This window comes from Streptomyces sp. adm13(2018) (assembly GCF_008042145.1).
Lineage (GTDB): Bacteria > Actinomycetota > Actinomycetes > Streptomycetales > Streptomycetaceae > Streptomyces.
Window position 1 is genome coordinate 1,550,134 of sequence record NZ_RDBH01000129.1, and the last position, 51,495, is coordinate 1,601,628.

At 71.2% G+C, this 51,495-nt stretch carries 43 protein-coding genes and 2 pseudogenes; 32 read left to right on the top strand and 13 right to left on the bottom strand.

Features of this window, described 5'->3' with window-relative positions; translation table 11 throughout:
- Positions 1 to 102: 102 nt before the first annotated feature.
- On the bottom strand, positions 103 to 1,080 hold the full coding sequence (locus EAO70_RS23865; protein ID WP_148004837.1) for an aldo/keto reductase: 978 nt from the start codon (positions 1,078 to 1,080) through the stop codon (positions 103 to 105).
- Positions 1,081 to 1,210: 130 nt separating this feature from the next.
- Here EAO70_RS23865 and EAO70_RS23870 point away from each other — a divergent pair, with 130 nt between their 5' ends.
- Together EAO70_RS23870 and EAO70_RS23875 are read left to right on the top strand one after the other, a co-directional pair.
- Positions 1,211 to 2,260, top strand: a complete 1,050-nt coding sequence (locus tag EAO70_RS23870) for an LLM class F420-dependent oxidoreductase (RefSeq protein ID WP_148005320.1) — start codon at positions 1,211 to 1,213, stop codon at positions 2,258 to 2,260.
- A gap of 235 nt (positions 2,261 to 2,495) precedes the next feature.
- Complete coding sequence (locus EAO70_RS23875; protein WP_148005321.1) at positions 2,496 to 3,281, top strand: ferritin-like domain-containing protein; 786 nt, start codon at positions 2,496 to 2,498, stop codon at positions 3,279 to 3,281.
- A gap of 55 nt (positions 3,282 to 3,336) precedes the next feature.
- Here EAO70_RS23875 and corA read toward each other — a convergent pair whose 3' ends face one another.
- The gene (corA, locus tag EAO70_RS23880; RefSeq protein WP_148005322.1) at positions 3,337 to 4,329 is read right to left on the bottom strand and encodes a magnesium/cobalt transporter CorA; all 993 of its coding nucleotides are present in this window, start codon (positions 4,327 to 4,329) and stop codon (positions 3,337 to 3,339) included.
- A 93-nt stretch (positions 4,330 to 4,422) separates the two neighbouring features.
- Here corA and EAO70_RS23885 point away from each other — a divergent pair, with 93 nt between their 5' ends.
- The 4 genes from EAO70_RS23885 (at position 4,423) to mshC (ending at position 7,964) form a co-directional block, all read left to right on the top strand.
- Entirely contained in the window at positions 4,423 to 5,112 is a 690-nt protein-coding gene (locus EAO70_RS23885; protein ID WP_148004838.1) for a histidine phosphatase family protein, read from the top strand.
- A gap of 68 nt (positions 5,113 to 5,180) precedes the next feature.
- Positions 5,181 to 5,771: a DUF3090 domain-containing protein gene (locus EAO70_RS23890; protein WP_148004839.1), complete on the top strand. Its 591-nt coding sequence runs from the start codon at positions 5,181 to 5,183 to the stop codon at positions 5,769 to 5,771.
- Positions 5,768 to 6,574 carry an SCO1664 family protein gene (locus tag EAO70_RS23895; RefSeq protein ID WP_148004840.1) on the top strand — a complete coding sequence of 269 codons (807 nt, stop codon included), beginning with the start codon at positions 5,768 to 5,770 and terminating at the stop codon, positions 6,572 to 6,574. Before EAO70_RS23890 ends, EAO70_RS23895 begins: the two co-directional genes overlap by 4 nt.
- Positions 6,575 to 6,734: 160 nt before the next feature.
- Entirely contained in the window at positions 6,735 to 7,964 is a 1,230-nt protein-coding gene (gene mshC, locus EAO70_RS23900; RefSeq protein ID WP_148004841.1) for a cysteine--1-D-myo-inosityl 2-amino-2-deoxy-alpha-D-glucopyranoside ligase, read from the top strand.
- Between the two features lie 196 nt (positions 7,965 to 8,160).
- Here the strand turns inward: mshC and EAO70_RS23905 are convergent, their stop codons facing one another.
- The 6 genes from EAO70_RS23905 to EAO70_RS23930 all read right to left on the bottom strand — a co-directional run bounded on the left by EAO70_RS23905 (position 8,161) and on the right by EAO70_RS23930 (position 15,621).
- Positions 8,161 to 9,339, bottom strand: coding sequence for a PAC2 family protein (locus EAO70_RS23905; RefSeq protein ID WP_148004842.1), 1,179 nt, complete (start codon positions 9,337 to 9,339; stop codon positions 8,161 to 8,163).
- 141 nt (positions 9,340 to 9,480) lie between these two features.
- Positions 9,481 to 10,542 carry an LLM class flavin-dependent oxidoreductase gene (locus EAO70_RS23910; protein ID WP_148004843.1) on the bottom strand — a complete coding sequence of 354 codons (1,062 nt, stop codon included), beginning with the start codon at positions 10,540 to 10,542 and terminating at the stop codon, positions 9,481 to 9,483.
- 115 nt (positions 10,543 to 10,657) lie between these two features.
- Positions 10,658 to 12,262 carry a glycerol-3-phosphate dehydrogenase/oxidase gene (locus EAO70_RS23915; protein ID WP_148004844.1) on the bottom strand — a complete coding sequence of 535 codons (1,605 nt, stop codon included), beginning with the start codon at positions 12,260 to 12,262 and terminating at the stop codon, positions 10,658 to 10,660.
- Positions 12,263 to 12,268: 6 nt separating this feature from the next.
- Complete coding sequence (gene glpK / locus EAO70_RS23920; protein ID WP_148004845.1) at positions 12,269 to 13,795, bottom strand: glycerol kinase GlpK; 1,527 nt, start codon at positions 13,793 to 13,795, stop codon at positions 12,269 to 12,271.
- A gap of 35 nt (positions 13,796 to 13,830) precedes the next feature.
- The gene (locus EAO70_RS23925) at positions 13,831 to 14,589 is read right to left on the bottom strand and encodes an MIP/aquaporin family protein (protein WP_148004846.1); all 759 of its coding nucleotides are present in this window, start codon (positions 14,587 to 14,589) and stop codon (positions 13,831 to 13,833) included.
- Positions 14,590 to 14,856: 267 nt separating this feature from the next.
- Complete coding sequence (locus tag EAO70_RS23930; protein WP_148004847.1) at positions 14,857 to 15,621, bottom strand: IclR family transcriptional regulator; 765 nt, start codon at positions 15,619 to 15,621, stop codon at positions 14,857 to 14,859.
- 243 nt (positions 15,622 to 15,864) lie between these two features.
- Here EAO70_RS23930 and metH point away from each other — a divergent pair, with 243 nt between their 5' ends.
- The 4 genes from metH (at position 15,865) to EAO70_RS23950 (ending at position 24,062) form a co-directional block, all read left to right on the top strand.
- Entirely contained in the window at positions 15,865 to 19,395 is a 3,531-nt protein-coding gene (metH, locus tag EAO70_RS23935) for a methionine synthase (RefSeq protein ID WP_148004848.1), read from the top strand.
- Between the two features lie 136 nt (positions 19,396 to 19,531).
- Positions 19,532 to 20,230, top strand: coding sequence for an HAD family hydrolase (locus tag EAO70_RS23940; protein WP_148004849.1), 699 nt, complete (start codon positions 19,532 to 19,534; stop codon positions 20,228 to 20,230).
- Between the two features lie 522 nt (positions 20,231 to 20,752).
- A complete protein-coding gene (locus tag EAO70_RS23945; RefSeq protein ID WP_148004850.1) occupies positions 20,753 to 22,342 on the top strand; it encodes an ABC transporter substrate-binding protein in 1,590 nt (529 codons plus the stop codon).
- Between the two features lie 139 nt (positions 22,343 to 22,481).
- Entirely contained in the window at positions 22,482 to 24,062 is a 1,581-nt protein-coding gene (locus EAO70_RS23950; RefSeq protein ID WP_148004851.1) for an ABC transporter substrate-binding protein, read from the top strand.
- Positions 24,063 to 24,161: 99 nt separating this feature from the next.
- Here the strand turns inward: EAO70_RS23950 and EAO70_RS23955 are convergent, their stop codons facing one another.
- On the bottom strand, positions 24,162 to 24,839 hold the full coding sequence (locus EAO70_RS23955; protein WP_148004852.1) for a response regulator: 678 nt from the start codon (positions 24,837 to 24,839) through the stop codon (positions 24,162 to 24,164).
- Positions 24,840 to 24,881: 42 nt separating this feature from the next.
- Positions 24,882 to 25,784: a RecB family exonuclease gene (locus EAO70_RS23960; protein ID WP_261993001.1), complete on the bottom strand. Its 903-nt coding sequence runs from the start codon at positions 25,782 to 25,784 to the stop codon at positions 24,882 to 24,884.
- A 181-nt stretch (positions 25,785 to 25,965) separates the two neighbouring features.
- On the opposite strand from EAO70_RS23960, the gene EAO70_RS23965 reads away from it, so the two are divergent.
- The 4 genes and pseudogenes from EAO70_RS23965 to EAO70_RS23980 form a co-directional block, all read left to right on the top strand.
- Positions 25,966 to 27,099, top strand: a complete 1,134-nt coding sequence (locus EAO70_RS23965; RefSeq protein ID WP_315986246.1) for a site-2 protease family protein — start codon at positions 25,966 to 25,968, stop codon at positions 27,097 to 27,099.
- Between the two features lie 18 nt (positions 27,100 to 27,117).
- Positions 27,118 to 28,005 carry a tRNA (adenine-N1)-methyltransferase gene (locus EAO70_RS23970; RefSeq protein ID WP_015032448.1) on the top strand — a complete coding sequence of 296 codons (888 nt, stop codon included), beginning with the start codon at positions 27,118 to 27,120 and terminating at the stop codon, positions 28,003 to 28,005.
- Positions 28,006 to 28,145: 140 nt separating this feature from the next.
- Positions 28,146 to 28,331: pseudogene (locus EAO70_RS40450) on the top strand (hypothetical protein); the annotation flags it as partial.
- Positions 28,332 to 28,419: 88 nt separating this feature from the next.
- Positions 28,420 to 28,815: pseudogene (locus EAO70_RS23980) on the top strand (hypothetical protein); the annotation flags it as partial.
- Positions 28,816 to 28,819: 4 nt separating this feature from the next.
- On the opposite strand, the gene EAO70_RS23985 reads toward EAO70_RS23980, so the two are convergent.
- Positions 28,820 to 29,131, bottom strand: a complete 312-nt coding sequence (locus EAO70_RS23985) for a ferredoxin (protein ID WP_148004857.1) — start codon at positions 29,129 to 29,131, stop codon at positions 28,820 to 28,822.
- 250 nt (positions 29,132 to 29,381) lie between these two features.
- On the opposite strand from EAO70_RS23985, the gene arc reads away from it, so the two are divergent.
- The 5 genes from arc to prcA all read left to right on the top strand — a co-directional run bounded on the left by arc (position 29,382) and on the right by prcA (position 35,009).
- Positions 29,382 to 31,148, top strand: a complete 1,767-nt coding sequence (gene arc / locus EAO70_RS23990) for a proteasome ATPase (protein ID WP_148004858.1) — start codon at positions 29,382 to 29,384, stop codon at positions 31,146 to 31,148.
- A 181-nt stretch (positions 31,149 to 31,329) separates the two neighbouring features.
- On the top strand, positions 31,330 to 32,841 hold the full coding sequence (dop, locus tag EAO70_RS23995; protein ID WP_148004859.1) for a depupylase/deamidase Dop: 1,512 nt from the start codon (positions 31,330 to 31,332) through the stop codon (positions 32,839 to 32,841).
- 158 nt (positions 32,842 to 32,999) lie between these two features.
- Entirely contained in the window at positions 33,000 to 33,212 is a 213-nt protein-coding gene (locus EAO70_RS24000; RefSeq protein ID WP_187283998.1) for a ubiquitin-like protein Pup, read from the top strand.
- A 160-nt stretch (positions 33,213 to 33,372) separates the two neighbouring features.
- A complete protein-coding gene (gene prcB / locus EAO70_RS24005; protein ID WP_148004861.1) occupies positions 33,373 to 34,212 on the top strand; it encodes a proteasome subunit beta in 840 nt (279 codons plus the stop codon).
- Positions 34,213 to 34,256: 44 nt separating this feature from the next.
- Entirely contained in the window at positions 34,257 to 35,009 is a 753-nt protein-coding gene (prcA, locus tag EAO70_RS24010; RefSeq protein WP_148004862.1) for a proteasome subunit alpha, read from the top strand.
- A gap of 121 nt (positions 35,010 to 35,130) precedes the next feature.
- Here the strand turns inward: prcA and EAO70_RS24015 are convergent, their stop codons facing one another.
- Positions 35,131 to 36,150, bottom strand: a complete 1,020-nt coding sequence (locus tag EAO70_RS24015; RefSeq protein ID WP_148004863.1) for a LacI family DNA-binding transcriptional regulator — start codon at positions 36,148 to 36,150, stop codon at positions 35,131 to 35,133.
- A 134-nt stretch (positions 36,151 to 36,284) separates the two neighbouring features.
- Between EAO70_RS24015 and EAO70_RS24020 the strand changes: the two genes are divergently transcribed.
- The 12 genes from EAO70_RS24020 (at position 36,285) to EAO70_RS24075 (ending at position 49,640) form a co-directional block, all read left to right on the top strand.
- The gene (locus EAO70_RS24020) at positions 36,285 to 37,565 is read left to right on the top strand and encodes an MFS transporter (protein ID WP_148004864.1); all 1,281 of its coding nucleotides are present in this window, start codon (positions 36,285 to 36,287) and stop codon (positions 37,563 to 37,565) included.
- A 69-nt stretch (positions 37,566 to 37,634) separates the two neighbouring features.
- On the top strand, positions 37,635 to 38,996 hold the full coding sequence (gene pafA / locus EAO70_RS24025; RefSeq protein WP_056566373.1) for a Pup--protein ligase: 1,362 nt from the start codon (positions 37,635 to 37,637) through the stop codon (positions 38,994 to 38,996).
- Between the two features lie 116 nt (positions 38,997 to 39,112).
- The gene (locus EAO70_RS24030) at positions 39,113 to 40,054 is read left to right on the top strand and encodes an FKBP-type peptidyl-prolyl cis-trans isomerase (protein ID WP_148004865.1); all 942 of its coding nucleotides are present in this window, start codon (positions 39,113 to 39,115) and stop codon (positions 40,052 to 40,054) included.
- Positions 40,055 to 40,097: 43 nt separating this feature from the next.
- Positions 40,098 to 40,478 carry an FKBP-type peptidyl-prolyl cis-trans isomerase gene (locus tag EAO70_RS24035; protein WP_148004866.1) on the top strand — a complete coding sequence of 127 codons (381 nt, stop codon included), beginning with the start codon at positions 40,098 to 40,100 and terminating at the stop codon, positions 40,476 to 40,478.
- 237 nt (positions 40,479 to 40,715) lie between these two features.
- The gene (locus EAO70_RS24040) at positions 40,716 to 41,672 is read left to right on the top strand and encodes a helix-turn-helix transcriptional regulator (RefSeq protein WP_148004867.1); all 957 of its coding nucleotides are present in this window, start codon (positions 40,716 to 40,718) and stop codon (positions 41,670 to 41,672) included.
- A 16-nt stretch (positions 41,673 to 41,688) separates the two neighbouring features.
- Entirely contained in the window at positions 41,689 to 42,642 is a 954-nt protein-coding gene (locus tag EAO70_RS24045; protein WP_148004868.1) for a helix-turn-helix transcriptional regulator, read from the top strand.
- A gap of 218 nt (positions 42,643 to 42,860) precedes the next feature.
- Positions 42,861 to 43,124: a hypothetical protein gene (locus EAO70_RS24050; RefSeq protein ID WP_148004869.1), complete on the top strand. Its 264-nt coding sequence runs from the start codon at positions 42,861 to 42,863 to the stop codon at positions 43,122 to 43,124.
- Between the two features lie 71 nt (positions 43,125 to 43,195).
- A complete protein-coding gene (locus EAO70_RS24055; protein ID WP_148004870.1) occupies positions 43,196 to 43,393 on the top strand; it encodes a hypothetical protein in 198 nt (65 codons plus the stop codon).
- Positions 43,394 to 43,577: 184 nt separating this feature from the next.
- The gene (gene tatA / locus EAO70_RS24060; protein WP_148004871.1) at positions 43,578 to 43,874 is read left to right on the top strand and encodes a Sec-independent protein translocase subunit TatA; all 297 of its coding nucleotides are present in this window, start codon (positions 43,578 to 43,580) and stop codon (positions 43,872 to 43,874) included.
- A 105-nt stretch (positions 43,875 to 43,979) separates the two neighbouring features.
- Positions 43,980 to 44,882: a twin-arginine translocase subunit TatC gene (gene tatC, locus EAO70_RS24065; protein WP_187284036.1), complete on the top strand. Its 903-nt coding sequence runs from the start codon at positions 43,980 to 43,982 to the stop codon at positions 44,880 to 44,882.
- A gap of 186 nt (positions 44,883 to 45,068) precedes the next feature.
- Positions 45,069 to 47,897: a DEAD/DEAH box helicase gene (locus EAO70_RS24070; RefSeq protein ID WP_148004873.1), complete on the top strand. Its 2,829-nt coding sequence runs from the start codon at positions 45,069 to 45,071 to the stop codon at positions 47,895 to 47,897.
- A gap of 279 nt (positions 47,898 to 48,176) precedes the next feature.
- On the top strand, positions 48,177 to 49,640 hold the full coding sequence (locus EAO70_RS24075) for a cytochrome P450 (protein ID WP_261993002.1): 1,464 nt from the start codon (positions 48,177 to 48,179) through the stop codon (positions 49,638 to 49,640).
- A gap of 127 nt (positions 49,641 to 49,767) precedes the next feature.
- Here EAO70_RS24075 and EAO70_RS24080 read toward each other — a convergent pair whose 3' ends face one another.
- Positions 49,768 to 50,661, bottom strand: a complete 894-nt coding sequence (locus EAO70_RS24080; protein ID WP_148005324.1) for a hypothetical protein — start codon at positions 50,659 to 50,661, stop codon at positions 49,768 to 49,770.
- A 184-nt stretch (positions 50,662 to 50,845) separates the two neighbouring features.
- On the opposite strand from EAO70_RS24080, the gene EAO70_RS24085 reads away from it, so the two are divergent.
- The gene (locus EAO70_RS24085; RefSeq protein WP_148004874.1) at positions 50,846 to 51,478 is read left to right on the top strand and encodes a MerR family transcriptional regulator; all 633 of its coding nucleotides are present in this window, start codon (positions 50,846 to 50,848) and stop codon (positions 51,476 to 51,478) included.
- Positions 51,479 to 51,495 lie beyond the last annotated feature (17 nt).

Sequence of the window (51,495 nt, forward strand, 5' to 3'; positions counted from 1 at the left end):
GCCCCGCCGGCTCGGCAGCCCCCTCCCGTGCGTCCTCGCGCACGTCGTCGGTGGGTGCCCCGTCCTCGGGTGCCTCGGGCGCGGTCTCCCCGGAAGGCTCGGTCACAAGGTGCTCCAGTCGTGATCCGGATAGCGGTGCACGGGCGCCGACACATCGTCCAGCGCCCGACAGATCTCGTCAGGAAGACTAAGGGTCTCCACCGACAACGCGGCCGCGAGCTGGCGCGCCGTGCGCGCGCCGACGATCGGCGCGGTCACCCCGGGCCGGTCGCGGACCCAGGCCAGCGCCACGTGCAGCGGGGTCGTCGACAGGCCTTCCGCCGCAGTCGCGACCGCGTCCACGACCCTGCTCGCGGCGTCGTCCAGGTACGGCTCCACGAACGGCGCCATCCTCTCCGAGGCCCCGCGCGAGTCGGACGGCGTCCCGCTCCGGTACTTGCCCGTCAGGACCCCGCGTCCCAGCGGGGAGGAGGGCAGCAGACCTATCCCGAGATCCTGCGCGGCGGGCAGCACCTCCCGCTCCACGCCCCGCTGGAGCAGCGAGTACTCCAGCTGCGCCCCCGCGAGCCGGGTCCGGTCCCCGCCGAGCTGCCAGGTGCCCGCCTTGGCGAGCTGCCAGCCGCAGAAGTTGGCCACGCCCGCGTAGCGCGCCCGCCCGCTGCGTACCGCGATGTCGAGGGCCTGGAGGGACTCCTCAAGGGGGGTGTGCGGGTCGTAGGCGTGGAGCTGCCACAGGTCGACGTGGTCCGTGCCGAGCCGGGCGAGGGAGGCGTCGAGCGCGGCGAGCAGATGGCCGCGCGAGCCGTCCGTGCGCCGGTCGGGGTCGGGGACGCTGCCCGCCTTGGTGGACAGGACCAGGTCCTGCCGGGACACCAGCCGCTCCATCAGGCGCCCGAGCAGATACTCCGCCTCGCCGCCGCCGTACACGTCGGCGGTGTCCACGAGCGTGCCGCCCGCGTCCCAGAACGACTTCAACTGCTCGGCGGCGTCGTGCTCGTCGGTGTCCCGGCCCCAGGTGAGGGTGCCGAGTCCGATGCGCGACACACGCAGGCCGGTACGTCCGAGATGCCTCTGCTCCATGGCCGCGAGATTACTGGCCGGGGCACCACGCGGAGAGAGCCTGTGGACAACCACGTCCTGACGGCCGCCCAGGCCGCGCGCTAGAGTCCCGCCCACAAGGACGTTACCGATGGGTAAGGGGTGCGTGGACATGCGGCTCGGCATCAACCTCGGCTACTGGGGTGCGGGCATGGACGGCGACAACCTCGCCGTCGCTCAGGAGGCGGACCGCCTCGGCTACGACGTCTGCTGGGCCGCCGAGGCCTACGGCTCCGACGCCCCCACCGTGCTCGCCTGGGTCGCGGCGAAGACGAAGCGGATCGACGTCGGCTCCGCGATCATGCAGATCCCGGCCCGGCAGCCCGCCATGACGGCCATGACCGCCGCCACCCTCGACTCGCTCACCGGCGGCCGCTTCCGCCTCGGCCTCGGCGTCTCGGGACCGCAGGTCTCCGAGGGCTGGTACGGCGTGAAGTTCGACAAGCCGCTCGCCCGCACCCGCGAGTACGTCGAGATCGTCCGCAAGGCGATGACCCGCGAGCGCCTCAGCTACGACGGCGAGCACTGGACCCTGCCGCTGCCCGGCGGCCCGGGCAAGCCCATCAAGCTCACGGTGCACCCGGAGCGCGAGCACATCCCGCTCTACATCGCGGCGATCGGCCCCAAGAACCTGGAACAGACCGGCGAGATCGCCGACGGCGCCCTGCTGATCTTCCCCTCCGCCGCGCACCTGGAGGAGACCGCGCTCCGGCACATCCGCGCCGGACGCGAGAAGGCCGGCCTGACGATGGACGGCTTCGACGTCTGTCCCACCGTGCCGCTCGCCCTGGGCGACGACGTCGACGCCCTCGCCGACGTGTTCCGCCCGTACACCGCGCTGTACGTGGGCGGCATGGGCAGCCGCAAGCAGAACTTCTACAACCAGCTCGCGCAGCGCATGGGGTACGAGAAGGAGGCCGCCGAGATCCAGGACAAGTACCTGTCCGGCGACAAGGCGGGCGCGGCGGCGGCCGTGCCGCAGAGCCTGATCGACCAGACCTCGCTGCTCGGCCCCGTCGAGCGGATCGCCGAGCGGATGACGGCCTACGCGGAGGCCGGGGTCACCACCCTCACCCTCGCCCCGGCCGGTTTCACGCTCGACGAGCGCCTCGCCGCCCTGCGGGCGGGTGTGGAGGCGGCGGAGCGGGCGGGCCTGGCGTAGCGGTTCCCCGTCGCCGGGGACCGTAGGTTCCGCGGCCGTGGTGGGGGCTCGGGGGTCTTCCCCGCCACGGCCGTCACGCTGCACAACGGCTCCGCGGGGCCCGCGGTTACGCCCTCGGGGCTCACTCTTTCGGCCGAGTCGCCCGGCCCTCCTGTTGCCCCGCGCGGCGGAGCGCATTTGACTCGGTGTCCCGGGGGCCGGACGGAGTGCGGACTTGCGCACGGAGGTGGCGGCGATGCTCACGGCCAAGGGCCTGTTCCAGGAAATCATCGACAACGACGAGTCCTTCCGGCTCTTCTGCTCGATCGCGGCGAGCGGCGAGACCCAGGGCGGCTGGGAGAACGGCCGGATCGCGGCGCTCGTCGCCCCCGGGATGCGGGACCTCGCCCCCAAGATCATCCGGCACGGCGCGGACGAGGACAAGCACGGCCGGATCTTCAACGCACTGATGAAGAAGCGCGGCCTCGAACCCGTCCCGGTGCCGCCCGACACCGACTACACGATGCTGCTCGAACAGCGCGGCATCGGCCTCGCGCACGACAAGCTCCGCCGCGACGAGCCGCTCAGCGAGGAGGACGTCATCGTCTACCTCGCCCACAGCCGGGTCACCGAGCAGCGGGCCGCCGACCAGATGGACATGCTCGTCACGTACTTCGGGAGCCATCCCGAACTCGGCAAGGCCATCCACATGATCGACAACGACGAGGCGAACCACCTCGCCTACTGCCACGAGGAACTGCTGCGCCTCGCGCGCGCGGGGCACGGCCGGCTCATCCAGCGGACCCTGCGCGAGTCGGCCCTGGTCGAGATCGGGGTCTACCGCGACGTCAGCCTCGCCGTGATGGGGCACATGGGCCGGATCCTGGGCTGGCCCCGGCCCAAGGCCGCCGTCCTCGCCGCGGGCATCCGCGGGATGCACGCCTGGGAGCGGGCGGCGGGCTGGCACCGGATGGTCGGCCTGAAGACGCCCGAGCGACTCGACGCCCTGGGCGGGCCCGCGAGCCCCGCGCCCGCCTTCTGACCGCGCCCGCCTTCCGAACGTGTCCGGGGCCCGCCGCGAGGCGGGCCCCGGCCGCTCACAACCAGCCGCGCCGCTTGAACAGCCGGTACAGCGCCGCCTCGATGCCCACCATCACGACGATCACCACCGGGTACGACGCCGTCCAGTGCAGCTCCGGCATGTGATCGAAGTTCATGCCGTAGATCCCCGCGACCATCGTGGGCACCGCGGCCATGGCCGCCCACGCCGAGATCTTCCGCATGTCGTCGTTCTGCCGCACCCCCATCTGCGCGAGATGGGCCGACAGCACGTCGGACAGGAGCCGGTCGAGCCCCTCCACCTGCTCGTTGGAGCGCATCAGATGGTCGTTGACGTCCCGGAAGAAGGGCTGCGACTGCTCGTTGACGAACGGCACCGAACCGCCCGTGAGCCGGGCCATCGGCCCGGAGAGCGGCCCCGCGGCCCGGCGGAACTCCAGGACCTGCCGCTTCGCCGTGTAGATCCGCTCCGCCGTGTTCGAGGGATTGCCGCCGGTGGGGGCGAACACGTCCGCCTCCAGCTCCTCCAGGTCCACCTGGAGCTCGCCCGCCACGTCGAGGTAGTGGTCCACGACCGCGTCGCTCACCGCGTACAGCACCGCCGTCGGACCGTGCTTCAGGACCTCCTGGTCGGCCTCCAGCCGCTTGCGCACCTGCGCCAGCGGGGCGCCCTCGCCGTGCCGGACGGTCACCACGAAGGAGTCGCCCATGAACACCATCAGCTCGCCCGAGGAGACCCGGTCGCTCTCCGGCTCGTAGACGACCGGCTTGAGCACCACGAACAGCGAGTCGTCGTAGACCTCCAGCTTGGGCCGCTGATGGGCCTTGAGGGCGTCCTCGACGGCCAGCGGATGGAGGGCGAACTCCGAGGCCACGTGCTCGAACTCCGCCTCCGTCGGCTCGTGGAGACCCACCCACAGGAAGGCGTCCCCCGTGGCCCGCGCCTCGTCGAGCGCGTCGGAGAGGTCGGCGGGGCCGTCCGTACGGCGTCCGTCCCGATAGATGGCTGAATCCACGATCACGCGCCGTATTCTCCCTCGAACGAGCTCACGACGCACCCATGCCCCTCCCGCTCCCTCCCACACCCCGCCGGTCCTGTCCCGGCACCGCTTAGGCTGGCCGCCATGGCCACGCTGATCCTCGTCCGGCACGGACGCTCCACCGCTAACACCTCCGGGGTCCTCGCCGGGCGCACCCCCGGGATCTCCCTCGACGAGCGGGGCACCGCGCAGGCCGCCGCGCTCCCCGGGCGGCTCGCGGACGTGCCGCTCGCCGCCGTCGTCTCCAGCCCCCTCCAGCGCTGCCGGGAGACCGTACGGCCCCTCCTGGACGCCCGCCCGGACCTCCCGCTGCACGTCGAGGACCGGATCAACGAGTGCGACTACGGCGACTGGTCGGGCCGGAAGCTGGCCGAGCTCAACGACGAACCCCTGATGGAGGTCGTCCAGGCGCACGCCTCCGCCGCGGCCTTCCCCGGCGGCGAGTCCATGCGCGCGATGCAGGCCCGCGCCGTCGACGCGGTCCACGACTGGAACGCGCGGATCGAGGCCGAGCACGGCGAGGACGCCGCCTACGTCATGTGCTCGCACGGGGACATCGTCAAGTCGGTGGTGGCGGACGCCCTCGGCCTCCACCTCGACCTCTTCCAGCGCCTGCACGTCGACCCCTGCTCGGTCACCGTCATCCGCTACACGCGCCTGCGCCCCTTCCTCGTCCGCCTCGGCGACACCGGCGACTTCGCGGGCTTCGCCCCGCGCGAGCACCCGGACACCAGGGGGACCGCCGAGGTCGGTGGTGGTGCGGGCGCACCGTGATCGCTTCGCGCAGTAGGGTGGACGCGCCGCCGTAGTACGACTGTCGAGACGCAAGGGAGCCGGGAAACGTGTCCCGTCAGGTGTTCCTCTACGACCCACCGGAGCGTTTCGTGGCCGGTACGGTCGGGCTGCCTGGCCGCCGTACGTTCTTCCTCCAGGCGTCCGCCGCCGGCCGGGTCACCAGCGTGGCCCTGGAGAAGACCCAGGTCGCCGCGCTCGCTGAGCGGATGGATGAACTCCTCGACGAGGTCGTCCGCCGCACCGGGGGCAACGCCCCGGTCCCCGCCGTCGCGCCCGCCGAGGTGGCCGACACCGCCCCCCTCGACGTACCCGTCGACGAGGAGTTCCGGGTCGGCACCATGGCGCTCGCCTGGGACGGCGAGGAGCAGCGCATGATCGTCGAGGCGCAGGCGCTCGTCGAGCTCGACGCGGACTCCGAGGAGGACCTCGCCGAGGCCGAGGAGCGGCTGCTCCAGGACGAGGAGAACGGCCCGCCGATGCTCCGGGTCCGGCTCAGCGGCGCCCAGGCCCGTGCCTTCGCCAAGCGGGCCCTGGACGTGGTCAACGCCGGCCGCCCGCCCTGCCCGCTGTGCAGCCTGCCCCTCGACCCCGAGGGCCACGTCTGCCCGCGCCAGAACGGATACCGCCGCGGAGCATGAGCAGCAGCCCCCCGAGCCCGCCGGACACCGAGCTGCTCGCCCGCGGTGAGCTGACCGTACGCGGCAGGGTCCGCGAGGCCTCCAACGCCGTCCTGTACTGCTCCGTCGTCCACGAGGGCAGGGAGGCGGCCTGCGTGTACAAGCCGGTCGCGGGCGAGGCGCCGCTGTGGGACTTCCCCGACGGCACCCTGGCCCAGCGCGAGGTCGCCGCGTACGAGATCTCCGAGGCGACCGGCTGGGGCCTGGTCCCGCCGACCGTGCTCCGCGACGGGCCGTACGGGGAGGGCATGGTCCAGCTGTGGATCGAGGCCGACCCCGGCGCGCGCCTGCTCGCCCTGACCGAGGGCGACGAGGCCGAAGAAGGCTGGAAGGCCGTCGGGCTCGCCCAGGTGGACGAGGACCGCACCGCGCTGCTCGTCCACGCGGACACCCCCGAACTGCGGCGGCTGGCCGTTCTGGACGCCGTCATCAACAACGCCGACCGGAAGGGCGGGCACCTGCTGCCGGCCCCCGGGGGCCACCTGTACGGCATCGACCACGGGGTCACCTTCCACGTCGACGACAAGCTGCGCACCCTGCTGTGGGGCTGGGCGGGCGAGAAGCTGCCCGAGGAGGCGACCGGGGTCCTCGACGTCCTCGACCGCTCGCTGGCCCCCGGGGAGCCTCTCGCCACCCGTCTGGCGGAACTGCTCACCGAGGCCGAGGTGACGGCCGTACGCGGGCGCGTGGCGGCGCTGCGGAGCTCGGGACGGCATCCGGAGCCCTCGGGGCAGTGGCCGTCGATCCCGTGGCCGCCGGTCTGACCGGACCGAAACGTTTCGGCCATCCCGGGGATGCACCCTTCCCGGGGGTATGCACCCCTGGGGGGTATACACGCACGCCTCCGACCCGCAAGAGCGCCTAATAGGTCAAGATCCCGGATCCGGTTCGTATCCGGAACACCTGTCCGGTTACGCTCGGGTCATGCATGCCTGGCCCGCTTCTGAGGTCCCCGCCCTTCCCGGCAAGGGCCGCGACCTCCGGATCCACGACACCGCGACCGGCGGACGAGTCACCCTCGCCCCCGGCCCCGTCGCCCGTATCTACGTCTGCGGCATCACGCCGTACGACGCGACCCACATGGGTCACGCGGCGACCTACAACGCGTTCGACCTCGTTCAGCGCGTGTGGCTCGACACCAAGCGGCAGGTGCACTACGTCCAGAACGTCACGGACGTGGACGACCCGCTCCTGGAGCGCGCGATCCGCGACGGCGTCGACTGGATCGGCCTCGCCGAGCGGGAGACCGCCCTGTTCCGCGAGGACATGACCGCCCTGCGGATGCTGCCCCCGCAGCACTACATCGGCGCCGTCGAGGCCATACCCGGCATCGTCCCGCTGGTCGAGCGCCTCCGGGACTCCGGGGCCGCCTACGAGCTCGAAGGGGACGTCTACTTCTCCGTCGACGCCGACCCGCACTTCGGGCAGGTCTCGCACTACACCACCGAGCTGATGCGCCATCTCTCCGCCGAGCGCGGCGGGGACCCGGACCGCCCGGGCAAGAAGAACCCGCTCGACCCGATGCTCTGGATGGCCGCCCGCGAGGGCGAGCCGAGCTGGGACGGCGCCAGCCTCGGCGCCGGCCGCCCCGGCTGGCACATCGAGTGCGTCGCCATCGCGCTCGACCACCTCGGCATGGGCTTCGACGTGCAGGGCGGCGGCTCCGACCTGATCTTCCCCCACCACGAGATGGGCGCCTCCCACGCCCAGGCCCTCACCGGCGAGTTCCCCATGGCGAAGGCGTACGTCCACGCCGGCATGGTCGGCCTCGACGGCGAGAAGATGTCGAAGTCCCGGGGCAACCTGGTCTTCGTCTCCAAGCTCCGCCGCGACGGCGTCGACCCGGCCGCCATCCGGCTCGCGCTGCTCTCGCACCGCTACCGCGACGACTGGGAGTGGACCGACCAGGTCCTCCAGGACGCCGTGGAGCGGCTCGACCGCTGGCGGGCCGCCGTGTCGCGCCCCGACGGCCCGTCCGCCGACGCGCTCGTCGAGGAGCTCCGCGACGCCCTGTCCGACGACCTCGACACCCCCACCGCGCTCGCCGCGGTCGACCGCTGGGCCGCGCTCCAGACGGACGGGGGCGGCACGGACGACTCCGCGCCCGGACTCGTCTCCCGCGCCGTCGACGCGCTGCTGGGTGTGGCGCTGTAGCGGGCGCGACCGCACGACTCCCTTTCGGGCAGCCGCCGCCCCCGGACTTCTCGCCGAAGTCCGGGGGCGGTTGCGTGTGCCCTGACGAGGGGTCCGGTCCGCGGCGGACGGTCCATCAGGGCGCCTGGTACGACGACGGGAGGGGCGCCCCGCAGGGCACCCCTCCCGTTCCGTTCCGTCGCTTCCGGCAGGGACTCTAGGCGCCGGTGCCGCCCTCGGGGCGACCGTCCGCCTCGGAGTCGCTGTCGGTCTCCTGGCCCGCGTCCGCGTCCGCTTCCGCGTCCGTGCTCGCGCTCCCGCCCGGGTCTGCGCCCGGCTCGGGGCTCGTCTCCGGAGCGTCCTCGGCGGCGCTCTCCGATGCCGCCGGAGCGTCCGGCCTCTCCGTAGCCTCGGCTTCGGCGGCCTCCGCGCCCGGGATCGCCTCGGGGCCCGGCTGCTCGGGCTTCGGAGGGCGCGTGCGGCCGGCGCCGGTGTCCCGCAGGAACGGCGTGTCGCCGCCCTCCATCGCCACCCCGGGGCCACCCGGCCCCGTGCCCGGCTCACGACGCCGCAGGTACCGCTCGAACTCGCGGGCGATCGCCTCGCCCGAGGCCTCCGGCAACTCCGCGGTGTCCCGGGCCTCCTCGAGCGTCTGCACGTACTCGGCGACCTCGCTGTCCTCCGCGGCCAGCTGGTCCACCCCGACCTGCCAGGCCCGCGCGTCCTCGGGCAGCTCGCCCAGCGGGATGCGCAGCCCGATCAGGTCCTCCAGACGGTTGAGGAGGGCCAGGGTCGCCTTCGGGTTCGGCGGCTGCGACACGTAGTGCGGCACCGCCGCCCACAGGCTGACCGCCGGCACGCCCGCGTGGGTGCACGCCTCCTGGAGGATGCCCACGATGCCCGTCGGACCCTCGTACCGGGTCTCCTCCAGGTCCATCGTGCGCGCCAGGTCCGGGTCGGAGGTCACACCGCTGACCGGGACCGGCCGGGTGTGCGGGGTGTCCCCGAGCAGCGCGCCCAGGATCACGACCATCTCCACACCCAGCTCGTGGGCGAAGGCGAGGATCTCGTTGCAGAAGGAGCGCCAGCGCATCGACGGCTCGATCCCGCGCACGAGCACCAGGTCCCGGGGTTTCTCGCCGCCGACCCGGACCACGGAGAGCCGGGTCGTCGGCCAGGTGATCTTCCGGACGCCGTTGTCCAGGAAGACGGTGGGCCGGTTGACCTGGAAGTCGTAGTAGTCCTCGGCGTCGAGCGCCGCGAACACCTCGCCCTTCCATTCCCGGTCGAGATGGGCGACCGCGGTGGAGGCGGCGTCGCCGGCGTCGTTCCAGCCTTCGAACGCGGCCACCATGACCGGGTCGATCAGCTCGGGTACCCCCTCGAGCTCGATCACCCAGCGCCTCCTTTTCGAAGTTCCTGTCGTACGGACCAACCTTACGGCTTTCTCCAGGTCCGTCCGCAGCCCCGGGACATCCCCGAAAACCCGTGCGGCCTTGATCGACTACCCAGGAACCCGCCTCCGCACACGGCGGTCTCACTCCTCCCAGAGCGTGCTCGGCGCCTCCCTCCGGACCACCGGGGCGATCTCCTCGGCGAACCGCTGGAGCGTCTCGATCTGCTCGGCCGTCGACTGCCCGAAGGTGTCGACGGTGACGGACTGCAGGTCGTGCCCGTAGTGGGCGTGGTAGCCGAGGATCTTGTCGATGATCTGCTGCGGCGAGCCGATCAGCTGGGGGCCGTCCGCGACGGCGTCCTCGATCGTGCGGAACGGGGTGTTGTAGCCGGCCTTCCCCTCCAGGTGCGGCCGGAAGCTCTGCCGCACCTTCGCCTCGTAGAGGTCCTTGTGACGGGTGATCGCCTCCTGGGTGGTGTCGGCGATGAGCAGGCCGCCGGAGCCGGCCGCCACGCGCGCGTGCGCCGGGTCGTGCCCGTACTCCTCGAACTTCTCCCGGTAGTGGGCGATGAGCCGGGCGTAGGCCTCACGGGGCTGGATGGCGTTGGCGGTGAAGAGCGGGTCGCCGTGCTTCGCGGCGAGTTCGGGGGAGTTGAGGCTGGTGGCCGAGCCGTGCCAGATCCGGGGCGGTCCGGCGTACGGGCGGGGCACGGTGGTGACGTTCTTCAGGGGCGGCCGGAACTCGCCCTCCCAGTCGACGCCCTCCTCCGTCCAGAGCCGGCGGAGCAGCTCGTACTTCTCCTTCTGGAGGTCCCACTGGCGCTCCTCGTCCAGACCGAAGAGGTCGAAGTGGCCGGCCTCCGCGCCCTTGCCGACGACGAGTTCGAGGCGGCCGCGGGAGAGCTGGTCCAGGGTGGCGTAGTCCTCGGCGACCCGGACCGGGTCGAGGATCGCGACGACGGTGACGCCGGTGAGCAGCCGGATCCGGGTGGTGCGGGCGGCGAGCGCGGCGAGCAGCACGGTCGGGGCGGAGGAGAGGAACGGGCCGGCGTGCCGCTCGCCGACGGCGTATGCGTCGAAGCCGAGCCGTTCGGCGGTCTCGCCGAGCGTGACGACCTGCTCCAACCGATCGGCGGCGGAAAGGAGTTCGCCGGTGAGCGGGTGCGGGGAGTGGTGGACGATCGAGAGCACCTGGAATTTCATGCGATCCACTCTGCGCGCCGAGTGTTGCGGCGGTGTGGACGGCGTGTGGCACGCCGCGGGGGCGGTCCCTCCGAGGAGGAACCGCCCCTGGGCGTACCGGAGTCGGGTCCCGGTGCTACTTGCCGAGCATCTTGTCGACGTCGGCGCGGATCTCGTCCGTGGCGAGGCCGCGGATGGTCAGCGTCGTGCGGCGGCGCAGTACGTCGTCCGCGGTCTCGGCCCACTCGTGGTCGCGGGCGTAGGCGACCTGCGCCCAGATCTCCGGGGCGTCCGGGTGTATGCGGCGGGCCAGCTCCGGGTTCTCGTTCGCCATGCGGGCGATGTCGAAGGAGAGCGAGCCGTAGTGCGTCGCCAGGTGCTTGGCGGTGTCGGCGGCCATCCGCGGGCCGGGCGCCGGGCCGTCGACGAGCAGCCGGTGGGCGACCGCGTTCGGGTTGGCGATGCCGGGCAGCGGCAGCCGCTTGGGGAGCGTGGACACGGACTCGTAGTCCTCGCCGAGCGGGTGGCCGGGGAGCTGCTCCAGCTTCTTCATCACCGTACGGCCGATGTGGCGGAAGGTGGTCCACTTGCCGCCGGCCACCGACAGCATGCCGCCGCGGCCCTCGGTGACGACCGTCTCGCGCTTGGCCTTCGAGGTGTCGCCGGGGCCGCCCGGGAGCACCCGCAGGCCGGCGAAGGCGTAGGTGATGAGGTCCCGCGACAGCTGCTGGTCGCGGATGGAGAAGGCGGCCTCGTCCAGGATCTGGGCGGTGTCCTTCTCGGTGACCTCGACCTGGCCGGGGTCGCCCTCGTACTCCTCGTCGGTGGTGCCGAGGAGCAGCATGTCCTCCCAGGGGAGGGCGAAGGTGATGCGGTACTTGTCGATCGGGGTCGCCAGCGCGGCCTTCCACGGCGAGGTCCGCTTGAGGACCAGGTGCGCGCCCTTGGAGAGGCGGATGGAGGGCGCCGCGTTGGGGTCCTCCATGCGGCGCAGGTGGTCGACCCAGGGGCCGGTCGCGTTGAGCACGAGACGGGCGGTGACGCCGAACTCGTCGCCGCTGGTGCGGTCCTTGAGCTCGGCGCCGGTGACCCGGCCGCGGGTGAAGCGGAGCCCGGTGACCTCGGCGTGGTTGAGGACGGTGGCGCCGGCGTCGACCGCCGCGCGGACCGTCATCAGCGCCATCCGGGCGTCGTTCATCTGGTCGTCGCCGTAGACGGCCACGGCCTTGAGGTTGTCGGTGCGCAGCTCGGGTACGTCCTGCGCGGCCTTGGCGGGGGAGAGCAGGTGCCCGACTCCGTCGCCGAAGGCCGAGAGGGCGCTGTAGGCGAAGACGCCGGCGCCGAGCTTGGCCGCGCCGTGCGGTCCGCCCTTGTAGACGGGCAGGTAGAAGGTGAGGGGGTTGGCGAGGTGCGGTGCCACCTGGCGGGAGACCGCACGTCGCTCGAAGTGGTTCTCCGCGACCAGCTTGACCGCGCCGGTCTGCAGATAGCGCAGACCGCCGTGGAGCAGCTTGGAGGAGGCGGAGGAGGTGGCGCCGGCGAAGTCGCCGGCGTCCACCAGGGCCACCCGCAGGCCCGACTGCGCGGCGTGCCAGGCGGTGGAGATGCCCAGGATGCCGCCGCCGATCACCAGGAGGTCGTACGTCGCCTTGGAAAGCCGGTCCCGGGTCTCGGCGCGGCTCGGGAGGGAGCCGGACGCCGGGTGCGTCCCAAGGGCAGGGACGCTCTGCAGGGTGGTCATGTCGATCTACTCCTCGTCCTCGATCCAGCCCATGGTCCGCTCCACGGCCTTGAGCCAGCTCTTGTACTCGCTGTCGCGCCTGTCGGCGTCCATGCGAGGGGTCCATTCCGCCGCGCGGCGCCAGTTGGCGCGCAGGGCGTCGGTGTCCGGCCAGAAGCCGACGGCCAGGCCGGCGGCATAGGCGGCACCGAGGCAGGTGGTCTCGGCGACCATGGGGCGCACGACGGGCGCGTCCAGGAAGTCCGAGAGGGTCTGCATCAGCAGGTTGTTGGAGGTCATGCCGCCGTCGACCTTGAGCGCGGTCAGCTCGACGCCGGAGTCCTTCGTCATGGCGTCGGTGATCTCGCGGGTCTGCCAGGCGGTGGCCTCCAGGACGGCGCGGGCGATGTGCGCCTTGGTGACGTACCGGGTGAGGCCGGCGATCACACCGCGGGCGTCGGAGCGCCAGTACGGGGCGAACAGGCCGGAGAAGGCCGGCACGAAGTAGGCGCCGCCGTTGTCCTCGACCGAGGACGCGAGGGTCTCGATCTCGGCGGCGGACTTGATGAGGCCCATCTGGTCGCGCATCCACTGCACCAGCGAACCGGTGACGGCGATCGAGCCCTCCAGGGCGTAGACCGGCTTCTCGTCGCCGATCTGGTAGCCGACCGTGGTCAGCAGGCCGCTGTAGGAGTTGATGATCTTGTCACCGGTGTTCATCAGCATGAAGGTGCCGGTGCCGTACGTGGACTTGGCCTCGCCCTCGGCGAAGCAGGTCTGGCCGAAGAGGGCGGCCTGCTGGTCGCCGAGGGCCGAGGCGACCGGGACGCCGGCGAGGGCGCCGTCCTTGACGTGTCCGTAGACCTCGGCGGAGGAGCGGATCTCGGGGAGGACGTTGAGGGGGACCCCCATGGACTCCGCGATCTTCTCGTCCCAGGCCAGGGTGTGCAGGTTCATCAGCATGGTGCGCGAGGCGTTGGTGACGTCGGTGACGTGGACGCCGCCGTCGGTGCCGCCCGTGAGGTTCCAGATGACCCACGAGTCCATGGTGCCGAAGAGGATGTCGCCGGCCTCGGCGCGCTCGCGCAGGCCCTCGACGTTGTCGAGCATCCAGCGGATCTTGGGGCCGGCGAAGTAGCTCGCGAGCGGCAGGCCGGTCTCGCGGCGGAAGCGGTCCTGGCCGACGTTCCGGCCGAGCTCCTTGCAGAGGCCGTCGGTGCGGGTGTCCTGCCAGACGAGGGCGTTGTGGACGGGCTCGCCGGTGTTCTTGTCCCAGAGCAGGGTGGTCTCGCGCTGGTTGGTGATGCCGATGGCCTTGACGTCGGCGGCGGCGATGCCGCCCTTCGTCAGGGCGCCGGCGACGACCTCCTGGACGTTGGTCCAGATCTCGGCGGCGTCGTGCTCGACCCAGCCCGGCTTCGGGAAGATCTGCTCGTGCTCCTTCTGGTCGACCGAGACGATCCGGCCGTCCTTGTCGAAGACGATGCAGCGGGAGGAGGTGGTGCCCTGGTCGATGGCCGCGATGAAGGGGCCGGAGGTGTGGGCGTCGGTCACGGTGTGCTCCTGGGGAAGTCTGGAGGAAGGACGGCTCAGGCGAACGCGATGTTGTAGATACCCGCGGCGATGGCTCCACCGATCAGCGGACCGGCCACCGGGATCCAGGCATAGCTCCAGTCGGAGCCGCCCTTGTGCTTCAGCGGGAGCAGGGCGTGCACGATGCGCGGACCGAGGTCGCGGGCCGGGTTGATCGCGTAGCCGGTCGGGCCGCCGAGCGAGAGGCCGATGGAGACCACGACGAACGCGGTGATCAGGGCGCCTATGACGCCGAGGCCCTTGCCGCTGTCGTTGAGGCCCTGGGTGAGCACGGCCAGGACGAGCACGACGGTGCCGATGATCTCGGTGGCCAGGTTCTGCCAGGTGTTCCGGATCTCGGGGCCGGTGGAGAAGATGCCGAGCACCGGGCCGGGACCCTCGATCGGCTTCTCGCCCGAGGCCTCGGGGTCGGCGAGGTGGGCCTGGAACTGTCCGTAGTAGGCCACCCAGACCAGCGCCGCGCCGATCATGGCGCCGAGCATCTGGCCGGCGATGTAGACGGGGACGTCGCCCCAGGCGCCGTCCTTGATCGCGATGCCGACCGTGACGGCGGGGTTCAGATGGGCGCCCGAGAGGGAAGCCGTCATGTAGACGGCCGTCATGACGGCGAAGCCCCACCCGAAGGTGATCGCGAGCCAGCCCGCGTTGCGGGCCTTGGAGCCCTTGAGCGTGACGGCGGCGCACACACCGCCGCCGAGCAGAATCAGAACGGCGGTACCGATGGTCTCGCCGAGGAAGATGTCGGAGCTGGACACCCGCGACTCCTTTGTCCTTCGTCCAGGGGAACGGCGGACTCCGGGTCCCTCCGGAGCTCCGCACCCTCGTGTGAGGGCTGTTTCCGGCCCTTGGCACTGCGACACTCTAACGCGTATTGCCGTCAAGTGTTCGACAATGCCGACCGATGAACGGAAGTTTTGCTCCGGGGTCAACAGCGCGTCAAGGCCCCGGGACACGAAAAACCCGCCGATGACGGGATCGTTACCGGCGGGTTCACTCAGGGTCGGGGGCGCGGTGGCGCAGGGTCAGAACCGCCTGGCCCCCAGGTCCCGGGAGACCGCGCGGGCGCAGTCCCGGACCGCCGCGACCAGCTCGGGCCGCAGCTCCCCGGCCGGGCACAGCCGCTCCACCGCGCCCGTCACCGCCACCGCGCCCACCGGCATCCGCCGCCGGTCGTGGATCGGCGCCGCCACCGAGGCGATCCCGTCCCACGTCTCCTCCACGTCCGCCGCCCAGCCGCGCGCCCGCGTCATGTCGAGCAGCGACTCGAAGTCGCCGAGCGCCGTGGTCGTCCGGGGCGTGAACGCCTCCCGCTCGACCTCCAGGACCTCGCTGTGCGCCACCGGGTCGTAGGCGGAGAGGACCTTGCCCAGCGCCGTGGAGTGCAGCGGCTGCATGGCCCCCACCTCCAGGACCTGCCGGCTGTCGTCCGGTCGGAAGACGTGGTGCACGATCAGCACGCCCCGCTGGTGCAGCACCCCCAGGTGCACGCTCTCGCCGCTGGACCGGGCCAGGTCGTCCGTCCAGACCAGCGCCCGCGCGCGCAGCTCGTGCACGTCCAGGTAGCTGTTGCCGAGCCGGAGCAGCTCCGCGCCGAGCTGGTAGCGCCCCGAGGCGGCGTCCTGCTCCACGAAGCCCTCCGCCTGGAGCGTGCGCAGGATCCCGTGGGCGGTCCCCTTGGCGAGTCCCAGTGAGGACGCGATGTCGGACAGGCCCAGCCGGCGCTCGCCGCCCGCGAGCAGTCGCAGCATGGCCGCCGCCCGTTCAAGCGACTGGATGTTCTTCGCCATCGCCCGGCCCTTCTCCCTCTCACGCTGTTCGACAATGCTGAACACTATCGGTCGATGCCGACCTTGGGTGACACATGACAGTGTCGGCCAAGAACGGTCGGAACCGGGAGTCCCCGCACACAGGATGCCGTCCGCCCCGCGAGACGCCGTGTCCACCCCGACCGGCACGCGGTTACGCTGGCCCCGTGCACCCTCCACCGAAGGTGCAAAGCCGACAGCCGTCGCATCCCAGGGAGCTCATCCATGGCCTCGTTGCCGACCCCTTCCGCAGACAGCCGGAACCGCGCCGCAGCCCTCCGCGAGGCACTCGCCAGCCGAGTCGTCGTCGCCGACGGCGCCATGGGCACCATGCTCCAGGCACAGGACCCCAGCCTCGAGGACTTCGAGAACCTCGAAGGCTGCAACGAGATCCTGAACCTCACCAGGCCCGACATCGTCCGCTCGGTCCACCAGGAGTACTTCGCCGTCGGCGTCGACTGCGTCGAGACCAACACCTTCGGCGCCAACCACGCCGCCCTGGCCGAGTACGACATCCCCGAGCGCGTCCACGAGCTCTCCGAGGCCGGCGCCCGCATCGCCCGCGAGGTCGCCGACGAGTTCACCGCCTCCACCGGGCGCCAGCGCTGGGTCCTCGGCTCCATCGGCCCCGGAACCAAGCTCCCCACCCTCGGCCACGCCCCCTACACCCTGCTGCGCGACGCCTACCAGCAGAACGCCGAGGGCCTCCTCGCCGGCGGCTCCGACGCCCTGCTCGTCGAGACCACCCAGGACCTCCTCCAGACCAAGGCGTCCGTCATCGGCGCCCGCCGCGCCCTCGAAGCCCTCGGCGCCGACGTGCCGCTCATCGTCTCCGTCACCGTCGAGACCACCGGCACCATGCTCCTCGGCTCCGAGATCGGGGCCGCGCTGACGGCCCTGGAGCCGCTCGGCATCGACATGATCGGTCTGAACTGCGCCACCGGCCCCGCCGAGATGAGCGAGCACCTCCGCTACCTCGCCCGCCACTCGCGTATCCCGCTCTCCGTCATGCCCAACGCCGGCCTGCCCGTCCTCACCTCGGACGGCGCCCACTACCCGCTCAGCCCCGCCGAGCTCGCCGACGCCCAGGAGACCTTCGTCCGCGAGTACGGCCTCTCCCTGATCGGCGGCTGCTGCGGCACGACCCCCGAGCACCTCCGCCAGGTCGTCGAGCGCGTCCGCGACCTCACCCCCGGCACGCGCGACCCGCGCCCCGAGCCGGGCGCCGCCTCGCTCTACCAGACCGTGCCGTTCCGCCAGGACACCGCGTACATGGCGATCGGCGAGCGCACCAACGCCAACGGCTCCAAGAAGTTCCGCGAGGCCATGCTGGAGGCCCGCTGGGACGACTGCGTCGAGATGGCCCGCGACCAGATCCGCGAGGGCGCGCACATGCTCGACCTCTGCGTCGACTACGTGGGCCGCGACGGCGTCGCCGACATGGAGGAGCTCGCCGGCCGCTTCGCCACCGCCTCCACCCTGCCGATCGTCCTCGACTCCACCGAGGTGGAGGTGATCCGGGCCGGTCTGGAGAAGCTCGGCGGCCGCGCCGTGATCAACTCCGTCAACTACGAGGACGGCGACGGCCCCGACTCCCGCTTCGCCAAGGTCACCCGGCTGGCCCAGGAGCACGGCGCCGCGCTCATCGCCCTCACCATCGACGAGGAGGGCCAGGCCCGTAGCGTCGAGCACAAGGTCGCCATCGCCGAGCGGCTCATCGACGACCTCACGGGCAACTGGGGCATCCACGAGTCGGACATCCTCATCGACACCCTGACCTTCACCATCTGTACCGGTCAGGAGGAGTCCCGCAAGGACGGGATCGCCACCATCGAGGCGATCCGCGAGCTGAAGCGCCGCCACCCGGACGTGCAGACCACCCTGGGCCTGTCCAACATCTCCTTCGGCCTGAACCCGGCCGCGCGCATCCTGCTCAACTCGGTCTTCCTCGACGAGTGCGTCAAGGCCGGCCTGGACTCGGCGATCGTGCACGCCTCCAAGATCCTGCCGATCGCCCGGTTCGACGCCGAGCAGGTCGAGACCGCCCTCGACCTGATCTACGACCGCCGCCGCCCCCAGCAGGGCGACGAACCCGCCTACGACCCGCTCCAGAAGCTGATGGCCCTCTTCGAGGGCGTCAACACCAAGTCGCTCAAGGCCGGCAAGACCGAGGAGCTCCTCGCCCTGCCGCTGGACGAGCGCCTGAAGCGGCGGATCATCGACGGCGAGAAGAACGGCCTGGAGGCGGACCTCGACGAGGCACTGACCGTCCGGCCGGCCCTGGAGATCGTCAACGAGATCCTGCTCGACGGCATGAAGACCGTCGGCGAGCTGTTCGGTTCCGGTCAGATGCAGCTGCCGTTCGTGCTCCAGTCCGCCGAGGTCATGAAGACCGCGGTGGCCCATCTGGAGCCGCACATGGAGAAGTCGGACGCGGACGGCAAGGGCACGATCGTCCTGGCCACCGTCCGCGGCGACGTGCACGACATCGGCAAGAACCTCGTCGACATCATCCTGTCCAACAACGGCTACAACGTCGTCAACATCGGCATCAAGCAGCCGGTCTCCGCGATCCTGGAGGCCGCCGAGGAGCACTCCGCCGACGTCATCGGCATGTCCGGCCTCCTGGTGAAGTCCACCGTGATCATGAAGGAGAACCTGGAGGAGCTCAACCAGCGCGAGCTGGCCGCCAAGTACCCCGTGATCCTCGGCGGCGCCGCCCTCACCCGCGCCTACGTCGAGCAGGACCTCCACGAGATCTACCAGGGCGAGGTCCGCTACGCCCGCGACGCCTTCGAGGGCCTGCGCCTCATGGACGCCCTCGTCGCCGTCAAGCGCGGCGTCCCCGGCGCCAAGCTCCCCGAGCTCAAGCAGCGCCGCGTCGCCAAGCGGGACACTCCCGTCGTCCAGGTGGAGGAGCCGGAGGAGCCCGGCGGCCGCTCCGACGTCGCCGTCGACAACCCCGTCCCCACCCCGCCGTTCTGGGGCACCCGCGTCGTCAAGGGCATCCCGCTCAAGGACTACGCCTCCTGGCTCGACGAGGGCGCGCTCTTCAAGGGGCAGTGGGGCCTCAAGCAGGCCCGCGCCGGCGGCGCCACGTACGAGGAGCTCGTCGAGAGCGAGGGCCGCCCGCGGCTGCGCGGCCTGCTCGACCGGCTGCACACCGAGAACCTGCTGGAGGCGGCCGTGGTCTACGGCTACTTCCCCTGCGTCTCCAAGGGCGACGACCTGATCATCCTGGACGACGACGGCAACGAGCGGACCCGCTTCACCTTCCCCCGCCAGCGCCGCGGCCGCCGCCTCTGCCTCGCGGACTTCTTCCGCCCCGAGGAGTCCGGCGAGACCGACGTGGTCGGCCTCCAGGTCGTCACCGTCGGCTCGAAGATCGGCGAGGCCACCGCCAAGCTGTTCGCGTCCGACTCCTACCGCGAGTACCTGGAGCTGCACGGGCTCTCCGTCCAGCTGGCCGAGGCCATGGCCGAGTACTGGCACGCCCGCGTCCGCGCCGAGCTCGGCTTCGGCGGCGAGGACCCCGCCGCGGTCGAGGACATGTTCGACCTCAAGTACCGCGGCGCGCGCTTCTCCCTCGGCTACGGCGCCTGCCCCGACCTGGAGGACCGCGCGAAGATCGCGGAGCTGCTGCGTCCGGAGCGGATCGGCGTCCACCTCTCCGAGGAGTTCCAGCTCCACCCCGAGCAGTCCACCGACGCCATCGTGATCCACCACCCGGAGGCGAAGTACTTCAACGCTCGGTGACCGGGCCGGACCCCGTCCGCAAATCCGCGCTCTTTCGGTGATCCGGACGTACACTTGTCGGTCCAGTGCAGGCCGGTCCTCCTCCCCGTACGGGGTCGAGGGCCGGCCTTCTCGTCCCTCCATGGAGGTGTGCCGGATGACCAGTACGGTCCCCGCGTCCCTGATCCGTACGAACGGAAGCTCCGCCCTCCAGGCGGTCTTCCTCGACATGGACGGGACCCTCGTCGACACGGAGGGCTTCTGGTGGGACGCGGAGGTCGAGGCCTTCGCCGACCTCGGACACCGGCTGGACGAGGCATGGCGGGACGTCGTCGTCGGCGGCCCCATGACGCGCAGCGCGGGCTACCTCATCGAGTCCACCGGCGCCGACATCACCCTCGCCGAGCTGACCGTCCTGCTGAACGAGAAGTTCGAGCAGCGCATCGCGCGCGGCGTGCCCCTCATGCCCGGCGCCGACCGGCTGCTCGCCGAGCTGGCCCGGCACTCCATCCCGACCGCGCTGGTCTCCGCCTCGCACCGGCGGATCATCGACCGGGTCCTCCACTCCCTGGGCCCCGAGCGCTTCGCCCTCACCGTCGCCGGCGACGAGGTCGTCCGCACCAAGCCGCACCCGGATCCCTATCTGGCGGCCGCGAGAGGCGTCGGGGCCGATCCCGCGCTGTGCGCCGTCGTCGAGGACACCGCGACGGGTGTGGCGGCCGCCGAGGCGGCCGGCTGCCGGGTCGTCGCCGTCCCCTCGGTCGCCCCCATCGCGCCCTCCCCGGGCCGGGTCGTGGTGCGCTCCCTCGAAGAGGTCGACGTGCCCTTCCTCCGCACATTGATCACCGGAATCTGAGCTCTCTCTGAGCTTTCCCGGGCGGAATGGCATTTCGCCCGGGGAGACACCTCCGGGGTGCACCCCCGGGACACCCGTGGTGCACCCGGGGAACGCCCCGGCAAAACGATCAGGCCATTCGCCGAAAAGGCCCCCGCGTGACCTTGCTCACGCAGAGTGCCGGACGGCGGGTGGCCTTGCTGCGTCCCGGGTCCGATTGGGGAGGGTTTCGGCGCCCCCATGTGTCCTGGTTCGATCGGTGCCGTCCGCATCATCCGACGCATGACTATCGAAGCGACCGCATTCATGATCACTGTGCGATTACCCCCACGGCTGCCCGTGGTCAGGCAATAGGGACCCCGCCCACTAATCTTTCGCGAGTACTTCGCCGCATATCCCGCGTGCCCCGGCGCACACCCAAGTCGCCGTGAACACAGGACCGATCGCAACACCCGGCCCGATCGCTCCCGCCCCGACCGGGCGGCCGGCGGCGGAGTTCCACTGACCGCTGTATCCCAGTGCCGGATGAGGAGATCGTCCCTGATGAACCGCAAGACCCTGGTGCTGCCGGCCGTGGCCGGACTGCTCGCCCCCCTGCTCGCCGCCTGCGGCGGTGCCGAGAAGGGCGGAGCGATCGTCGTCGGCACCACGGACCAGTTCATCGCCACCGCGGACGCCCCCGCGCCGCTGGACCCCGCCTTCGCCTACGACACCGGCGCGTGGAACATCCTGCGGCAGACCGTCCAGACCCTGATGCACGTGCCCCGCGACAGCGGCGAGCCCGTCCCCGAGGCGGCCCAGACCTGCGGTTTCTCCGACAAGGCCAGCGAGAGCTACCGCTGCAAGCTCCGCGCCGGACTCACCTTCGCCGACGGCACCCCGATCACCGCCGAGGACGTCAAGTTCTCCATCGGGCGCGTCCTGAAGATCAAGTCGGACAACGGCACCGCCGCCCTCCTCTCGAACATCGACACCATCGAGACCAAGGGCGCCGACGAGGTCGTCTTCCACCTGAAGACCCCGGACGCCACCTTCCCGTACAAGCTCTCCACCCCGGTCGCCGGCATCCTCAGCAAGGACAAGTACGAGGCCGGCAAGCTCCGCGACGGCTTCGACGTCGACGGCTCGGGCCCGTACACCATGAAGGCCGAGCTGGACGGCGACAGGGCCACCCGCTTCGTCTTCACCAAGAACCCCGCCTACAAGGGCGACATCACCCTCCGCAACGACCAGGTCGAACTGCGCGCCTACGCCGACGCCGGCACCATGGGCCGGGCCCTGGAGAGCGACGACATCGACATGATGGCCCGCTCCCTGTCCCGCAAGCAGGTCAAGGACCTCACCGAGACGCCCAAGGACGGCATCGAGGTCGTCGAGGTCCCCGGCCTGGAGATCCGCTACCTCGGCTTCAACACCAAGGCCCCCGCCGTCCAGGAGAAGGCCGTCCGCCAGGCCATGGCCGCCGTCGTCGACCGCGGCGCCCTCGTCAACCGGGTCTACGGCACCACCGCCGAGCCGCTCTACTCGCTGATCCCCTCCAGCATCACCGGCCACGCCACCCCCTTCTTCGACACCTACGGCGAGCCCGACCAGGACCGCGCCGCCAAGCTCCTCAAGGACGCCGGCGTCAAGACCCCGGTCAAGCTGACCCTGAACTACACCACCGACCACTACGGCGCCGAGACCGCCGAGGAGTTCGACGCCCTCAAGAAGCAGCTCGTCGGCAGCGAGCTCTTCGACGTCACCCTCGAGGGCGCCGAGTGGTCGACCTTCCGCACCGCCCAGAAGCGCGGCGACTACGCCGTCTACGGACTCGGCTGGTTCCCGGACTATCCGGACCCGGACAACTACATCGCGCCGTTCCTCGACAGCGACAACTTCCTCAACACGCCGTACGTCAACAAGGTCGTCCGCGACCAGCTCATCCCGAGCTCGCGCCGCCAGGCCGACCGCACCGCCGCGGGCCCCGTCTTCAACAAGATCCAGAAGATCGTCGCCGAGGACGTCCCCGTGCTGCCCCTCTGGCAGGGCAAGCAGTACGTCGCCGCCCGCGACGACCTCAACGGAGTCGAGTACGCGCTCAACACGTCCTCCGACCTCCTGCTCTGGGAACTGGGCCGCGGCACCGCCTGACGGCCCCCTCGGACCAGCCCCTTCGCGGTACCCCCCCGGGGCCTGCCCGCCGGACAGGCCCCACCCGTCGACTGGATCGGTTACACCGGCCGCGCACCCGCGCGCGACCGGCCTGACAAGAGATCACGAGGCACGTTCTGTGAAGACGCACAACAAGTGGCTGACGGCCCCCCTCGCCGCCGGTCTGTCCGCCGCGCTCCTCAGCGGCTGCGGCACCGAGCAGGGCGGCCCGGGCGCCTCCGGCGGCGGCGTACGCGTCGGCATGTCCGACGAGATCCACACCACCGACCCGGCCGCCGGCTACGACCCCGGCTCCTGGCTGCTGTTCAACAACGTCTTCCAGTCCCTCATGGCCTTCCCCAAGGGCGGCTCCGAGCCCGAGCCCGAAGCCGCCGACAAGTGCGGCTTCGACACCGGCAGCACCGTCTACCGCTGCACCCTCCGCGACGGCCTCACCTTCTCCAACGGCAACAAGCTCACCTCGGAGGACGTCAAGTTCTCCTTCGAGCGCGCCCTCCGGATCGCCGACCCCTCGGGCCCCGCCCCGCTGCTCTCCACCCTCAAGAGCATCGAGACCCCCGACGAGAAGACCGTCGTCTTCCGCCTCAAGGTCCCCGACGCCACCTTCCCCAGCAAGATCGCCTCCGGCGCCGGCTCCATCGTCGACCACCGCGAGTACCCCGCCGACGCCCTGCGCACCGACGGCAAGGCCACCGGCTCCGGCCCCTACAAGCTGGACTCCTTCAGCACCACCGAGGCCACCTTCTCCGCCAACCCCGGCTACCGGGGCACCGCCGAGCGCAAGAGCGACGCCCTCACCCTCAAGCTCTACGGCGGCGACCGCTCCGCCCTCGCCAAGGCCCTCACCGACGGGGACATAGACGTCGCCTACCGAGGCCTCTCCGCCGAGGACATCTCCGCCCTGGAGACCTCCGAGACCACGGACGACAAGGGCATCGAGATCGTCCAGGGCAGCAGCGCCGAGGTCCAGCACCTCGTCTTCAACATGAAGGACCCGGTCGCCGGCAAGCTCGGCGTCCGCAAGGCCATCGCCCACCTCGTCAACCGCGAGGCCCTCGTCGAGGACATCTACAAGTCGACGGCCACCCCGCTGTACTCGATCGTCCCCGCCGGCATCGCCGGCCACAACACCGCCTTCTACGACACCTACGGCGCCCCCGACCCGGCCAAGGCCAAGAAGGCCCTGCGCGCCGCCGGCATCACCGAGAAGGTCAAGCTCACCCTCTGGTCCACGCCCAGCCGCTACGGCCCCTCCACCGACGAGGAGCTCAAGGCGATCGCCGGCCAGCTCAACGCCAGCGGCCTCTTCGACGCCGACGTCAAGTCCGTCGCCTTCGAGCAGTACGAGAAGGACATCGCCGCCGGCAAGTACGGCGTCTACGTCAAGGGCTGGGTCCCCGACTACCCCGACGCCGACAACTTCACCACCCCCTTCTTCGGCGAGGGCAACGTCCTCGGCAACCACTACGAGAACGCCACCATCACCGGCAGCCTCCTCCCCAAGACCGCCGCCGCCGCGGACCGCTCCGCCACCGCCGACGAGTACGGCAGGCTCCAGGACCTCGTCGCCGAGCAGCTGCCCCTCCTGCCCCTCTGGCAGGGCAAGCAGTACGCCGTCGCCCGCCAGGACGTCACCGGCCTCGAATGGACCCTCGACGCCTCGACGGTCTTCCGCTTCTGGGAGATCCGCAAGGGCTGACCCGCCCGCAGACGACGAGAGGGGCCCGGCGCGCACCCCGCGCACCGGGCCCCTCCCCGTTCACCGCCGGGACGACCACCCGGTCGCCCCCGGCCGGACCTACTGCCCGTTGGCCCCTGGCCGCACCAGACCGCTCTCGTACGCGTACACCGCGGCCTGCACCCGGTCCCGCAGCCCCAGCTTCGTCAGCACATGCCCCACGTGCGTCTTCACCGTCGTCTCGCTGACGAACAGATCCGCCGCGATCTCCGCGTTCGACAGGCCCCGCGCCACCAGCTTCAGCACCTCGACCTCACGGTCCGTCAGCGTGGTCAGCGTGTCCGGCATCTGCTCCTCGCCCGTCGGCAGGTGCGCCGAGTACTTGTCGAGCAGCCGGCGGGTGATCGACGGCGCCAGCATCGCCTCACCGGCCGCCACCACCCGGATCGCCTGCACCAGCTCGTTCGCCGGGGCGTCCTTCAGCAGGAAGCCGCTCGCCCCCGCCCGCAGCGCCTCCACCACGTACTCGTCGAGGTCGAAGGTCGTCAGCACCAGCACCTTCGCCGGACCGTCCCGGCCCGGACCCGTGATCTGCCGGGTCGCCTCCACCCCGTCCATCCGCGGCATCCGGATGTCCATCAGCACCACGTCCGGCTGCAGCGCCCGCACCTGGTCCTGCGCCTGGAGACCGTCCCCGGCCTCACCCACCACCGCGATGTCCTGCTCCGCCTCCAGAATCATCCGGAAGCCGGTGCGCAGCAGCGGCTGATCGTCGACCAACAGGACGCGGATCGTCACAGGGGCTCCTTCACGGTGCCGAACTCACGAGGGGGACCGGCGCTAGGGCGCCGGCGGGGCCAGGTCCATTCTGCCCTGCCCCGACTCGCCCGAGTCCGGCGGGCGCACCGAAACGATCTTCAACGGATAGACCGGGGGAGTCCCCCCGAACTCCGGACAGACCGCCTGGTGGTCGCACCAGCCGCACAGCTTCGTCGGCCGCGGACGCCAGTCCCCGGTCTCCGTCGCCAGCCGGATCGCGTCCCACAGCGCGAGCAGCCGCCGCTCCACCCGCAGCAGGTCCGCCTCCACCGGGTCGTACGTCAGCACCTCCCCGCTGCCCAGGTACACCAGCTGCAACCGCCGCGGGATCACCCGCCGCAGCCGCCACACCACCAGCGCGTAGAACGTCATCTGGAACAGCGCGCCGTCCCGGTACTCCGGCCGCGGCGCCTTCCCCGTCTTGTAGTCCACGATCCGCACGTCGCCCGACGGCGCCACGTCGATCCGGTCGATCACCCCGCGCAGCCGCAGCCCCGAATCCAGCTCCGTCTCCACGAACAGCTCCCGCTCGGCCGGCTCCAGCCGCGTCGGGTCCTCCAGCGTGAACCAGCGCTCGACGAGCCGCTCCGCCTCGCCCAGCCAGCCCGCCAGCCGCTCGCCCTCCGGATCCTCCGCGAACAGGTCGCCCAGCTCCGGCTTCGACTCCAGCAGCCGGTCCCACTGACCCGGCACCATCGCCCGGGCCCGCGGCGCCGTCCGATCCGCCGCCGGGTCGTCGAAGAGCCGCTCGAGCACCGCGTGCACCAGCGTGCCCCGGGTCGCCGCCGGACTCGGCTTCTCCGGCAGCCGGTCGATCACCCGGAACCGGTACAGCAGCGGACACTGCATGAAATCGCTCGCCCGCGACGGCGACAACGACATGGGCGCCCGCGCCTCCGCCGGCGCCTGCTCGCTCGTACTCATGACGTAGACCCTACGACCCGCCACCGACAGCGAGCGGAATACCATCGACCTGGGACCCGGTCGCACTGCATGATCGAACCGTGACGCACCGACGCCGGGTCACCCCCCGCGACGAGAGGAACCCGTGAACCACGACGAGCCCAAGCCGCAGCGGACCGAGGATCCCGGCGGCGGGATCCTCATGGGACGACCCTTCGGCGTGCCCGTCTACGTCGCCCCCAGCTGGTTCCTCGTCGCCGCCCTCATCACCTGGGTCTTCGGCGACCAGATCGAACGCGTGCTGCCCGAACTCGGCGCGGCCCGCTACCTCGTCTCCCTCTTCTTCGCCGTCGCCTTCTACGCCTCCGTACTCGTCCACGAACTGGCCCACACCATCGCCGCGCTCCGCTTCAAGCTCCCGGTGCGCCGCATCCAGCTCCAGTTCTTCGGCGGCGTCTCCGAGATCGAGAAGGAGACCGAGACCCCCGGCCGCGAGTTCGTCCTCGCCTTCGTCGGCCCCCTGCTCTCCCTCGTCCTCGCCGGCGTGTTCTACCTCTCCCTGTACGCCGTCGAGCCCGGCACCGTCCCCGGCGTCCTCCTCGCCGGCCTGATGATCTCCAACCTCATCGTCGCGATCTTCAACCTGCTCCCCGGCCTCCCGCTCGACGGCGGCCGGATGCTCCGCGCCGTCGTCTGGAAGATCACCGGCAAGCCCATGAGCGGCACCATCGCCGCCGCCTGGGTCGGCCGCGCCCTCGCCGTCCTCGTCCTCGTCGGACTGCCCCTGCTCACCCGTACCGGTCTCCTGGGCAACTCCACCGACGACATCAGCGGCCTCAACACCGTCACCGACGCCCTGCTCGCCGCGATCCTCGCCGCCATCATCTGGACCGGCGCCGGCAACAGCCTCCGCATGGCCAGGCTCCGCGAGCACCTCCCCGAGCTCCGCGCCCGCAGCCTCACCCGCCGCGCCATCCCCGTCGAACCCGCCACCCCGCTCTCCGAGGCCCTCCGCCGCGCCAACGCCGCCGGCGCCCGCGCCCTCGTCGCCGTCGACCCCGACGGCGAGCCCACCGGCATCGTCCGCGAGGCCGCCATCGCCGCCGTCCCCGAGCACCGCCGCCCCTGGGTCGCCGTCAGCACCCTCGTCCAGGACCTCACCGACGGCATGCGCGTCCCCGCCGAACTCACCGGCCAGCCCCTCCTCGACCACCTCCGCGCCAGCCCCGCCACCGAGTACCTCGTCGTCGAGGAGACCGGCGCCATCTACGGCGTCCTCTCCACCACCGACGTCGAACGGGCCTTCGTCCGGGCCATGGCACGACCCTCGTCGTAGTCCTTGTACTCTGGTCACATGTCCGAACCGACCGGTGCCGCCCGCCGACGCGGGCCCTTCAAGGTCGGGGACCAGGTTCAGCTGACCGACCCCAAGGGCCGTCACTACACGTTCACGCTCGAAGAGGGAAAGAACTTCCACACCCACAAGGGTTCTTTCCCGCACGACGAACTGATCGGCGCCCCCGAGGGCAGCGTTGTCCGCACCACCGGAAACGTCGCCTACCTCGCGCTGCGCCCCCTGCTCCCCGACTACGTCCTGTCCATGCCCCGCGGCGCCGCCGTGGTCTACCCCAAGGACGCGGGGCAGATCCTGGCCTTCGCCGACATCTTCCCCGGCGCCCGCGTCGTGGAAGCGGGAGTGGGCTCGGGCTCGCTGAGCAGCTTCCTCCTGCGCGCCATCGGGGACAGCGGCATGCTGCACTCCTACGAGCGCCGCGAGGACTTCGCCGAGATCGCGAAGGGCAACGTCGAGCGCTACTTCGGCGGACCCCACCCCGCGTGGCAGCTGACCGTCGGCGACCTCCAGGACAACCTCTCCGACACCGACGTCGACCGCGTCATCCTGGACATGCTCGCCCCCTGGGAGTGCCTGGAGGCCGTCTCCAAGGCCCTCGTCCCCGGCGGCATCCTCTGCTGCTACGTGGCGACCACCACCCAGCTCGCCCGCACCGTGGAGTCCATCCGCGAGTTCGGCTGCTACGCCGAGCCGCAGCCCTGGGAGTCCATGATCCGCAACTGGCACGTCGAGGGCCTCGCCGTCCGCCCCGACCACCGCATGATCGGACACACCGGCTTCCTCGTCACCGCCCGCCGCCTCGCGGACGGCGTCGAGCCCCCGATGCGCCGCCGCCGCCCCGCCAAGGGCGCCTACGGCGAGGACTACGAAGGCCCCAACAAGGGCTGACGTCCCGACACCCACGGCACGCCGCCGCCGAGTTCCCCGCCCGCCGGGAGAACTCGGCGGCGGCGTCCTCATGTTCGACGGCCCCCGGCAGCCGGGCGGGCCGACCCCGACGGTTCCGTCCCCCTGTGACGTGTGGCACGATGCCGGAAACCCTCCGCACCACCCCTCAGGAGACGTCTCGCGTGCAGCCCTCCGCCGCTCCGGACCTCGCGGACCTCGCACACACCCACGCCCGGCCGGGCCACTGGCTGGCCACCGCCACCGCGACCGCCGCGGTCGTCGCCCTCGCGGGCCTGTTCCAGCCCGGCCCCGCCACCGCCACCGCGCCCCAGGCCGCCGATCTTCTCGTAGTCGACGTCCGGGACCTCTTCCAGAACGAGCTCTTCGACCTCGCTCTTGGGGACCGCGCCCCAGGCCGCCGGCGTCACGTACCCGCTGGACTGCGGGGGAGCGCCCCACAAGGTCGCCGCCCGCGCCTCCGGGGACCTCGACGGGGACGGGAAGCCGGAGACCGTTGCGGTCGTGCACTGCGAAGCGGGCTCCGGCACACCCCCGAGCGGCGTCTACGTCCTCACCCGGGGCCGGCAGCCCGGCGCACCCGCGCGCGTGGTCGCCACCCTCGTGGCACCCGAGGACCTGAAGACCGTCACCGGGTTCTCCGTACGCGACGGAGCGGTGCGGGCCACCCTGCTCGGCTACTCGTCCCCCGACGTCCCCAGCTGCTGCCCCGACGAGAAGGAGCAGGTCAGCTGGTACTGGAAGGGCGGCTCCTTCGTCCGCACCGGTCAGGCCGAGGCGCGCAGCGCCTGACCCGTCACTCGGCGTCGGGGCCGTACACCTCGACCCGGTCCGCGACCCGGCGCACATGGATGCAGTCGCCCGGGCACTCCTTCGCGGAGTCCACCACGTCCTGGAGCAGCGTCAGCGGGACCGGCGTCGTCGCGCCGACCTCCTGGAGCAGCTCGTCGTCCTCGCTCTTCACATAAGCGAGCCCGTCGATGTCCAGCTCGAAGACCTCGGGAGCGTACTGCGCGCAGATACCGTCCCCGGTGCACAGGTCCTGGTCGATCCAGACCTCCAGCGCCTCCTCGGCACCCGTGGACGGAGCCTCGTGCTGCACGGTCATATCTCCCGCCGTTTCTGCTTCTGCTGCTTCTCGCGGACAAGTCGGGCCGCCTCCGAAGGGTGTTGGCCCCATACGACGATACAACCGCCCGCTTTCAACCAGCGCAGGGTGGGTATTCCCCTGTCGACAGGGGAAGCGCAAGGGTGAAGATCGGACACACCTCGGAGTCTTTTTGATCTAGGGGTTTCAATCACCACCCACGCAGGTAGGGTCAGGAAGCGTCCAGCTCCCCTTGGAGGAGGTGAGGACCGTGGCAGCCCACGACGACGACATCAACCGCGGCATCCGGCCGGGGCGAGGGTCTGAGGACCCCGCCGGTCAGGTTGCCTATCTCGAGCAGGAAATCGCCGTCCTGCGCCGCAAGCTCGCCGACTCTCCGCGACACACGAGGATTCTCGAAGAGCGGATTGTTGAGCTGCAGACCAGCCTGGCCGGTGTGTCCGCGCAGAACGAAAGACTGGCGAACACGCTCCGTGAGGCCCGCGACCAGATCGTGGCCCTCAAGGAGGAGGTCGACCGGCTCGCACAGCCGCCGGCCGGCTTCGGTGTCTTCCTGCAGGCGAACGAGGACGGCACGTGCGACATCTTCACCGGGGGCCGCAAGCTCCGGGTGAACGTCAGCCCGAGCATCGAGCTCGAAGAGCTCAAGCGCGGCCAGGAAGTCATGCTCAACGAAGCGCTCAACGTGGTCGAGGCCATGGAGTTCGAGCGCGCCGGGGACATCGTCACCCTCAAGGAGATCCTCGAGGACGGCGAGCGGGCCCTGGTGGTCGGGCACACCGACGAGGAGCGGGTGGTGAGGCTCGCCGAGCCTCTGCTGGACGTCACCATCCGCCCCGGCGACGCCCTGCTGCTCGACTCCCGCTCCGGCTACGTGTACGAGGTGGTCCCCAAGAGCGAGGTCGAAGAGCTCGTTCTGGAAGAGGTCCCGGACGTCGACTACGAGAAGATCGGCGGCCTGGGCAACCAGATCGAGCTGATCAGGGACGCGGTCGAGCTTCCGTACCTCCACCCGGACCTCTTCAAGGAGCACGAACTCCGCCCGCCCAAGGGAATCCTGCTCTACGGCCCGCCCGGCTGCGGCAAGACGCTGATCGCGAAGGCCGTGGCCAACTCCCTGGCCAAGAAGGTCGCCGAGGTGACCGGCCAGCCCGCGGGGAAGTCCTACTTCCTCAACATCAAGGGCCCCGAGCTCCTCAACAAGTACGTCGGCGAGACCGAGCGGCACATCCGCCTCGTCTTCCAGCGTGCCCGGGAGAAGGCGAGCGAGGGCACCCCCGTCATCGTCTTCTTCGACGAGATGGAATCCCTCTTCCGCACCCGCGGATCCGGTGTCAGCTCGGACGTGGAGAACACCATCGTCCCCCAGCTGCTCGCCGAGATCGACGGTGTGGAGGGCCTGGAGAACGTCATCGTCATCGGCGCCTCCAACCGCGAGGACATGATCGACCCCGCGATCCTGCGGCCCGGCCGGCTCGACGTCAAGATCAAGATCGAGCGTCCGGACGCCGAGGCGGCGAAGGACATCTTCGCGAAGTACCTCACCGCCACCCTGCCGCTGCACACGGACGACATCTCCGAGCACAGCGGATCCAAGGCGGCGGCCGCCCACGGAATGATCCAGTCCGTCGTCGAGCAGATGTACGCCGAATCCGAGGAGAACCGCTTCCTCGAAGTGACGTACGCCAACGGCGACAAGGAAGTCCTCTACTTCAAGGACTTCAACTCCGGAGCGATGATCCAGAACATCGTGGACCGGGCCAAGAAGATGGCCATCAAGGCCTTCCTCGACCACAACCAGAAGGGCATCCGGGTCTCCCACCTCCTCCAGGCGTGCGTGGACGAGTTCAAGGAGAACGAGGACCTGCCCAACACCACCAACCCCGACGACTGGGCCCGGATCTCCGGAAAGAAGGGCGAGCGGATCGTGTTCATCCGCACCCTCGTCACCGGAAAGCAGGGCGCGGACACCGGACGCTCCATCGACACGGTGGCCAATACCGGTCAGTACCTCTAGAAACGCCCCCGGCTGCGGATGTCCGGAAACCGGGCATCCGCAGCCGTCGCATTCCATCCAGCATTTCCCCCGGCACCGCAGGGAAATACGCAATCGATCTCCCCACCAGCGCGGAGCCGCTCTAGGCTCTTCGGTAACGCCGAGTCGCGCACTGTGAGCGACGCCGGGCAAGGAGGGCCGCATGACCGTACGGCGAGTAATGGGCATCGAGACGGAGTACGGGATCTCCGTCCCGGGACACCCGAACGCCAATGCCATGCTCACCTCGTCCCAGATCGTCAACGCCTACGCGGCGGCGATGCACCGGGCGCGCCGCGCCCGCTGGGACTTCGAGGAGGAGAACCCGCTGCGGGACGCCCGCGGCTTCGACCTCGCCCGCGAGGTCGCCGACTCCAGCCAGCTCACCGACGAGGACATCGGCCTCGCCAACGTGATCCTCACCAACGGGGCCCGCCTCTACGTGGACCACGCCCACCCCGAGTACAGCTCGCCCGAGATCACCAATCCGCGCGACGCCGTCCTCTGGGACAAGGCCGGCGAGCGGATCATGGCGGAGGCGGCCGTGCGCGCCGCCCAGCTCCCCGGGGCCCAGCCGATCCACCTCTACAAGAACAACACCGACAACAAGGGCGCCTCCTACGGCACGCACGAGAACTACCTGATGAAGCGGGAGACCCCCTTCTCGGACATTGTGCGCCACCTGACTCCCTTCTTCGTCTCACGCCAGGTCGTGACCGGCGCGGGACGGGTCGGCATCGGCCAGGACGGCCGGGAGCACGGCTTCCAGATCAGCCAGCGCGCCGACTACTTCGAGGTCGAGGTCGGCCTGGAGACCACCCTCAAGCGGCCCATCATCAACACCCGCGACGAACCGCACGCGGACGCGGAGCGGTACCGCCGGCTGCACGTGATCATCGGCGACGCCAACCTCTCCGAGATCTCCACCTACCTCAAGCTCGGCACCACGGCCCTGGTCCTCTCGATGATCGAGGACGGTTTCATCACCGTGGACCTCGCCCTCGACCAGCCCGTACGGACCCTCCACCAGGTCTCGCACGACCCGACCCTCCAGTACCTGGTCTCGCTCCGCAGCGGCCGGACCCTGACCGCGGTCCAGCTCCAGATGGAGTACTTCGAGCTGGCCAGGAAGTACGTGGAGGAGCGGTACGGCGCGGACGCCGACGAGCAGACCAAGGACGTCCTGGTCCGCTGGGAGGACACGCTCAACCGGCTCGAGAACAACCCCATGAGCCTGGCCGGCGAGCTCGACTGGATCGCCAAGCGGGAGCTCATGGAGGGCTACCGGCGGCGGGACGACCTGGACTGGGACGCCGCCCGGCTGCACCTCGTGGACCTCCAGTACGCGGACGTACGCCCCGAGAAGGGCCTCTACAACCGTCTGGTGGCCCGCGGACGCATGAAGCGGCTCCTGGACGAGACCGAGGTGACGCGCGCGCAGACGGCGCCCCCGGAGGACACCAGGGCCTACTTCCGGGGCCGCTGTCTGGAGCAGTACGCCGACGACGTCGCCGCGGCCTCCTGGGACTCGGTGATCTTCGACCTGCCCGGCCGCGACTCGCTCCAGCGCGTCCCGACCATGGAGCCGCTGCGGGGCACCAAGGCCCATGTGCAGTCGCTCCTGGACCGGTGCAGGACCGCCGAGGAACTGGTGCGAGTGCTGTCCGGCGGCTGATCGGAGGCCCTCCGGGGGCCTGAAATGCCCCGTACTGGGAATCATGGAAACAGTGCCCGGGCGTTGTCGAAACTGCGGGGCCGAAACAGGACCCGCCCTATAGGGTCTGATCTTGTACGGACTCAACCGAGCGGGCCGATTCGAGCGGGGTGAGGGATATGGCGACCAAGGACAGCGGCGGCGGACAGCAGAAGGCGACGCGTTCCACGGAGGAGGTCGAGGAGACCACCACGGAGGCGAGCTCCGACCTCCAGGAGCGTCAGGAGAAGCTGAGCGAGGACGTGGACTCCGTCCTGGACGAGATCGACGACGTCCTGGAGGAGAACGCCGAGGACTTCGTCCGGTCGTTCGTGCAGAAGGGCGGCGAGTAGCCGCACAGCGCGTCTGTCGTCCCCGTCCCCGGAGCCCCGGCGAAAGCCGCGGGCCCGGGGACGGATGACAAGCGGTGGCACGGGTAAGGTCCGTGCACAGCAAGCAAGATCGGCCGGCGCTTCCCACGGCGGGCCGATTCTCCCACCCGGAAGGAATCGCGTGGAAGCCAACCCTCGTAGCACCGGGCGTCTGCCGGCGGCCTTCCTGACGCCGGGCTCGTCCTCCTTCATCGACTTCCTGGCGGACCACTCGCCGGATCGGCTGCCGGGCGGGCGCAAGCTCCCCGAAGGGGTCGTCGAGGCCCCGCACGGGACGACCATCGTGGCGGCCACGTTCCCCGGCGGGGTCGTGCTCGCCGGTGACCGACGGGCCACCATGGGCAACATGATCGCGCAGCGGGACATCGAGAAGGTCTTTCCCGCCGACGAGTACTCCGCCGTGGGCATCGCCGGTACCGCCGGCCTCGCCGTGGAGATGGTCAAGCTCTTCCAGCTGGAGCTGGAGCACTTCGAGAAGGTGGAGGGCGTCACGCTCTCCCTGGAGGGCAAGGCCAACCGCCTCTCCACCATGATCCGGGGCAACCTCGGCATGGCCATGCAGGGACTGGCCGTCGTGCCGCTCTTCGCGGGCTGGGACGAGGGCAAGGAGAAGGGCCGGATCTTCTCCTACGACGTCACCGGCGGCCGCTCCGAGGAGCACGGGTTCGCCGCCACCGGCTCCGGCTCGATCTTCGCGCGCGGCGCGATGAAGAAGCTCTACCGGCCCGACCTGACCGAGCAGCAGGCCACCACGCTGGTCGTGCAGGCGCTCTACGACGCGGCGGACGACGACTCCGCGACCGGTGGTCCGGACATGGCACGCCGGATCTTCCCGATCGTCACGGTCATCACGGACGAGGGCTACCGCAGGCTCACGGAGGAGGAGTCCTCCGCGCTGGCCCGGTCGGTCACCGAGCGGCGGCTGGAGCAGCCCGACGGGCCCCGCGCCGCCCTGCTCTGATCACTCGTCGCCCCTGAAGCCCAGAAGAAAGGGACGGACCGCCGGTGTCCACTCCGTTCTACGTCTCACCCCAGCAGGCCATGGCCGACCGGGCGGAGTACGCCCGCAAGGGCATCGCCCGAGGCCGCAGCCTCGTCGTCCTCCAGTACACCGACGGGATCGTCTTCGTCGGTGAGAACCCGTCCCGCGCGCTGCACAAGTTCAGCGAGATCTACGACCGGATCGGCTTCGCCGCCGCCGGCAAGTACAACGAGTACGAGAACCTCCGCATCGGCGGCGTGCGCTACGCCGACCTGCGGGGCTACACCTACGACCGGGACGACGTCACCGCGCGCGGCCTGGCCAACGTCTACGCCCAGACGCTGGGCACCATCTTCTCCAGCGCGGGGGAGAAGCCGTACGAGGTGGAGCTGGTCGTCGCCGAGGTCGGCACCGAGCCCTCGGGCGACCAGATCTACCGGCTGCCGCACGACGGCTCGATCGTGGACGAGCACGGCTCGGTCGCGGTCGGCGGCAACGCCGAGCAGATCAGCTCCTTCCTGGACCAGCGGCACCGGGACGGCATGTCCCTGGCCGAGGCCCTGAGGCTGGCCGTGCAGGCCCTCTCGCGCGACACCAACGGCACCGAGCGGGAGATCCCCGCGGAGCGCCTGGAGGTGGCCGTCCTGGACCGCACACGGCCGCAGCAGCGCAAGTTCAAGCGGATCGTCGGCAGGCAGCTGTCGCGCCTCCTGGAGGCCGACGACGCCGCGGTGACGAAGACCGACGAGCCGTCGGACGAGGCGCCCGAGGAGTAGTCGCCGACAACCGGAGGGGCCCCGGTCCGCAGATGCGAACCGGGGCCCTTGGCGTGTCCGGCCGTCCGGGGTGTGCGGTGCTCCGGTGTGCCCGGCCGCTCCGGTGGTGTCCGGGCGCGGTTCAGGAGGCCGGTGCGGGGCCCGAGGAGCCTCGGGCGACCAGGGAGACGGGCAGGGTGTCCGGGCCCGGCGTGCCGCCCGCCAGGACGGCGAGGAGCGCCTCCATGCCCCGCCGGCCGAACTCCTCGGCGGGCAGCCGGACCGTGGTGAGCTCCGGCTCCACCACCGTCGCCAGCGCCATGTCGTCGAAACCGGTGACCGACAGGTCCTCCGGGACCCGCAGACCGAGTCCCCGGGCCGCCTTGCAGACGCCGACCGCGAGGATGTCGTCGTCGCAGACCACCGCCGTCGGCCGGGGCCCCGGCGCGGCGAGCGCCCGGCGCGCCGCCTCCCATGCGTCCGCGACGTTCAGCGGCGCGCGCACGGTGCGCACCTCCGCCCCGCTCAGGGCGTGGGCGAGCGTGGCGGCCCGCACGTCGAAGGTCCAGGACGGGGCCGCGGACGCCAGGTGCAGGAAGCGGCGGTGGCCCAGGCCGAGCAGGTGCCCGGTCACCCGGCGCATGCCGTCGGCGACGTCGAGGTTCACATGGGCGGCGGCGCCCGCCTCGGCCGGGTCGCTGTCGAGCATGACGAGCGGCAGGTCGCTGCCCCGGAAGGCCTCCAGGGCGCCGGCGGCCATCGAGGAGGCGATGACGCCGTCCAGGGCGGCCTGCGCCGAGGCGAACGGGTCCCGCGCGGGCCCCAGGCCGTCGGGGGAGGGGTAGAGCACGACGCCGAAGCCGTGCCGGGACGCCGCCGCCGCGGCACCCGTGTAGACGTGCGCGAAGAACTCGTTGGTGAGGGCCGGGACGACGAGCATGGCGGTCCGGGTGCGGCCGAGGCGCAGATTGCGGGCGGCGAGGTTGGGCCGGTAGCCGAGCTCCCTGGCCGCCCCGCGGACCGACTCCGCGGTGCGTTCGGACACACGTCCGCGCCACTTGTCGCCCAGGACGAGGGAGACGGTGGCCTGGGAGACGCCCGCGATCCGAGCGACGTCCCGGCTGGTCGGGCGGCTGCCGCCGAGCGGCTCCGGGGTCTGCACACAAGCCTCCGCGTAGGGCGGTCCGCGGACCGCTCACTGGCCGCGGGGTGGACCCGCGCGCTGCCGACATGGTACGTATGACCTCGGAAGTTATACGTAAAACCTCGGCAGGGTCCGAGGCGAGGGGAGACCACATGGCCACCGAAGCCCCGGCGCGAGGCGGCTATCTCGACATACTCCGGGCGCCGCACGCGGCCCGGCTCCTCGCCGGCACCCTCGTCGGGCGCCTGCCCAACGGCGTCGGCCCCATCGCGCTCACCCTGTACGTCCGCGACCAGGGCGGCAGCTACACCCTCGCCGGCGGTCTCATCGCCGCCTACGGGGTCGCCACGGCCATCGGCCAGCCCCTCCTCGGCCGCGCCGTCGACCTCAAGGGCCAGCCCCGCGTCCAGCTGCCCGCCGCCGTCGTCTCCGCCCTCGGCATGGTCCTGCTGGCCCTCGCCGGCATCGGCCACCTCGGCCTCGCCTACGTGGCCGTCGTCGTCGCCGGGCTCTTCACCCCGCCCCTGGAGGGCGGACTGCGGGCCCTCTGGCCCAGCGTCCTCGGCCGTGAGGACCGGGTCCACCGCGCGTACGCCATGGACGCCGTCGCGCAGGAGGTCATGTTCACCGTCGGCCCGCTGCTGCTGACCCTCCTGGTCTCCCTCTGGTCGCCCGCCGCCGCCCTGCTCACCGTCAACCTCCTGGGCGTCCTCGGCGCCCTCGCCGTCGTCCTCTCCGCGCCCTCCCGGGCCTGGCGCTCCGCGCCCCGGGAGGCCCACTGGCTCGGCGCCCTGCGCTCCCCGGGCCTCCTCGCCCTCCTCGGGTCGTTCTTCTTCGTCGGCCTCGCCCTCGGCTCCATCACCGTCGCCGCCGTCGCCTACGCCGACGACCGGGGCACCCCGTCCGTCTACGGCTGGCTGATGGCCGCCCTGGGCCTCGGCGCGCTCCTCGGCGGCGTCACCTACGGCGCCCGCGAGTGGTCCGGGGCCCCCGAGCGGCGGCTCCGCGTCCTGGTGCTGCTCCTCGCCGTCTGCTACCTGCCGCTGGTGCTGACCCCCGGCCCGGTCGCGATGGCCTGCCTCGCGGCCCTCGCGGGCGTCTTCCTGGCCCCCGTGCTCGCCTGCGCCTTCATCGTGGTGGACCGGCACGCTCCGCGCGGCACGGTCACCGAGGCCTTCTCCTGGCTCGTCACCACCTTCGGCGTCGGCTCGGCCCTCGGCTCCGCCGTGGCGGGCCCCGCCGTCGAACTCGCCGGGACGGTCGCCGGATTCGCCGTCGCCGGCGCGGGCGGCCTGGTGGCCCTCCTGGTCCTGCTCGCCACCGGGCGCGTCCTGCACGTGCCCACGGCCCCCGTGGCCCCCGCGGCCGAGCCGCGACACGCCGTCGGCACGGGCGCCCCCACCGCCGTACACACGGAAAAGAACACGCACTGATCGGAAAATGATCGAAACGGGGACGCCCAACCCGGTTTCAGCACAGGCCGTCAGGCGTAATGTTCAGTCATGGACCGCCGCATTTTCGGGCTGGAGAACGAGTACGGCGTCACGTGCACGTTCAGGGGACAGCGCCGACTGTCTCCTGACGAAGTGGCGCGCTACCTCTTCCGCCGTGTCGTGTCATGGGGCCGCAGCAGCAATGTCTTCCTGCGGAACGGCGCCCGCCTGTACCTGGACGTGGGATCGCATCCGGAATACGCCACACCGGAATGCGACAACGTGACCGAACTGGTCACCCACGACAAGGCCGGCGAGCGCATTCTCGAGGGCCTGCTCGTCGACGCCGAACGCCGCCTGCACGAGGAGGGAATCGCGGGCGACGTCTACCTCTTCAAGAACAACACCGACTCGGCCGGAAACTCCTACGGCTGCCACGAGAACTATCTCGTCGCCCGCCACGGCGAGTTCTCCCGGCTGGCGGACATCCTCATTCCGTTCCTGGTCACCCGCCAGCTGATCTGCGGCGCGGGAAAGGTCCTCCAGACCCCGCGCGGCGCGGTGTTCTGCGTCTCCCAGCGTGCCGAGCACATCTGGGAGGGCGTCAGCTCCGCGACCACCCGCTCCCGCCCCATCATCAACACCCGTGACGAGCCGCACGCCGACGCCGAGCGCTACCGCCGGCTCCACGTCATCGTCGGCGACTCGAACATGTCCGAGACGACCATGCTCCTCAAGGTCGGCGCCACCGACCTGGTGCTCCGCATGATCGAGGCCGGCACGGTGATGCGCGACCTGACCCTGGAGAACCCGATCCGGGCCATCCGCGAGGTCAGCCACGACATCACCGGCCAGCGCAAGGTCCGGCTCGCCAGCGGCCGTGAGGCCTCCGCCCTGGAGGTCCAGCGCGAGTACTACGAGAAGGCCGTCGACTTCGTCGACCGCCGGGGGATCCGGAACGGCACCGTGGCCCAGGTCCTGGAGCTGTGGGGCCGTACGCTCGACGCCATCGAGAGCGAGCGCCTCGACCGGATCGAGACCGAGATCGACTGGGTGATGAAGCACCGGCTCATCGAGCGCTACCGGGCCAAGCACAACATGACCATGTCGAACCCGAGGGTCGCGCAGATAGACCTCGCCTACCACGACATCCACCGCCGTCGTGGTCTCTACTACCTGCTGCAGAAGAACGGCCAGGCGGCCCGGATCTGCAACGACCTGAAGATCTTCGAGGGCAAGTCGGTGCCCCCGCAGACCACCAGGGCCCGCCTCCGCGGTGACTTCATCCGCCGCGCCCAGGAGCAGCGACGGGACTTCACCGTCGACTGGGTGCACCTCAAGCTGAACGACCAGGCGCAGCGCACGGTGTTGTGCAAGGACCCGTTCCGCTCGGTCGACGACCGCGTCGAAAAGCTGATCGCCGGAATGTAGGACGGTCGGATCGGCGCTGGGGCCCCGCACGTTTGGCGTGCGGGGCCCTCGACGTGGCAGAGGGGTCCCCTAGAGTGTCGGGACAACTACTGTGCCGTCTGAGATCTGAGGAACACGTGCGCCGACTTGCCGGCCTTCTCGTCGTGCCGCTGCTGCTGCTCTCCACAGCAGCCTGCGGCAGCGACGACAAGGGCTCCGATTCCGCTTCGATGACGAACGGGCTGCCCGCCATCACCGCGGGGGCCAAGTTCGGCGAGAAGCCGACCCTCGCCAAGGGCGAGGGCGACCCGCCCAAGGAACTCAAGGTCAACGTCATCAGCGAGGGCAAGGGCGCCGAGACGAAGAAGGGCGACGCCCTCTCGGTGAACTACCTGGGTCAGGCCTGGGACTCCACCACCCCCTTCGACAACAGCTTCGACCGCGGCCAGCCCTTCAGCGTCACGCTGGGGGAGGGCCAGGTCATCAAGGGCTGGGAGCAGGCCCTCGAAGGACAGAAGGTCGGCAGCCGCATCGAGGTCGGCATCCCGCCGGAGCTCGGCTACGGCGAGAAGGGCTCGCCCCCCAGCATCAAGCCCAACGCCACCCTCGTCTTCGTCGTGGACATCCTGAAGGCCGTCACGATCCCCAAGTCCGCCACCGGCACCCCGGTCGCGCAGGACAACAAGGACCTGCCGAAGGTCGGGACGAACACCGACGGCAAGGCCCCCACGCTGACGATCCCCAAGGTCGACCCGCCGACCAAGCTCGTCTCGAACTACGTGCTCGAGGCCAAGGGCGAGGCCGTCAAGGCCACCGACACCGTCGTCGTGAACTACGTCGCCTCCCTGTGGAAGGACGGCAAGGTCTTCGACTCGACGTACACCACGGGCAAGCCCGCGAACTTCCCGCTCGCCAACCTCACGCTGAAGGGCCTCAAGGACGGCCTCGTCGGCAAGACGGTCGGCAGCCGCGTCCTCATCGTCGCCCCGCCGGCCGAGGCGTTCGGCGACAAGGAGCAGCAGGGCATTCCCAAGAACTCCACCCTGGTGTTCGCCGTGGACATCCTGACGAAGGTGTAAGACTGTCCCGATCACGCAGTTCATCAGCATGAGGAGCAGTTCAGTGAGCATCGAGAAGCCCGAGATCGACTTCCCGGGTGGCGAGCCGCCGAAGGACCTGGAGATCAAGGACATCTGGGAGGGCGACGGCGAACTCGCCGAAGCCGGTGACTTCGTGAAGGTCCACTACGTCGGTGTGTCCTTCGACTCCGGCGAGGAGTTCGACGCCTCCTGGAACCGCGGCGTCCCGCTCGACTTCAACCTCGGCGCCGGCCAGGTCATCCAGGGCTGGGACAAGGGCGTGCAGGGCATGAAGGTCGGCGGTCGCCGTCAGCTGGTCATCCCCGCGCACCTCGCCTACGGCGACCGCGGCGCGGGCGGCAAGATCGCCCCGGGCGAGACGCTGATCTTCGTCTGCGACCTCGTCGGCGTCACCAAGCGCTGACCCGCACCACCCCGACCGGTTCCGGTCGCACCGAGGGCCCCCGCCATCCACGGCGGGGGCCCTCGGCCGTGCTCCGGGCACCGCCGGACCCCAGCGAGCCGGGGACCGGGCCCGCCGCAGCCAACCCGCCGCATCCCGTCCGCGGTCCGCCCTCCGGTCCCCGCTTTGGTCCCGACACCCCGGGGCGGTACGGTCGGACGTCCGAGAAGTGGAACGGCGAAGGGGTGCGGGGCGTCGATGGCGATTGCCAAGTCCGAGCGGCTGATGAATCTCGCGCTGTGCCTGCTCGGGACACGCCGGCCGCTGAGCAAGCGGGAACTCCGCGGCTCCATCGAGGCCTACCTCGAAGCGAGCGGCGACGACGCCTTCAACCGCATGTTCGAGCGTGACAAGGACGACCTCCGCGAGCTCGGCCTCGTCATCGAGACCGTCGAGAACCTGGAGGGCGAGACCGGCTACCTCGCCCGCCGCGACTCCAACCGGCTGCCCGCCATCACCCTGGACGCCGAGGAGGCCGCCGCGCTCGGCCTCGCCGCCAAGGTCTGGCAGCAGGCCCGCCTCGCCGGCGCGGCCAGCGGCGCCCTGCAGAAGCTCCGCGCCGCCGGCATGCCCGAGGCGGAGGACTCGTACGACACCCAGCCCAGCGCCCTCGAACCGCGGATCCCCGTCCACGAGACCGCCTTCGAACCGCTCATGCTGGCCTGCCGCGACCGCAGGCCCGTCGCCTTCGACTACCGCAAGGCCAACGCCGCCCGCCCCGAGGCCCGCCAGGTCGAGCCCTGGACCCTCGAATGCTGGCGCGGCCACTGGTACCTGGCCGGCTGGGACCGCGACCGCGGCGCCGAGCGCGTCTTCCGGCTCTCCCGCATCACCGGCAAGGTCCGCTCCCGGGCCGGCGCCTTCACCGCGCCCGTGCCCGACGTCGTCACCGTCCGCGAGACCGTGGAGAGCTGGGCCGGCGAGACCGCCACCCGCTCCGCCCGGATCCGGCTGCGCACCGGCTGCGGCTACCCGCTGCGCGCCCGCGCCCAGTCCGTGACCGAGGGCACCGACGGCTGGGACGAGCTCGAGATCCCGTACGGGCACGGCCTCGACGCCTGGCTCGTCGAGTTCGGACCCGACGTCGTCGTACTGGAACCGGCCGATCTGCGGGCCGACGTGGTGGACCGGCTGCGCGCCGTCGCCAAGGGCTGAGGGGGAGACGTACCGCATGGCTGCCAACGCGATCGACCAGACGAGGCGGATGCTCTCGCTGGTCACCTATCTCCGTGAGCGCCCCGGCGCGCACGTCGCCGACGTCGCTCGCGCCTTCGGGATCACCGAGGACGAGCTGATCTCCGACCTGGACGTGCTGCCCATGTGCGGCACCAGCTTCCGCGGCGGGGACCTCCTCGACATCGACACCGACGGCGACCGGATCTGGTGGCACAACCCGGACGACGTCGCCGCGCCGCTGCGGCTCGCCGCCGACGAGGCCACCGCCCTCCTGGTCGCCGCCCGCGCCGTCGCCACCCTCCCCGGGCTCCGGGAGAGCGACCGCGAGGCGCTGCTGCGCGCCACGGCCAAGCTGGAGGCCGCGGCCGGCGAGGCCGCCGGGGCCAGCTCCCGGCTCTCCGTCACCTTCGAGTCCGAGGGCGGGGTCTTCGCCGAGGTCGACCGGGCGATCTCCGAGCGCCGTCGCCTCTGGGTCCGCTACTACTCGCCCGCCCGCGACGAGCTCACCGAGCGCGAGGTCGACCCGATCCGGCTCTTCGCCGTCGGCCACACCTACATGGAGGCGTGGTGCCGGCTCTCCGAGGCGCGCCGCACCTTCCGGCTCGACCGCGTGGCCGAGATCCGCATCCTCGACGAGCACGCCGCGCCGCCGGAGCTCGAACTGCGCGACCTCTCCGCCGGGCTGGTCCAGCCCTCCGCCGACGACCCCGAGGTGGTCGTCGAGGTCGGCCCCGGCGGGCGCTGGGTCGCCGAGTACTACCCGCACGACCGGGCCGAGGAGCTGCCGGACGGCGGACTGCGGATCACCCTCCGCACCCCCGACCCGGCCTCGCTGCGCCGGCTCGGGCTGCGCCTGGGCAGCGACGGGCGGATCGCCGAGCCGCGGGAACTCGCCGACAACGCCAGGGCCGCGGCCGCCGCCGCGCTCGCCGCGTACGAGGACGCGTGACGTTCCCCGCCCGGGGGACGCCGTGACAGACAGGGGGGCCGGCCGACGGCCGGCGGCGTGACGGGTGCGACGACCGGTGCGATCACCGGTGAGGTCGCCCGTGCGGGGACCGGGGTGGACGCCGGCCCGACACGCCGGAGCAGGAACGGACACCGGAGCCGAGCCTGCGGACGTACGTGCCGCGCTCCGCGCGCCGCGCGGGGTACGGGAGCAGAGAGATGAGGGAAATGTCCGTGATGCACGATCTTACGGCGACGATCGCCCCGGTCCTCTTCAAGGCCGCCTGCCCCGACTGCCGCTCCCGCTGCGAACTCTCCGCGAACGCCCTGCGCCTCGCCATCGGCGCCAGCCGCCGCACCACCTTCTACTCCTTCACCTGCCCTGCGTGCGGCAGCGCCGTCCGCAAGCCCGCCGGCGAGCGCATCGTGGAACTCCTCACCGGCGGCGGCGTCCGGACCCTGCGGCTCCACACCACCGTCTGATGTCCTCCACGCCACCGTCCGAGCCGCGCCCGGCCGTCCGGCGCGCCGCGGCCAGCGTCTAGGCTCTGCACATGTTCTGGCCCATGCTCGCCATCGCCCTCGGATTCCTCGGCATCGCCGTCCTCGGCGTCCTCGCCGTCAGGGTCTTCGTCGAGGTCCAGCGCCTCGGCCGTCAAGTGGCCCACACCACGGAACGGATCAACCGCGCCGCGGAAGACCTCGAAACGGCCGCCGTCGGTCTGGCCCGCACGGGCGACTCCCTGCGCTGACCCGTGCCGTACCCTGCGTGACATGGCCCCGAACCGGGCACGTACGACGCAATCGGGAGTATGCAAGGGCATTGCCCTGCGTTTACTCCTGCGGGTTACGATCGCAGACAGCGCGGTGGCCGGACGCATGTCCGACCCGCCGGGCACGCACTCCATGTCGCCTCGGTGAAGAAGGTAAACAGCTATGGGTAGGCTCGGCCCCACCGAGATCATTCTCATCCTCGTCGTCATCATCCTGCTGTTCGGCGCCAAGAAGCTCCCGGACATGGCGCGCTCGCTCGGCAAGTCCGCCCGCATCCTCAAGAGCGAGGCCAAGGCGATGAAGTCGGACGACCAGCAGACCGCCCCCGCCGACCCGCCGCAGGCCGGGACCGGCACCGCCGCCGCCCCGGAACCCGCCCCGCGCACCATCCAGGCCGCTCCCGGCGACGTGACCAGCGCGCGTCCCGTGACCGAGCCCTCGGACACCACCAAGCGCTGACCCGGTCCGCCGCGGCCGTCGCACCGGGCGGCGGCCTGCCGCATGAGATGAGGACGTGGGTTGCCCAAGTCTGCCCGCAAGCAGGACAAAGATCCCGAGGGCCGGATGCCCCTCGTGGAGCACCTGCGTGAACTCCGCAACCGACTGGCGAAGGGTCTCCTCGCCATCGTCGCGGTGACGATCGTCGCCCTCGTGTACAGCGAGGAGCTGCTGCAGTTCCTGGCCAAGTCGGTGCCCAAGTGTCCACCGGGCGTCAAGAGCAGCGGCGGCAACTGCGCCGAGGTCACCTTCACCACCCTGACGGCTCCGTTCAGCACGACGATCCAGATCTCGCTGACCGTCGGCCTCGTCGTCGCGAGCCCCGTGTGGCTCTACCAGCTGTGGGCGTTCATCGCGCCCGGACTGCACAAGAGCGAGAAGAAGTACACGTACGCCTTCGTCGGCGCGGCCGTACCGCTCTTCGCCGCCGGTGCCTACCTCGCGTACAAGATCCTCCCCATCAGCGTGAAGGTCCTCATCAGCCTCACGCCCGCCGGGGCCCAGAACCTCCTCTCGCTCGCTGACGTCCTCGACTTCACTCTGCGCATGGTGCTCGTCTTCGGCCTCGCCTTCGAGCTGCCGCTCGTCCTGGTGATGCTCAACATGACCGGTGTCCTCACCGGCCGCCGCATGGCCGGCTGGTGGCGCGGCGTGATCATGGGCGTCTTCATCTTCGGCGCCGTCATCACCCCGACCACCGACCCCGTCGGCATGATCGCCCTCGCGGGACCCGTCACCATCCTGTACTTCGGTGCCGTCGGCTTCTCCCTCCTCAACGACCGGCGACGGCGGCGCGCCGACCCCGACGCCGAGCTCGACGACGACGAGGCCTCGGTGCTGGACCTCCACCCGGAGTCCGTCGGAACGATCGAGCCGGTCGGCGCCGCCCGGGCCCTGCCCGAGCAGGCCACCGGCGAACCCGGCGGCTCCGGCGTCCACCGCGCCCACGGGTACGACGACATCACCTGACCCGGCACCCGGAGCCGCACACGTGCGGGCCCCCGGGCACCATCCGGAACGCGAGGACCCCGCCGCCACCCCGCGGCGGGGTCCTCGCGTTCCGGCGCACCCGCCGGGGCCCGGAGCCCGGCCCTCCACATCCCCTCGATAAAGATCGCGTCACTGTCACAGGCGGCGGGTAGGCTCGAGAACAAGATGACAGAGGACCTCACACCTGCCCAGGCGTACGCGGCCGCCCTCGCCCGCAACGCCGAGGCGGCCACCGCGCTGGCCCCCTTCCGCGAGATGTACGAGTTCGGTCTGGACCCCTTCCAGATCGAGGCATGCCGGGCCCTCGAAGCGGGCAAGGGCGTGCTCGTCGCCGCGCCCACGGGCTCCGGCAAGACCATCGTCGGCGAGTTCGCCGTCCACCTCGCCCTGAGCCAGGGCCGCAAGTGCTTCTACACGACCCCGATCAAGGCGCTGTCGAACCAGAAGTACGCCGACCTCGTCCGCCGCTACGGCAACGACAAGGTCGGCCTGCTCACCGGCGACAACAGCGTCAACGGCGACGCGCCGATCGTGGTCATGACCACCGAAGTCCTCCGCAACATGCTCTACGCGGGATCCCAGGCCCTCTCCGGCCTCGGCTACGTGGTCATGGACGAGGTCCACTACCTCTCCGACCGCTTCCGCGGCGCCGTCTGGGAGGAAGTGATCATCCACCTCCCCGAATCGGTCACCCTCGTCTCACTCTCCGCGACCGTCTCCAACGCCGAGGAGTTCGGCGACTGGCTCGACACCGTCCGCGGCGACACCGAGGTCATCGTCTCCGAGAGCCGGCCCGTCCCCCTCTGGCAGCACGTCCTCGCCGGACGCCGGATGTACGACCTCTTCGAGGAGGAGACCGACCACGGCGGCCGCGGCGCCTCCCGCCGCGAGGTCAACCCCGACCTCCAGCGCCTCGCCCGCACCGAGAACACGCGCACGTACAACCCGCGCGACCGGCGCCGCGGCAAGATGGTCCGCGAGGCCGACCGCGAGCGCGAGCGCCGCCAGCGCTCCCGCATCTGGACCCCCGGCCGCCCCGAGGTCATCGAGCGCCTCGACGCGGAAGGGCTCCTGCCCGCCATCACCTTCATCTTCAGCCGCGCCGGCTGCGAGGCCGCCGTCCAGCAGTGCCTCTACGCCGGACTCCGCCTCAACGACGACGAGGGACGCCGTCGCGTCCGCGAGATCGTCGAGGCGCGCACCGCCGCCATCCCCACCGAGGACCTCCACGTCCTCGGCTACTACGAATGGCTCGAAGCGCTGGAGCGCGGCATCGCCGCCCACCACGCCGGCATGCTCCCGACCTTCAAGGAGGTCGTCGAGGACCTCTTCGTCAAGGGCCTCGTCAAGGCCGTCTTCGCCACCGAGACGCTCGCCCTCGGCATCAACATGCCCGCGCGCACCGTCATCCTGGAGAAGCTCGTCAAGTGGAACGGCGAGCAGCACGCCGACATCACCCCCGGCGAGTACACCCAGCTCACCGGCCGCGCCGGCCGCCGCGGCATCGACGTCGAGGGCCACGCCGTCGTCCTCTGGCAGCGCGGCCTCGACCCCGACCACCTCGCCGGCCTCGCCGGCACGCGCACCTACCCGCTGCGCTCCAGCTTCAAGCCCTCGTACAACATGGCGGTCAACCTCGTCGAGGGCTTCGGCCGGCACCGCTCCCGCGAACTCCTCGAAACGTCCTTCGCCCAGTTCCAGGCGGACCGCTCCGTCGTCGGCATCTCCCGGCAGGTCCAGAAGAACGAGGAGGGCCTCGAAGGCTACCGGGAGGGCATGACCTGCCACCTCGGAGACTTCGAGGAGTACGCGCGGCTCCGCCGCGACCTCAAGGACCGCGAGACCGAACTGGCCCGCCAGGGCGCCGCCCAGCGCCGCGCCCAGGCCGCCGGGTCCCTGGAGAAGCTCAAGCCCGGTGACGTCATCCACGTCCCCACCGGCAAGTTCGCCGGACTCGCCCTCGTCCTCGACCCGGGCATCCCCGCCGGCCGCACCAACAACCACCGTGGCTTCGAGCACCACGACGGCCCCCGCCCCCTCGTCCTCACCGCCGAACGACAGGTCAAGAGGCTCGCCTCCATCGACTTCCCCGTCCCGGTCGAGGCCCTGGAGCGGATGAGGATCCCCAAGTCCTTCAACCCCCGCTCCCCGCAGTCCCGCCGCGACCTCGCCTCCGCCCTGCGCAGCAAGGCCGGACACATCAACCCCGAGCGCCACCACAAGCAGCGCTCCGCCGCCGCCGACGACCGCGAGATCGCCCGGCTGCGCACCGAGATCCGCGCCCATCCCTGCCACGGCTGCGACGAGCGCGAGGACCACGCCCGCTGGGCCGAGCGCTACCACCGCCTCCAGCGCGACACCCAGCAGCTGGAGCGGCGCATCGAGGGCCGCACCAACACCATCGCGCGCACCTTCGACCGGATCGTCGCGCTCCTCACCGAGCTCGACTACCTGCGCGGCAACGAGGTCACGGAGAACGGCAAGAGGCTCGCCCGGCTCTATGGCGAACTCGACCTGCTCGCCAGCGAATGCCTCCGCGACCGCGTCTGGGAGGGCCTGACCCCGGCCGAACTGGCCGCCTGCGTCTCTGCGCTGGTGTTCGAGGCGCGGCAGTCCGACGACGCGGTCGCGCCCAAGGTGCCCGCCGGAAACGCCAAGGCGGCGCTCGGCGAGATGGTGCGGATCTGGGGCCGCCTCGACGCCCTCGAAGAGGAATTCAAGATCAACCAGGCGGAGGGCGTCGGCCAGCGTGAACCCGACCTCGGGTTCGCCTGGGCCGCCTACCAGTGGGCCTCCGGCAAGAGCCTCGACGAGGTGCTGCGCGAGGCCGAGATGCCCGCCGGCGACTTCGTCCGCTGGTGCAAGCAGGTCATCGATGTCCTCGGACAGATCGCGGCGGCGGCGCCCAAGGAGAACAGCACCGTCGCCAAGAACGCCCGCAAGGCCGTCGACGCGCTGCTGCGCGGTGTCGTCGCCTACAGCTCGGTGGGCTGACGACACCGCTCCACTGAGGTCCCCGCTCCCTTCCTGTCGGCCGAGTGCCCGTGACCACCACGCCACGGGCACTCGGCCTTTCCGTGTCTTCGGGCTTTTCCGTGTCCTCGGGCCTTTTCGGGGCTCCGGGCGTTCGCGGCCTTCTTGTGTCCGATGGTCATATCGGGTTCGTCGAGGCCTCGTTGTCCACAGGCCGTCGTCCACAGGGGTGGCGCACGCCCGGCCGTTCCGATTGCATGGACTCACAAGCAGGAAAGGCCAGTTGGGGAGGGGACGTTCATGACCACGCAAGCCGGTCATTCGCATACGGGGGCGCAGGACGACGGGCGGTCGCCCGCCGGGAAGCACGGCGCGGAACAGCCGCCGGAGACACGGGCGGAGGCCCCACAAGAGCCACCGACCGCGGTTCCGGTTGTCGTCGACGGCCCCCGCGGCATCCCCCTCCTCGGCAGCCTGCCCGCCTTCGGGAAGAACCCCCTGGCCTTCTTCGAACAGCTCCGGGACCGGGGTGACATCGTCCGCTGGCGCTTCGGCCGCAAGCCCTCCCTCTTCATCGCCCACCCCGACACCGTCGGCGAACTCCTCACCGAGGTCGAGCGGACCTTCGACCAGCCCGACCTCGGCATCGCCTTCCGCACCCTCCTCGGGAACGGCGTGATCGTCTCCAAGGGAGCGGACTGGCGCCGCAAGCGCTCCCTCGTGCAGCCCTCCGTGCGCCCGAAGCAGGTCCGCTCCTACGCGGCCACCATGTCCGAGTGCGCCGTGGCCCTCGCCGACCGCTGGACCGACGGGGAGCACATCGACATCAAGAAGGAGATGGCCGCCCTCACCCAACTCGTCGCCGTCCGCACCATCTTCGGCGTCGACACCGCGGCCGACGCCGACGCCATCGGGCAGGCCATGGACGTCGCACAGAAGGAGATCGGCGCCGAGTTCAGCGGCATCGGCGCGGTCCTGCCCGACTGGCTGCCCACCCCCGGACGCGCCCGCATCAAGCGCGCCACCGCCGTCATCGACGCCGAGGTCGCCCGCGTCGTCTCCCGCCACCGTGACGGCGACACCGAGCGCCCCGACCTCCTGAGCCGCCTGCTCGCCGCCCGCGACGAGACCGGGGCGCCCCTCTCCGACGAGGAGATCCGCGACGAGACCGTCACCCTCTACATCGGCGGTCACGAGACCACGAGTTCCACGCTCGTCTGGGCCTGGTACCTGCTCTCCCGCAACCCGCGGGTCCGTGACACCCTCACCGAGGAACTCGACCGGGTCCTCGCCGACCACGAACCCGGCCACGACGACTACGCCTCCCTCACCTACACCCAGGCGGTCATCAAGGAGACCCTCCGGCTCTACCCCACGATCTGGCTGATCACCGGCCTCGCGAAGGAGGGCGCCACCCTCGGCGGCGCCCCCGTCCCCGCCGGAACCCGCGTGTGGTCGAGCCAGTGGGCCACCCATCGCGACCCCCGCTGGTACGGCGACGCGGAGGCCTTCCGCCCCGAGCGCTGGATCGAACAGGACGGCCGGCCCGCCGACGACATACCCGAGTACGCCTGGTTCCCCTTCGGCGGCGGCCCCCGCGTCTGCCTCGGCACCCGGTTCGCCCTCGTCGAGGCGGTCCTGATCCTCGCGGTCCTGGCCCGCCGTTACGACGTGGACGTCACCACCGAGGAGGTCCTGCCGGTCCCCAGTCTCACGCTCCAGCCGGACCGCGACGTCCTGGCGACGGTACGGGCGCGGGGCTGACCGCGGGGGCCGCGAGGGGCACCGCTGGGGAGGCCGGCCTCGGCCGGTCCGGGGGCGCCGCCCACGGACCGGCCGACGGTGGGCGGCCTCCGTGCCGGCAGACACCGGTCGGCGAGCCGCCCGCCGGTCAACGCAGGGCGGGTTCGGGCCGGCGGGACTCGGGGCTCCGGCCCCTGAGCGAGAGGGTCGCGGACGCCGCGGTCAGCAGGACGATCGCCCCCGCGCCCGCCAGGGTCGCGCCGTCCGGTGCGAGCAGGGCCTGACCGCGCAGGGCCTGCCAGGTGAGGAGGACGAATGTCGCCGTGTACGCGGCGGCGGCCGTCAAGGTGAGCCGGAGGCGCACACGTTCGTCCCCGAGGCGGATGAAGCGCGGTGCGAGGGCGGCGAGGACGAGCAGGAGCAGCGGCAGCAACTGGAGTGCGTGCATGCCGAAGAAGTGCGGGATGCGCAGGTCGCCGCCGTCGCTCGCCCAGCCGGTCACCGGCATCGACGGGCCCCCGTCCGGTACGCCGACGGCGTGGGCGCCCACGATCGGCGGCTCGTCGACCGCCAGTTGCTCCGGGGTCGGACTGACCATCAGGAAGCCCACCGCGGCGCCCGCCAGGGCGATCAGCGAGGACAGTCGGACGGCCCAGGCCATGGCACGGTCGAGGATTCGGGCGCGCAGCAGGAGGACGGCGATCGCCAGCGCGCCCAGCCAGAGTACGAGGACGGTGGCGCCCATGAGTTGGAAGACGGTGTTGTCGAAGGGCGTCGCCTGGTTGAAGTGACTCCGCTCGCCGCGGATCACCTGGAGGGTGATGAGCACCATCTCGGCGGCGCCTGCGGCGGCGACCACGATGCCGGCCCACCAGCCGACCCGGCGGCCCCGGGGGAGCATGGACAGCATCCAGGCGAGCGAGAGCGCGTACGCGACGAACGAGACGGAGAACTTGAACGGCTTGGTCCAGATCGGGACGCCGACCAGGATGCGGTCGTCGAGGGCGATGCCGACGGCGGCGACCAGAGCGAGTGCGCCCATGGAGGCGGCGAACCAGACCAGTGGCCGGTGGAGCCGTACCGGTGCGGCGGTGGGCGATAAGGACATACGTATCCCCCCGTGGGAAAGTATGGATAGTGGCACTAGCCGCTATCTGATAGCGCCACTATCTATGATTGGGAGTCGGTCGGCAAGACCGAGGCGGCATCAGAAAGGTGAACGCGCTTTGCGCATCGGAGAGTTGAGTCGCAGGACCGGGGTGTCCATCCCGACGATCAAGTTCTACGTACGGGAGGGACTGCTGCCGGCCGGGGAACTGACGAGCCCCAACCAGGCCTCGTACGGAGAGACGCATGTGCAGCGCCTCCGCCTGATCCGGGCGCTCCTCGATGTGGGCGGGCTGTCGGTGGCGGCGATCCGCGAGGTGATCGTCGCGGTCGACGACCCCGACCGCTCGGTGCACATGATGCTGGGCACGGTGGCCTCGGGCCTGGTGCCGCGCTACGACCACGAGGCGCACGCCGGGATCGAGGAGGCGCGGAAGCGGGTCGCCGCGCTGATCGCGGCCCGCGGCTGGCGGGTCGACCCCGGCAACCCGGCCTCGGAGGCGCTCGCCGTAGCCCTGGCGGCCGTCGACGAGGTCGGGCACGGCTCGTTCGTGCAGGTCCTGGACACCTACGCGGACGCGGCGGAGCGGGTGGCGCGGGCCGACCTGGACTACGTGGCGGGCAACGTGGCGCGCGAGGAACTGGTGGAGAGCGTGGTCGTCGGCACGGTCATAGGCGACGCGATCTTCTCCGCGCTGCGGCGGATGGTCCACACGGACACCTCGGACCGCATGTTCGGAGAGGCGACCTAGGGGGTCCTTGCCGGCGG

Bases quoted from the DNA above. Each gene is read 5' to 3' on its own strand.
- EAO70_RS24080 (WP_148005324.1), bottom strand. From the start codon at position 50,661: ATGGGCGCACTCGCTCTGGTCGCCGCCGTCGGCATCGCCCTCGACGAC.
- EAO70_RS23885 (WP_148004838.1), top strand. From the start codon at position 4,423: ATGGCCACGCTGATCCTCGTCCGGCACGGACGCTCCACCGCTAACACC.
- tatA (WP_148004871.1), top strand. From the start codon at position 43,578: ATGGGTAGGCTCGGCCCCACCGAGATCATTCTCATCCTCGTCGTCATC.
- EAO70_RS24020 (WP_148004864.1), top strand. From the start codon at position 36,285: ATGGCCACCGAAGCCCCGGCGCGAGGCGGCTATCTCGACATACTCCGG.
- EAO70_RS24075 (WP_261993002.1), top strand. From the start codon at position 48,177: ATGACCACGCAAGCCGGTCATTCGCATACGGGGGCGCAGGACGACGGG.
- EAO70_RS23940 (WP_148004849.1), top strand. From the start codon at position 19,532: ATGACCAGTACGGTCCCCGCGTCCCTGATCCGTACGAACGGAAGCTCC.
- EAO70_RS23960 (WP_261993001.1), bottom strand. From the start codon at position 25,784: ATGAGTACGAGCGAGCAGGCGCCGGCGGAGGCGCGGGCGCCCATGTCG.
- EAO70_RS24070 (WP_148004873.1), top strand. From the start codon at position 45,069: ATGACAGAGGACCTCACACCTGCCCAGGCGTACGCGGCCGCCCTCGCC.
- pafA (WP_056566373.1), top strand. From the start codon at position 37,635: ATGGACCGCCGCATTTTCGGGCTGGAGAACGAGTACGGCGTCACGTGC.
- EAO70_RS23985 (WP_148004857.1), bottom strand. From the start codon at position 29,131: ATGACCGTGCAGCACGAGGCTCCGTCCACGGGTGCCGAGGAGGCGCTG.
- EAO70_RS23970 (WP_015032448.1), top strand. From the start codon at position 27,118: ATGTCCGAACCGACCGGTGCCGCCCGCCGACGCGGGCCCTTCAAGGTC.
- EAO70_RS23945 (WP_148004850.1), top strand. From the start codon at position 20,753: ATGAACCGCAAGACCCTGGTGCTGCCGGCCGTGGCCGGACTGCTCGCC.
- EAO70_RS24050 (WP_148004869.1), top strand. From the start codon at position 42,861: ATGAGGGAAATGTCCGTGATGCACGATCTTACGGCGACGATCGCCCCG.
- EAO70_RS23965 (WP_315986246.1), top strand. From the start codon at position 25,966: ATGGGACGACCCTTCGGCGTGCCCGTCTACGTCGCCCCCAGCTGGTTC.
- EAO70_RS24045 (WP_148004868.1), top strand. From the start codon at position 41,689: ATGGCTGCCAACGCGATCGACCAGACGAGGCGGATGCTCTCGCTGGTC.
- EAO70_RS23870 (WP_148005320.1), top strand. From the start codon at position 1,211: ATGCGGCTCGGCATCAACCTCGGCTACTGGGGTGCGGGCATGGACGGC.
- EAO70_RS24000 (WP_187283998.1), top strand. From the start codon at position 33,000: ATGGCGACCAAGGACAGCGGCGGCGGACAGCAGAAGGCGACGCGTTCC.
- EAO70_RS23875 (WP_148005321.1), top strand. From the start codon at position 2,496: ATGCTCACGGCCAAGGGCCTGTTCCAGGAAATCATCGACAACGACGAG.
- EAO70_RS23910 (WP_148004843.1), bottom strand. From the start codon at position 10,542: ATGAAATTCCAGGTGCTCTCGATCGTCCACCACTCCCCGCACCCGCTC.
- EAO70_RS23915 (WP_148004844.1), bottom strand. From the start codon at position 12,262: ATGACCACCCTGCAGAGCGTCCCTGCCCTTGGGACGCACCCGGCGTCC.
- EAO70_RS24040 (WP_148004867.1), top strand. From the start codon at position 40,716: ATGGCGATTGCCAAGTCCGAGCGGCTGATGAATCTCGCGCTGTGCCTG.
- EAO70_RS23865 (WP_148004837.1), bottom strand. From the start codon at position 1,080: ATGGAGCAGAGGCATCTCGGACGTACCGGCCTGCGTGTGTCGCGCATC.
- tatC (WP_187284036.1), top strand. From the start codon at position 43,980: ATGCCCCTCGTGGAGCACCTGCGTGAACTCCGCAACCGACTGGCGAAG.
- dop (WP_148004859.1), top strand. From the start codon at position 31,330: ATGACCGTACGGCGAGTAATGGGCATCGAGACGGAGTACGGGATCTCC.
- metH (WP_148004848.1), top strand. From the start codon at position 15,865: ATGGCCTCGTTGCCGACCCCTTCCGCAGACAGCCGGAACCGCGCCGCA.
- EAO70_RS23895 (WP_148004840.1), top strand. From the start codon at position 5,768: ATGAGCAGCAGCCCCCCGAGCCCGCCGGACACCGAGCTGCTCGCCCGC.
- mshC (WP_148004841.1), top strand. From the start codon at position 6,735: ATGCATGCCTGGCCCGCTTCTGAGGTCCCCGCCCTTCCCGGCAAGGGC.
- EAO70_RS23930 (WP_148004847.1), bottom strand. From the start codon at position 15,621: ATGGCGAAGAACATCCAGTCGCTTGAACGGGCGGCGGCCATGCTGCGA.
- EAO70_RS24055 (WP_148004870.1), top strand. From the start codon at position 43,196: ATGTTCTGGCCCATGCTCGCCATCGCCCTCGGATTCCTCGGCATCGCC.